The sequence below is a fragment of the Geosporobacter subterraneus DSM 17957 genome (assembly GCF_900142145.1).
Taxonomy (GTDB): Bacteria; Bacillota; Clostridia; order Peptostreptococcales; family Thermotaleaceae; genus Geosporobacter; species Geosporobacter subterraneus.
On record NZ_FQZV01000014.1, the window covers coordinates 1 to 57,671 of the forward strand.

The 57,671-nt window shown below is 40.9% G+C and carries 58 protein-coding genes and 1 pseudogene (1 of these 59 running past the window's edge); 49 read left to right on the forward strand and 10 right to left on the reverse strand.

What is annotated here, in order from left to right; all coding sequences use genetic code 11:
* The first annotated feature begins 329 nt into the window (after window positions 1-329).
* Together BUB56_RS06020 and BUB56_RS06025 are read left to right on the forward strand one after the other, a co-directional pair.
* On the forward strand, window positions 330-1,475 hold the full coding sequence (locus BUB56_RS06020) for a double-cubane-cluster-containing anaerobic reductase (RefSeq protein ID WP_110940472.1): 1,146 nt from the start codon (window positions 330-332) through the stop codon (window positions 1,473-1,475).
* Between the two features lie 420 nt (window positions 1,476-1,895).
* Complete coding sequence (locus BUB56_RS06025; RefSeq protein WP_110940473.1) at window positions 1,896-2,672, forward strand: acyl-CoA dehydratase activase; 777 nt, start codon at window positions 1,896-1,898, stop codon at window positions 2,670-2,672.
* A gap of 3 nt (window positions 2,673-2,675) precedes the next feature.
* Here the strand turns inward: BUB56_RS06025 and BUB56_RS06030 are convergent, their stop codons facing one another.
* Window positions 2,676-3,695, reverse strand: coding sequence for an FUSC family protein (locus tag BUB56_RS06030; protein ID WP_110940474.1), 1,020 nt, complete (start codon window positions 3,693-3,695; stop codon window positions 2,676-2,678).
* Between the two features lie 202 nt (window positions 3,696-3,897).
* Between BUB56_RS06030 and BUB56_RS06035 the strand changes: the two genes are divergently transcribed.
* The 20 genes and pseudogenes from BUB56_RS06035 to BUB56_RS06130 all read left to right on the forward strand — a co-directional run.
* Window positions 3,898-4,650 (forward strand): AzlC family ABC transporter permease, encoded by a 753-nt coding sequence (locus BUB56_RS06035; RefSeq protein ID WP_110940475.1) that lies wholly within the window; start codon window positions 3,898-3,900, stop codon window positions 4,648-4,650.
* Between the two features lies 1 nt (window position 4,651).
* Complete coding sequence (locus BUB56_RS06040; RefSeq protein WP_110940476.1) at window positions 4,652-4,957, forward strand: AzlD domain-containing protein; 306 nt, start codon at window positions 4,652-4,654, stop codon at window positions 4,955-4,957.
* Between the two features lie 25 nt (window positions 4,958-4,982).
* The gene (locus tag BUB56_RS06045) at window positions 4,983-5,480 is read left to right on the forward strand and encodes a nucleotide triphosphate diphosphatase NUDT15 (protein WP_110940477.1); all 498 of its coding nucleotides are present in this window, start codon (window positions 4,983-4,985) and stop codon (window positions 5,478-5,480) included.
* Between the two features lie 30 nt (window positions 5,481-5,510).
* On the forward strand, window positions 5,511-6,659 hold the full coding sequence (locus tag BUB56_RS06050; protein ID WP_110940478.1) for an aminotransferase class V-fold PLP-dependent enzyme: 1,149 nt from the start codon (window positions 5,511-5,513) through the stop codon (window positions 6,657-6,659).
* Window positions 6,660-6,682: 23 nt separating this feature from the next.
* Entirely contained in the window at window positions 6,683-7,213 is a 531-nt protein-coding gene (locus tag BUB56_RS06055; protein ID WP_110940479.1) for a (Fe-S)-binding protein, read from the forward strand.
* Window positions 7,214-7,288: 75 nt separating this feature from the next.
* A complete protein-coding gene (locus tag BUB56_RS06060; protein WP_110940480.1) occupies window positions 7,289-7,522 on the forward strand; it encodes a thioredoxin family protein in 234 nt (77 codons plus the stop codon).
* 598 nt (window positions 7,523-8,120) lie between these two features.
* Window positions 8,121-9,290 carry a permease gene (locus tag BUB56_RS06065; protein ID WP_110940481.1) on the forward strand — a complete coding sequence of 390 codons (1,170 nt, stop codon included), beginning with the start codon at window positions 8,121-8,123 and terminating at the stop codon, window positions 9,288-9,290.
* Between the two features lie 418 nt (window positions 9,291-9,708).
* The gene (locus BUB56_RS06070; protein WP_207650404.1) at window positions 9,709-10,212 is read left to right on the forward strand and encodes a MarR family winged helix-turn-helix transcriptional regulator; all 504 of its coding nucleotides are present in this window, start codon (window positions 9,709-9,711) and stop codon (window positions 10,210-10,212) included.
* Between the two features lie 66 nt (window positions 10,213-10,278).
* Window positions 10,279-11,280 (forward strand): permease, encoded by a 1,002-nt coding sequence (locus BUB56_RS06075; protein WP_110940482.1) that lies wholly within the window; start codon window positions 10,279-10,281, stop codon window positions 11,278-11,280.
* A 152-nt stretch (window positions 11,281-11,432) separates the two neighbouring features.
* Window positions 11,433-12,164 (forward strand): metallophosphoesterase family protein, encoded by a 732-nt coding sequence (locus BUB56_RS06080; protein ID WP_110940483.1) that lies wholly within the window; start codon window positions 11,433-11,435, stop codon window positions 12,162-12,164.
* Between the two features lie 836 nt (window positions 12,165-13,000).
* Complete coding sequence (locus tag BUB56_RS06085) at window positions 13,001-13,960, forward strand: PstS family phosphate ABC transporter substrate-binding protein (RefSeq protein WP_110940484.1); 960 nt, start codon at window positions 13,001-13,003, stop codon at window positions 13,958-13,960.
* 102 nt (window positions 13,961-14,062) lie between these two features.
* A complete protein-coding gene (locus tag BUB56_RS06090) occupies window positions 14,063-16,276 on the forward strand; it encodes a methyl-accepting chemotaxis protein (protein WP_110940485.1) in 2,214 nt (737 codons plus the stop codon).
* 116 nt (window positions 16,277-16,392) lie between these two features.
* Window positions 16,393-17,295, forward strand: coding sequence for a phosphate ABC transporter permease subunit PstC (pstC, locus tag BUB56_RS06095; protein ID WP_110940486.1), 903 nt, complete (start codon window positions 16,393-16,395; stop codon window positions 17,293-17,295).
* Window positions 17,295-18,194 (forward strand): phosphate ABC transporter permease PstA, encoded by a 900-nt coding sequence (pstA, locus tag BUB56_RS06100; protein WP_207650405.1) that lies wholly within the window; start codon window positions 17,295-17,297, stop codon window positions 18,192-18,194. Before pstC ends, pstA begins: the two co-directional genes overlap by 1 nt.
* A gap of 21 nt (window positions 18,195-18,215) precedes the next feature.
* Window positions 18,216-18,971, forward strand: coding sequence for a phosphate ABC transporter ATP-binding protein PstB (gene pstB / locus BUB56_RS06105; protein ID WP_110940487.1), 756 nt, complete (start codon window positions 18,216-18,218; stop codon window positions 18,969-18,971).
* A 19-nt stretch (window positions 18,972-18,990) separates the two neighbouring features.
* Window positions 18,991-19,641 (forward strand): phosphate signaling complex protein PhoU, encoded by a 651-nt coding sequence (phoU, locus tag BUB56_RS06110; RefSeq protein WP_110940488.1) that lies wholly within the window; start codon window positions 18,991-18,993, stop codon window positions 19,639-19,641.
* Between the two features lie 83 nt (window positions 19,642-19,724).
* Window positions 19,725-20,060, forward strand: coding sequence for an ArsR/SmtB family transcription factor (locus tag BUB56_RS06115; protein ID WP_110940489.1), 336 nt, complete (start codon window positions 19,725-19,727; stop codon window positions 20,058-20,060).
* Window positions 20,061-20,101: 41 nt separating this feature from the next.
* Window positions 20,102-20,503, forward strand: coding sequence for an arsenate reductase ArsC (locus tag BUB56_RS06120; protein ID WP_110940490.1), 402 nt, complete (start codon window positions 20,102-20,104; stop codon window positions 20,501-20,503).
* Between the two features lie 172 nt (window positions 20,504-20,675).
* Window positions 20,676-21,197: an NUDIX hydrolase gene (locus tag BUB56_RS06125; protein ID WP_110940491.1), complete on the forward strand. Its 522-nt coding sequence runs from the start codon at window positions 20,676-20,678 to the stop codon at window positions 21,195-21,197.
* A gap of 281 nt (window positions 21,198-21,478) precedes the next feature.
* Window positions 21,479-21,955, forward strand: a pseudogene (locus tag BUB56_RS06130) (beta-propeller domain-containing protein); the annotation flags it as partial.
* A 185-nt stretch (window positions 21,956-22,140) separates the two neighbouring features.
* On the opposite strand, the gene BUB56_RS06135 reads toward BUB56_RS06130, so the two are convergent.
* Both BUB56_RS06135 and BUB56_RS06140 read right to left on the reverse strand, forming a co-directional pair.
* Window positions 22,141-22,458 (reverse strand): YbjQ family protein, encoded by a 318-nt coding sequence (locus tag BUB56_RS06135; RefSeq protein WP_110940492.1) that lies wholly within the window; start codon window positions 22,456-22,458, stop codon window positions 22,141-22,143.
* A gap of 217 nt (window positions 22,459-22,675) precedes the next feature.
* Complete coding sequence (locus BUB56_RS06140) at window positions 22,676-23,212, reverse strand: FmdE family protein (protein ID WP_110940493.1); 537 nt, start codon at window positions 23,210-23,212, stop codon at window positions 22,676-22,678.
* A gap of 135 nt (window positions 23,213-23,347) precedes the next feature.
* On the opposite strand from BUB56_RS06140, the gene BUB56_RS06145 reads away from it, so the two are divergent.
* Both BUB56_RS06145 and BUB56_RS06150 read left to right on the forward strand, forming a co-directional pair.
* Window positions 23,348-24,298 (forward strand): amidohydrolase family protein, encoded by a 951-nt coding sequence (locus BUB56_RS06145; protein WP_110940494.1) that lies wholly within the window; start codon window positions 23,348-23,350, stop codon window positions 24,296-24,298.
* 100 nt (window positions 24,299-24,398) lie between these two features.
* Window positions 24,399-25,220 carry a DUF166 domain-containing protein gene (locus BUB56_RS06150; RefSeq protein WP_110940495.1) on the forward strand — a complete coding sequence of 274 codons (822 nt, stop codon included), beginning with the start codon at window positions 24,399-24,401 and terminating at the stop codon, window positions 25,218-25,220.
* Window positions 25,221-25,262: 42 nt separating this feature from the next.
* On the opposite strand, the gene BUB56_RS06155 is transcribed toward BUB56_RS06150, so the two are convergent.
* Window positions 25,263-25,646, reverse strand: coding sequence for a hypothetical protein (locus tag BUB56_RS06155; RefSeq protein ID WP_110940496.1), 384 nt, complete (start codon window positions 25,644-25,646; stop codon window positions 25,263-25,265).
* 1,102 nt (window positions 25,647-26,748) lie between these two features.
* On the opposite strand from BUB56_RS06155, the gene cooS reads away from it, so the two are divergent.
* The 16 genes from cooS (at window position 26,749) to BUB56_RS06235 (ending at window position 45,409) form a co-directional block, all read left to right on the forward strand.
* Window positions 26,749-28,644, forward strand: a complete 1,896-nt coding sequence (gene cooS, locus BUB56_RS06160; RefSeq protein WP_110940497.1) for an anaerobic carbon-monoxide dehydrogenase catalytic subunit — start codon at window positions 26,749-26,751, stop codon at window positions 28,642-28,644.
* A 9-nt stretch (window positions 28,645-28,653) separates the two neighbouring features.
* Window positions 28,654-29,439: an ATP-binding protein gene (locus BUB56_RS06165; protein ID WP_110940498.1), complete on the forward strand. Its 786-nt coding sequence runs from the start codon at window positions 28,654-28,656 to the stop codon at window positions 29,437-29,439.
* Complete coding sequence (locus tag BUB56_RS06170) at window positions 29,426-31,102, forward strand: formate--tetrahydrofolate ligase (protein ID WP_110940499.1); 1,677 nt, start codon at window positions 29,426-29,428, stop codon at window positions 31,100-31,102. The genes BUB56_RS06165 and BUB56_RS06170 overlap by 14 nt, the downstream gene beginning before the upstream one ends.
* A gap of 190 nt (window positions 31,103-31,292) precedes the next feature.
* Window positions 31,293-31,925, forward strand: coding sequence for a cyclodeaminase/cyclohydrolase family protein (locus BUB56_RS06175; protein ID WP_110940500.1), 633 nt, complete (start codon window positions 31,293-31,295; stop codon window positions 31,923-31,925).
* Window positions 31,926-31,968: 43 nt separating this feature from the next.
* Window positions 31,969-32,823, forward strand: a complete 855-nt coding sequence (locus BUB56_RS06180; protein WP_110940501.1) for a bifunctional 5,10-methylenetetrahydrofolate dehydrogenase/5,10-methenyltetrahydrofolate cyclohydrolase — start codon at window positions 31,969-31,971, stop codon at window positions 32,821-32,823.
* A 94-nt stretch (window positions 32,824-32,917) separates the two neighbouring features.
* Complete coding sequence (locus BUB56_RS06185) at window positions 32,918-33,589, forward strand: methylenetetrahydrofolate reductase C-terminal domain-containing protein (RefSeq protein ID WP_110940502.1); 672 nt, start codon at window positions 32,918-32,920, stop codon at window positions 33,587-33,589.
* Window positions 33,590-33,609: 20 nt separating this feature from the next.
* Window positions 33,610-34,485 carry a methylenetetrahydrofolate reductase gene (locus tag BUB56_RS06190; protein WP_110940503.1) on the forward strand — a complete coding sequence of 292 codons (876 nt, stop codon included), beginning with the start codon at window positions 33,610-33,612 and terminating at the stop codon, window positions 34,483-34,485.
* 19 nt (window positions 34,486-34,504) lie between these two features.
* Complete coding sequence (lpdA, locus tag BUB56_RS06195) at window positions 34,505-35,878, forward strand: dihydrolipoyl dehydrogenase (protein ID WP_110940555.1); 1,374 nt, start codon at window positions 34,505-34,507, stop codon at window positions 35,876-35,878.
* 95 nt (window positions 35,879-35,973) lie between these two features.
* The gene (locus tag BUB56_RS06200) at window positions 35,974-36,747 is read left to right on the forward strand and encodes an ATP-binding protein (RefSeq protein WP_110940504.1); all 774 of its coding nucleotides are present in this window, start codon (window positions 35,974-35,976) and stop codon (window positions 36,745-36,747) included.
* A 21-nt stretch (window positions 36,748-36,768) separates the two neighbouring features.
* On the forward strand, window positions 36,769-37,713 hold the full coding sequence (acsD, locus tag BUB56_RS06205; RefSeq protein WP_110940505.1) for an acetyl-CoA decarbonylase/synthase complex subunit delta: 945 nt from the start codon (window positions 36,769-36,771) through the stop codon (window positions 37,711-37,713).
* A 65-nt stretch (window positions 37,714-37,778) separates the two neighbouring features.
* Entirely contained in the window at window positions 37,779-39,125 is a 1,347-nt protein-coding gene (acsC, locus tag BUB56_RS06210; RefSeq protein WP_110940506.1) for an acetyl-CoA decarbonylase/synthase complex subunit gamma, read from the forward strand.
* A 121-nt stretch (window positions 39,126-39,246) separates the two neighbouring features.
* The gene (gene acsE, locus BUB56_RS06215; RefSeq protein ID WP_110940507.1) at window positions 39,247-40,032 is read left to right on the forward strand and encodes a carbon monoxide dehydrogenase/acetyl-CoA synthase methytransferase subunit; all 786 of its coding nucleotides are present in this window, start codon (window positions 39,247-39,249) and stop codon (window positions 40,030-40,032) included.
* 39 nt (window positions 40,033-40,071) lie between these two features.
* Entirely contained in the window at window positions 40,072-42,198 is a 2,127-nt protein-coding gene (gene acsB / locus BUB56_RS06220) for an acetyl-CoA decarbonylase/synthase complex subunit alpha/beta (protein WP_110940508.1), read from the forward strand.
* A gap of 17 nt (window positions 42,199-42,215) precedes the next feature.
* On the forward strand, window positions 42,216-42,587 hold the full coding sequence (gene gcvH / locus BUB56_RS06225; protein ID WP_110940509.1) for a glycine cleavage system protein GcvH: 372 nt from the start codon (window positions 42,216-42,218) through the stop codon (window positions 42,585-42,587).
* A 60-nt stretch (window positions 42,588-42,647) separates the two neighbouring features.
* On the forward strand, window positions 42,648-44,570 hold the full coding sequence (gene acsV, locus BUB56_RS06230; protein ID WP_110940510.1) for a corrinoid activation/regeneration protein AcsV: 1,923 nt from the start codon (window positions 42,648-42,650) through the stop codon (window positions 44,568-44,570).
* 161 nt (window positions 44,571-44,731) lie between these two features.
* A complete protein-coding gene (locus tag BUB56_RS06235; RefSeq protein WP_110940511.1) occupies window positions 44,732-45,409 on the forward strand; it encodes a DUF3786 domain-containing protein in 678 nt (225 codons plus the stop codon).
* 80 nt (window positions 45,410-45,489) lie between these two features.
* On the opposite strand, the gene BUB56_RS06240 is transcribed toward BUB56_RS06235, so the two are convergent.
* The 3 genes from BUB56_RS06240 to BUB56_RS06250 form a co-directional block, all read right to left on the reverse strand.
* The gene (locus BUB56_RS06240) at window positions 45,490-45,933 is read right to left on the reverse strand and encodes a zinc transporter (RefSeq protein ID WP_242946235.1); all 444 of its coding nucleotides are present in this window, start codon (window positions 45,931-45,933) and stop codon (window positions 45,490-45,492) included.
* Window positions 45,934-46,028: 95 nt separating this feature from the next.
* The gene (locus tag BUB56_RS06245) at window positions 46,029-46,445 is read right to left on the reverse strand and encodes a DUF3842 family protein (protein WP_110940512.1); all 417 of its coding nucleotides are present in this window, start codon (window positions 46,443-46,445) and stop codon (window positions 46,029-46,031) included.
* Window positions 46,446-46,466: 21 nt separating this feature from the next.
* Window positions 46,467-46,658 (reverse strand): CooT family nickel-binding protein, encoded by a 192-nt coding sequence (locus BUB56_RS06250; protein ID WP_110940513.1) that lies wholly within the window; start codon window positions 46,656-46,658, stop codon window positions 46,467-46,469.
* Window positions 46,659-46,927: 269 nt separating this feature from the next.
* On the opposite strand from BUB56_RS06250, the gene BUB56_RS06255 reads away from it, so the two are divergent.
* The 3 genes from BUB56_RS06255 (at window position 46,928) to BUB56_RS06265 (ending at window position 48,994) form a co-directional block, all read left to right on the forward strand.
* On the forward strand, window positions 46,928-47,533 hold the full coding sequence (locus BUB56_RS06255) for a hypothetical protein (RefSeq protein WP_110940514.1): 606 nt from the start codon (window positions 46,928-46,930) through the stop codon (window positions 47,531-47,533).
* A gap of 98 nt (window positions 47,534-47,631) precedes the next feature.
* Window positions 47,632-48,183, forward strand: coding sequence for a hypothetical protein (locus tag BUB56_RS06260; RefSeq protein ID WP_110940515.1), 552 nt, complete (start codon window positions 47,632-47,634; stop codon window positions 48,181-48,183).
* A 124-nt stretch (window positions 48,184-48,307) separates the two neighbouring features.
* The gene (locus BUB56_RS06265; protein ID WP_110940516.1) at window positions 48,308-48,994 is read left to right on the forward strand and encodes a TIGR00266 family protein; all 687 of its coding nucleotides are present in this window, start codon (window positions 48,308-48,310) and stop codon (window positions 48,992-48,994) included.
* A gap of 38 nt (window positions 48,995-49,032) precedes the next feature.
* Here the strand turns inward: BUB56_RS06265 and BUB56_RS06270 are convergent, their stop codons facing one another.
* The 3 genes from BUB56_RS06270 to BUB56_RS06280 are packed head-to-tail and all read right to left on the reverse strand — an operon-like array spanning window position 49,033 to window position 51,271.
* Window positions 49,033-49,770 carry an amino acid ABC transporter ATP-binding protein gene (locus tag BUB56_RS06270; protein WP_110940517.1) on the reverse strand — a complete coding sequence of 246 codons (738 nt, stop codon included), beginning with the start codon at window positions 49,768-49,770 and terminating at the stop codon, window positions 49,033-49,035.
* A gap of 11 nt (window positions 49,771-49,781) precedes the next feature.
* A complete protein-coding gene (locus BUB56_RS06275; RefSeq protein WP_110940518.1) occupies window positions 49,782-50,453 on the reverse strand; it encodes an amino acid ABC transporter permease in 672 nt (223 codons plus the stop codon).
* A gap of 23 nt (window positions 50,454-50,476) precedes the next feature.
* On the reverse strand, window positions 50,477-51,271 hold the full coding sequence (locus BUB56_RS06280) for an amino acid ABC transporter substrate-binding protein (RefSeq protein ID WP_110940519.1): 795 nt from the start codon (window positions 51,269-51,271) through the stop codon (window positions 50,477-50,479).
* A 323-nt stretch (window positions 51,272-51,594) separates the two neighbouring features.
* Here BUB56_RS06280 and BUB56_RS06285 point away from each other — a divergent pair, with 323 nt between their 5' ends.
* The 6 genes from BUB56_RS06285 to BUB56_RS06310 all read left to right on the forward strand — a co-directional run.
* A complete protein-coding gene (locus BUB56_RS06285; RefSeq protein WP_110940520.1) occupies window positions 51,595-54,060 on the forward strand; it encodes a heavy metal translocating P-type ATPase in 2,466 nt (821 codons plus the stop codon).
* Window positions 54,061-54,088: 28 nt separating this feature from the next.
* Window positions 54,089-54,304, forward strand: a complete 216-nt coding sequence (locus BUB56_RS06290) for a heavy-metal-associated domain-containing protein (protein WP_110940521.1) — start codon at window positions 54,089-54,091, stop codon at window positions 54,302-54,304.
* A 31-nt stretch (window positions 54,305-54,335) separates the two neighbouring features.
* Window positions 54,336-54,671: a metal-sensitive transcriptional regulator gene (locus tag BUB56_RS06295; protein ID WP_110940522.1), complete on the forward strand. Its 336-nt coding sequence runs from the start codon at window positions 54,336-54,338 to the stop codon at window positions 54,669-54,671.
* A 35-nt stretch (window positions 54,672-54,706) separates the two neighbouring features.
* Window positions 54,707-55,384 (forward strand): hypothetical protein, encoded by a 678-nt coding sequence (locus BUB56_RS06300; protein ID WP_110940523.1) that lies wholly within the window; start codon window positions 54,707-54,709, stop codon window positions 55,382-55,384.
* Window positions 55,385-55,588: 204 nt separating this feature from the next.
* Complete coding sequence (locus BUB56_RS06305) at window positions 55,589-57,328, forward strand: urease accessory protein UreH domain-containing protein (protein ID WP_110940524.1); 1,740 nt, start codon at window positions 55,589-55,591, stop codon at window positions 57,326-57,328.
* A gap of 156 nt (window positions 57,329-57,484) precedes the next feature.
* Window positions 57,485-57,671 carry the 5' portion of a prolipoprotein diacylglyceryl transferase gene (locus BUB56_RS06310; protein WP_190014256.1) on the forward strand. It continues 185 nt past the right edge of the window, so the window shows 187 of its 372 coding nt (coding positions 1-187); it begins with the start codon at window positions 57,485-57,487; its stop codon lies off the right edge, out of view.

The window sequence follows — 57,671 nt, forward strand, 5'->3', positions numbered from 1 at the left end:
ACCTAGTGAAGAATAATACTTTTGATAAAAAGAAAAAGGGATAAACGGAGTAATATCAATATGTTGCTTTAATAGAGAAAGTAGATTATTTTGATCCTGATGAAAAAACTTATCAAAGTCAGATGAGATATCACAAAGATTTAATTGTTTCGCTGAAATTGGCATAAGTTTCTCCTTTCTTGTAAGTTTTGAGTTATGTACAATTTCACAATGTATATATACCCAAAACGGGGGAAACTTAGCCATTTCAATAGATTAAAATGCAGTATTTGTGCGAGTTGTAGAGTTCTGCAACGAGCTAATTAAATATGAATAAGGGGGAAATGTGAATGAGGCCGTCAATGATGGAAGAAGTAGAAGGATTAAGAGGAATCAACTCTGTAAAGGTAAAGGAAGCAAGCGAAGCTGGAAGGAAAGTTGTAGGGATGTATTGTGTATTTTCACCGCAGGAAATTGCACTGGCTGCGGGCGCCATTGCAGTAACCCTATGCGGTACAAAACAGGAGCCTATTGAAGATGCAGAAAAGCACCTGCCGCGAAATTTATGTCCCTTGATCAAATCCAGTTACGGCTTTGCCATTACAGATAAATGTCCATATTTTTATTTTTCCGATGTTTTACTGGCTGAAACTACCTGCGATGGAAAGAAGAAAATGTATGAATTGATGGGTAAGATCAAACCTATGCATATCATGAATCTGCCCCAAACTGCTCAAGGTGAGGATGCATTGGAAGCTTGGAAAAATGAAATGGTGAAATTCAAAAACTATCTAGAAGATAAATTCCAGGTACAGATTACTGATGAAAAGCTTCGGGATGCCATCAAACTGATGAACAGAGAAAGAAAGGTCATGCGAAAGCTTCACCAGCTCAATGCCCATAAACCGGCTCCTCTTTCAGGAATGGATATGATGCTGGCTCAATGGCTGAAGGGCTTTAATATAGATAAGGAAGCAGGGATCGAAATCATTGAGCGTTTGATTGCTCAAGTAGAAGAACAGATTGAAAACGGCATTTCTCCATTTACAGCAGACAGTCCCAGAATTCTGTTAACAGGATGTCCAATCGGCAGCGGTTCCGAGAAGGTCCTTAAGATCATTGAAGAAGCCGGTGCCAGTGTAGTTGCATTAGAGAACTGTACAGGATATAAAGGACTGGATGTATTGGTAGATGAGGAGAAGGCCCCTATTGAAGCACTGGCGGAAAAGTACCTTTCAACGCCATGTTCCTGTATGACACCAAACAACGGAAGACTGGACCTGATCGAAAGAATGGCTAAGGAGTATCAGGTGGATGGTATTGTAGACTTAACATGGCAGGCCTGTCATACATACAATATCGAATCCTACACGGTACGTCAGTTTGCAAAGGAAAAGCTAAATCTGCCGTTTATCCAGATTGAAACCGATTATTCAGATTCCGACGCGGGCCAATTGAAGGTTAGGCTGGAAGCATTTTTAGAAACCATAAAGTAAAGCAGCTTTAGAGCTCCATGAATATGGGGCTCTTATAGATTGTTAATGAAAAACTTTCTAACTATTATTTTTTTTCAGAAGCTGTGCAATATAGATTTAGGCCAGTAAAATGAAAGATAAATGTAGGGGACGCCCCATAGGCGTCAACTTAACCCATAATTTGTCATCCTGAGCAGAGTAAAACGAAGCCGAAGGATCTTTAAGCTAGATGATATATTCTGATAATCAAAAGTAATCTTGCTTATGTTCTATAAGATTCTTCGCTAACGCTCAGAATGACATGCTTCTAAGGTGTATTTGGAAATATTTTAATTGAGTTGACGCCTATGGGGGACGACCTATGTGTCGTCCCATACAAAATGCGATCTTGTTGTAGCCGTGTAAATCTATATTAGTACTTATAAACAAGGATGTGATCAGATGATTAGTGTTGGCATCGATATGGGGTCCGTAGCAGCAAAGGCCATCGCCTATGATGGAAAAGGCATTGCTGCCAAGGTAATCATGCCCACAGGGTGGAGTCCGAAGGAAACGGGACAAAAAATTATGGAGGAGCTTCTGAGGTTGGGAAATATAGAACGTGAACAGGTTGCCATGATTGTGGGCACCGGTTATGGGAGAATCGCCTTGCCTTTTATTGACCGAAAGGTCACAGAGATAACCTGTCATGGGAAAGGGGCCTATTATCTGAATCCTGCTGTTCGAACTGTCATAGACATAGGAGGACAGGATAGTAAGGTTATCCGAGTGGATGAGGAAGGTGCTGTAGTGGATTTTCTGATGAATGATAAGTGTGCAGCGGGAACAGGACGGTTTTTGCAGGTGATGGCCCATGCTTTGGAAGTGGATGTCAGCGAGCTTTCCCAAATCGCCAGAGGAGCAGAACCACGCAGTATCAACAGCATGTGCACCGTGTTTGCTGAATCAGAGGTAGTAAGCCTTATGGCGGAGGGGGCTTCGAAGGAGAGTATCGCTGCGGGATTGCTTCAGTCAGTAGTGAATAAAACCTATTCACTTGCCAGCCGCTTAGGTATACAGGGAAAGGTCTTCTTTTCCGGTGGTGTAGCTCGTAATCCCCTACTGTCAGATTTGTTGGGCCAGAAATTGAACACAGAGGTTTTTGTTTCACCACTGTCCCAATTTAATGGAGCCATTGGAGCTGCTTTAATAGGTTATGAGCATCTGATAAAAGGTTAAGGATTAGGATTCCTGGAGAATGCTGCAGTAGATGGAGATAATTTCTTCTAAATTGTAGAGCAGAACCAATAAGCTGATAACATCGTCAACGGGGAAGTTGCTGTGTTCAGCGTTGAAGATAAACCAGTTTTTGGTTTCTTGGATATCCGATAAAATAAATGAAAAAGCCCTTTGGAGCTTATTGTTCTTTGCGCAGTTTTCGGGAACCATAGGCTCCAACTCTTTTAACAGCCCTTTGTTTTTCTGCATGGCTTCCCGCACAGGATCCACCACCCGGAGGTGGATGTCTTTGTTTAGAATCTGCAGAATGGGGTGGAGATGCTGCAGAATTACTTTTGCCTGATTTACTGTGTCCAGCATCTCCCTGCTGTGCATGCTGCCATAGGACATTAGCTTTTCATCCTTGATTTGCAGCTGCAGCATTTTTTCTGATTGCTGCAGCCGATGAGAAAGTTCTTTTAGCCGGTCATCCAGCTGGGCAAGGTCTTTTTCATGTTCTCCTAGTAGTATTTCCAGCATTTCGATGATTGTACCCAGGATTTCCTTTAGTGCCTTTTCCACAGATACGAAGGCTTTTTGATGATAGACTGGAGGATAAATGCTGAAATTGATAACCAGGGCTATACTGATGCCCAAGGAGGTGTCCATTAGCTTTCGAAAAGCAAAATCAATATACTGACCCTCTGCATTAAAAAAAACTCCGGCAAATACGATGCTGGCCATGACAATAGAATCCTGTAATTTCAGATGATTCATAATGGAGATCAGTGCAATGATTCCAGCTCCGGTTACAAGAGGGTTGCCGGGAGACATGAGCACGAAGGCCAAGCCTATAGCAGATCCTAGGGATGTACCCAGCAGCCGGTTCATACCGGTTTTCCATGAATCGGATACGGTAGGCTGCATGGCGATCAAAGCGGAGATGACCACGAAAAAGGGATTGTCAATTTTCAAGAGGGGAGCAATCAAGATAGCCAAGGCTACAGCAATGCCTGTCTTGATGGTACGCAGACCAATTCTCATTTCCTTCACCTTCAATTATTTTCAATCTAAAAAACAAATAGATTATCCTATAGGTTTTTGCAGGAATGAATTTATTATGCAATGGGATTCAATGCTGATTGAAGGAAATAGAAGTTGATTTATCGAATAAATCCATGTAGTATATATAGAAATAACCAGGTTTATGGTTGTACATTTGGTCAAAGGGGGATGCATCAATAGGATGAAACAGGAAAACATAATAAAAGTCAACCCAAATGAGGATGCTGGAATAAAAAAAGGGAGACAGCTGATTCGGGGGATGAAAACAGGAATCTCAATAGCCGTAGGATATATTCCAATTGCCATAACCTTCGGATTACTGTCTAAGGCAGCAGGTGTACCTAATGCCATCAGTATTATGATGTCATTGGTGGTTTATGCAGGCGCCAGCCAGTTTGTAGCCGTAAATCTCCTGGCATTGCATACAGGATACTGGGAAATCCTATTAACGACGTTTATTTTAAACTTTAGACATTTTCTTATGGGTGCCTCCATTTCTCAAAGAATTGAAAAAGGATTATCCAAGCCCTGGATGGCATTGCTGGCCTTTGGAATAACTGATGAGACTTTCGCTGTGGCCTCAATGGAAAAAGAACAGCAGTTAAACCCCTGGTTTTTGCTAGGTCTAAACCTTATCGCCTTTAGTGCTTGGAATGCAGGGACCTGGGCAGGAGTATTTTTAGGAACTGCGCTGCCCGATTCTGTACAAAGCAGTATGGGAATCGCTCTATATGCCATGTTTATTGGATTGCTTGTTCCAGCAGCTCGAGAAAAGAAGGCAATTTTTCATATCGCTATGCTGGCTGTACTGCTGCATGGCATCTTACATTGGACTCCTGGACTGGAAGTCATTTCAACAGGCTGGAAAATCGTAATAACAACCATCCTGGCCTCAACAGCAGGGGCCCTGATATATACAGAGGAGGCGTTATAAAATGAAGCAGCTGGTATTGCTGATTTTAGGGATGGGCTTTGTAACCTATAGCTCCCGTATGCTGTCTATGGTATTGCTGCAGGAGGTGAGCTTGCATCCCTTTTTACAGAGATTTCTACGGTTTATTCCCTATGCAGCCCTTGGAGCCCTAATATTCCCGGGAGTTTTGACATCTACCAGCAGTTTGTCCTCGGCAGCGGCCGGGGGATTGGTGGCAGCAGGCCTTGCTTATTTCCGGTTTAATTTAATCATTGTAGTATTTGGCAGCATCAGCACCGTTTTTCTATGGCAGCTGCTGATGCAATAAAATATAATGAAAGCAGGTATGAAAAATGCGCTATCATTTTTGTCCCAAGTGCGGTGGGGCATTAAGTATTGAAAAAACACAGGATAAGAATAAGCCTCAATGTACCCAGTGCAGCTTTACCTTTTATCAGAATCCTGCTGTAGGGGTTGCGGCCATTGTCATCAAGGATCAAAAGCTGCTGTTGGGGAAACGGCAGGGGAGCTACGCGGGACAGTGGTGTATTCCCTGCGGCTATGTGGAATGGGACGAGGATGTCTATGATGCGGTCATCCGGGAATTTTATGAGGAAACAGGATTAACGATCAGTATATCGAAGGTTTACACGGTTCTATCGAATTTTCATAATCCGGCACAGCATACCGTTGGAATCTGGTTCATGGCAGAAGTGATGGATGGAGAGGAAAAAGCCGGTGATGACTTGGAGGAAGTGGGATATTTTACTTTTGAAGATATGCCAGAGCTGGCTTTTCCCACAGATAGGATAGTTATTGAGAAGTTAAAGTCAGAGGAATTGATTCAATAATTCTAGAGAAGATCGTAAGGGGGGCGACTTATGGGAATATATTTAGACAATGCAGCTACATCATTTCCAAAGCCACAAGAGGTAGCAAAGGCTGTATATGAATATATGCTGTACAATGGAGCTACAGCCGGCAGGGGAGCCTACGGGCGGGCTATGGAAGCGGATCGGTTGGTTTATGAGACGAGAAAACTCCTGGCAGATTTTTTTCATTTTAATGATTCTAAAAAGGTGATATTTACCTCCAATGTAACAGAATCCATAAACCTGGTGATGAATGGCATCTTGAAACAGGGGGATCATGTCATTACCAGCAGTTTAGAGCATAATGCAGTATGGAGATGTCTAAAGACCTTAGAAAGGGACAGAGGCATTCGTATTACAGCCATCCCTGCTACAAAGGAAGGATTTACAAATCCAGAGGATGTTGAGAAAGCAATACAGCAAAATACCAGGCTCATTGTATTTACCCATGCATCAAATGTCCTGGGAACGATACAGCCTGTGAGAGAGATAGGGGCTATTGCAAGAAAACTGGGGATTCCTTTTCTGGTAGATGCAGCTCAGACTGCTGGAGTATACCCAATTGATATTGAGAAGGATAATATTGATCTTTTAGCTTTCACAGGACACAAAGGTCTTATGGGGCCAATGGGTACAGGAGGTTTGATTATTAATTGGAATGGAGTGATTAATCCACTAAAGCATGGCGGAACAGGAGGAGATTCAGCTTATGAATTTCAACCTGAGTACTATCCAAACAAATTTGAAACAGGAACTTTAAATGTCAGCGGTATCATTGGACTGAGAGAAGCCTTGAGATTCATCCAAAAGGAAGGCATAGAGACAATATTGGATAAAGAAAAAAGACTTTTAACTTATGCGCTGGAGAGACTCTGTGAGGTTAAAAATATTATCATTTATGGACCAAAGGATGCGGAAAAAGCTGTAGGGGTTTTATCCTTCAATCTGAAGGGGATATCGGGAGAAGATGTGGCCTATCGGCTAGACCAAGACTACAATATCATGGTTCGTGTCGGTTTGCACTGTGCCCCCACGGCCCACCGAATTATTGGAACAGAAAAAGAAGGAACTTTACGAATAGGGATTGGGTATTTCAATGAAAAATCAGACATCGATAAACTTGTGGAGGCATTAAAGGAGATTATAGGGGATAAGTAAAATTAAGGGGGACGGAATTATAAATGTATTTGGAAGAAGTGAAGATGACACGTATACAACCTTGTACTGCCGATGCTGGCAGAATGAAATTTAAAGCCAAATTTTCAAGAGATGTATCAGAGATACTTCCCTATATTAACGGCAGGATGCAGACTGCCATCTACCATAAAGCTGCCGGTACCTTAACTTTCCATAAAGAGTTTCGTATGATCACAATATATCCTGAAAAGCTGGCGGTTTCAAAGGTGATCAATGAAACCGATGCCTTTGAAGTTATGGGTCTGGTGCAGAATTTAATCAATGATACGTATGATAATCGGGAAAATATAGAACCTTTGTATGAAATGAGGGAGAGAATCAGCCCTATCCAGGTCTATAAAAATCTGCCAAAGCTCAATTGCAGACGGTGCGGAGAAACCGCTTGTATGGCCTTCGCTTCAAAACTGATCAGCGGAGCGCAGAATATCAAAAACTGCCGCCCCCTTTATGAGGAAGGCTATAAGGGGAATCTGGTGAAGCTGGAGGATGTATTGCAAATATTAGGCTATGCCTAATATTTTAGGTTGACATGAACATTAAATAATCATAATATAAAAATATAAATATATTATTATGAAGGAGGGCTTATCATGTTGATTCAGGTATTAGGACCAGGCTGTAAGAACTGCAAGACCGTAGAGGCCAATGTAAGGGAAGCCTTGCAGGCACTGGATATGGAGGCCAATGTAGAAAAGGTGACAGATTTCTCTGATATCATTAATCTTGGTGTCATGAAAACCCCAGGATTGATTATTGATGGAGAAATCAAGGCATCGGGAAGAATTCCATCTACAGAAGAGATTAAAGGCTTTTTAATAAAGTAGCTTCAGGAGGAAATGGATGAGAAAAGGTAAATTGTCTCCATGGCTATTAAGCTATATTCGTGAACGTGGGGATTCGATGAATGTTACAGGTCGAATTACGCTAAAGGGCTGATGATCTATCTTTAAGACGCCATCAGGTCTGATGGGAGAACCAGAGAATTTAGAGCACTTCCAGCTGTTCGAAATAGAGGACATAAAATTATATGTGGAAAAAAGCATATTACAGAATTATGTTCAAAATAATGTACTGCTGATAAATATTGAAGGATACGGCAGATATCAGTTATATATTACAGAAGAGACAAATCCATAAGGGAAAAGAATAGAATGGATATGAATATCAAATCCTATAACAGACTGATAAACCAATCAGTCTATATTTTTCATAAATACATTGACACGTATCTATATGCATAACATAATATATATAGATCATTATCTATATAACAGTTTGGAGGGGATGCGATGCAGGAAGAATGTATTTTTGCAGTTATGCACATATCTAAAGCTGTTAGGCATTGACAGAATCATTAAATAATCATATGATAAATATATAATAATATCATTATATATTTATCATATGATTGGAGGCAGAACCATGAGCGAGTGGAAGAAGTTTTGGATCATCGTTGGTGTATTTCTAGCTGCATATTTTATGCCTGTAAACAGCCTTCGATTTCAGGGGGCTATCATAGAATCCTTTGCCATGCTAAATGATTATGCCAGAGAGCATGTATTGCTTTGTCTGGTACCAGCATTCTTTATTGCCGGAGCAGTAGCCGTATTTGTATCCCAGGATGCAGTCATTAAATATTTCGGACCTACAGCCAAAAAATGGGTGGCCTACTCGGTAGCTGCAGTATCCGGAACCATATTGGCTGTTTGCTCCTGTACGATCCTGCCTCTATTTGCGGGTATCTACAAAAAAGGCGCCGGATTGGGCCCTGCAACAGCTTTTCTTTACTCAGGACCGGCCATCAATGTATTGGCTATCGTGATCACCGCCAGGGTATTAGGCCCTGAACTAGGAATTGCCAGAGCATTGGGTGCAGTATTATTTAGTATTGTGATCGGTTACTTAATGCACCTGATATTCCTAAAAGAAGAAAAAGAGAATACAAATAAAGATGCCAGAATGTTTGCCCATGAGGATACAGATGATAAGCCCCTATGGAAAACTGCTGTATATTTCTTTTCAATGGTAGGAGTTTTAGTATTTGCAAACTGGGGAAGACCCATGCAGTCAACTGGGTTGTGGGCAACTATATTTAGTATGAAGTGGATTTTGGCAGCGGGCTTCTTAGCCGTAATACTCTATGCATCCTTACAATGGTTCAATAAAGAAGAAAGAGATGAGTGGTTTAGTTCCACCTGGGGCTTTGCAAAGCAAATATTACCACTCTTGTTTTTCGGAGTGTTAATTGCCGGTATCTTACTTGGAAGACCAGGACATGAAGGTTTGATTCCGTCCATATGGGTAGAGCGATTAGTAGGAGGCAACTCCATACAAGCCAACCTTTTTGCATCGGTTGCAGGTGCCTTCATGTATTTTGCCACTTTGACGGAGGTACCGATTTTGCAGGGATTGATTGGCGCAGGGATGGGGAAGGGACCTGCACTTGCTCTGCTGCTGGCTGGACCGGCATTATCTCTGCCCAATATGCTTGTAATCCGTCAGGTCATGGGCACGAAAAAGACAGTGGTATTTGTTTCATTGGTGGTGGTGATGGCCACCTTTGCCGGTATCGTATATGGAACCTTTTTTTAGAATTGATACAATTTATTATTTATAGATTTACGCCATTAGAAATAAATGTACTCTTGTAGGGGCAGACACGCAGGTCTGCCCCCATAGGTGTCAACTTAACCCAGAGTTTGTCATCCTGAGCGGAGTAAAACGGAGTCGAAGGATCTTTAAGCTAGATGATATATTCTGATAATCAAAAGTAATCTTGCTTATGTTCTATAAGATTCTTCGCTAACGCTCAGAATGACATGCTTCTAAGGTTTATTTGGAAATAATTGGATTACGTTGACGCCTATGGGTCTGCCCCTACAAAACAACATCTTGTTGTAGACGCGTAAATCTATATAAATGGATGTTCTATATAATGAAACAAAAAACTAAAATTACATTGACTATACAATATTTGCATGATACAATTAAAAACAAGGAGGCAGGTATGATGAACAATAGAGAAATAGATGATCCAATCAAGGATTTAAAAGAACAAGATACAAGCAATGAGGACTGCTGTGTAGAAGAAGTAGGTGATATGATTCAGCGGCTGGTAAGAGTATTCCAATTGATCGAGAGAGATCAGATTAAAATATTTGGTGTTACTACGACCCAATGCTACTGCCTTCTGGAACTATTGAAAGTAGAGCAATTGACCATGAACGAAATCAGTCATAAAATGAACCTGGATACCAGTACCATGACTAGGGTAATCGACAAGCTGGTTAGAGATCAGTTGATTTCGAGAGAGCGTCAGGAAGAGGACCGGCGGATCGTAGTTTTAGAACTAACGGAAAAGGGAAGAAATACTGCATTGCAGTTAAACGAAAGCATACGAAAATATTACAAGAATATTATTCAGAATCTACCAGAGGGGCAAGTTGACAACGTATTAAACGCTGTATTTCTACTGCTTAACGCCTTTGATAAAGCAAATCCAAACTGCTGCTAAAAATTTTCACAAATAATTGTATGATACAAATTATGCATAATACAAAAATGAAAAGGAGAATGAGGTATGATGAATTTAGTGAAGGATGTACTCCTCACCGTATTTAACTATTTAAAAGCCGATTGGCATATCCTACTCATAGGTATTCTCATGGCCGTTAGCATCAACGTATATGTTGATGCTATGAAGCTAAAAAAATATCTGGAGAAAAATGCTGCATTGTCGGTGCCTGGTTCAGTGGCCTTTGGCGCTCTAACACCCCTTTGTGCCTGCGGAACCATGGCGGTGCTGCTTTCCATGTTTATCTCTTCCATGCCCTGGGGGGCTGTAATGGCTTTTTTGGTATCATCCCCTTTAACCAGTCCCTCAGAATTTATGTTTCAGACCAGCTTCTTTGGGGCTCGATTCGCCACTATGGTTTTAATATCTTCCATCGCATTAGGGTTACTGGCAGGCTTCATAGCCCATTTGCTGGACATGAAAACCAACTTTTTTGCAGGACAGTTTAGACTAAATGCACAAGGTCAGAAAAGCTGCTGTAATAAGGATGAAGAAAGTGATGGAATGATAGATTTACTAGAGCCTGCTGCATGCTGTTCACAAGAAGAAGTAATGACCCAACATAAGCAGAGCTTCAGAGAAAAATATAAGATAGATCAATTTGTGAAAGAATTCTATAATATTGGAATTAAGAAGATTCTTCTTGCTTTTATCGTATTCATTGCCATTGGAAGGATTGTGGAGATGATAATCCCAAAAGAATGGATTTTGGCCCTCTTCAGTCAGGATAAAAGCTACTCTATCCCATTAGGTGCAACCATTGGATTACCTTTGTATGTATCGGGTTCGGCCTCATTGCCGATCATGAAGTCCTTTATGCATTCAGGGGCAGGTGAAGGAGCAGTCTTAGCCTTTTTAATTACGGGAAAAGCCACCGGTATTCCAGTAATTGCAGGTATGTCAACAATACTTAGGAAAAAGGCCATATTGTTCTATGTAGGTTTTGTATATCTCGGCGGAATATGCTTTGGATACCTATATCAAGCCTTAGTCAATATGCTGGTATAGGATTTTAGGAGATGACAACTCCATCGTAAATAGTTTACAATAAAATCTGAGAGGTAGAATTTGTACCTCTCTATTTTGTTGAATAATGGAAAATCATTATGGTATAAGATAAATAGATCAACAAATTTATTGTAAAAAATGGAGAGATGGATATGGGAAAAAGAATGGCATTTATATCAGATGTTCATGGAAATATTGAGGCCCTAGAGCGGGTATTGGAGGATATCGTAAATAGAAAAATCGGTTTTCAAGATGTTTATTGCCTGGGAGATCTAGTAGGATACGGACCTAGACCCAATGAAGTGATTGAACTTATTCAAAAAAATAACATTCAAACAGTGCTGGGAAACTATGACGAGGCGGTGGGCTTTTATTTGCCCAGCTGTGGCTGCCATATTGACTCAAAAATGAGTAAGGAGAGGTCCAGGAATTCTTTGGAGTGGTCGGCAAATCACACCACAGAAGAAAATAAACAGTTTTTGAGAGCACTGGAGGAACAACTGATATTGGAGGAAGGTGGGTATACAGTATTGCTTACTCATGCAAGTCCCTATGCGATTAATGATTATGTTTATGAAGAGGATATTGAAAAACAGAGGGAAATTGCTTCAGAGTATGAAGAGGACATTATCATCATGGGACATACCCACTATCCCTATTATAAAACAGTTAAGGGTAAGCTCTTCATTAATGCAGGCAGTGTAGGCCGTCCTAAGGATGGTGACAACAGGGCTTGTTATTGTGTTATAGAAATAAAAGATTCAGTCCGTGTTGAGTTTATACGGGTTGAATATGACATCGAAAAGGTTGCAAAGGAAATAGAGGAGTCGGAACTACTAGATGAGTTTGCTGCAATTCTTAGAAAAGGAACCGATAAGTTATGATTTTTACTGTTTGATTAGATAATTGGAACTATTAAAATAAAAGCTCTTTCTTAGGCTAGCGTTGATTTGTTTAATAGATGAATCATAGGCGTCAACGTAATCCAATTATTTCCAAATAAACCTTAGAAGCATGTCATTCTGAGCGTTAGCGAAGAATCTTATAGAACATAAGCAAGATTACTTTTGATTATCAGAATATATCATCTAGCTTAAAGATCCTTCGACTCCGTTTTACTCCGCTCAAGATGACAAATTATGGGTTAAGTTGACGCCTATGATAGATGCATAGATCTGACATAATTCGGTCAGCATGATATGCTGCCCCTACGGTTTCTATTCATCGAGGGTAGAGGTTGCACAGTGTGCAACCTGCTTCTAGAGGAGACTGTGAGAATTAACATAGAATTAACATAGAATTAACATAGAACTTATTTACATATCAATATATCATGATATAATAAATTTGAGATAAGGTTTTTTCATGCAATGTTGGCTTCCTCCTCCTCCCATTCACTTCCCACAAGTAAATATAGAAAGAGGAAGCCAACCCCCTATTTTTTATAAGGAAGTGATTCCATGAATATGAATCTAGAAAATATCATGATAATCAGCAGTACATTCATAATTTTTAGTGTATTAGGGTATCTAAACTATAAAAGTACCATGAATAAGGTAAAAAGGTTGCAAGAGAAAATGGGAATACTTAACAAGAAATTAACAGGAACAAAACATTTTTAAAACAAACACATCATGATAATGTGATATTATGATTTAAAAGGTGGTTGGGGACAGGTTCCCTAAATATAAATTATAAGAAATGAAGGGAGAATGACTAAATGAAGTTGTTCAAAAACAAATTTTCAATTTTAGCAATGATTTTGGTAATCAGTATGATTGCATTAGCAGGCTGTGGCAGTAAACCAGCCGGGCAAACTGCACAAGAACCAGCAAAGGAAGAGGTAAAGCTTTCAGGAGAAATTAAGATTGACGGGTCCTCTACAGTATTCCCGATTACAGAAGCCATTGCAGAAGAGTTTAGAGCAGTTTACCCGGATGTAAAAATACCTGTTGGGGTTTCCGGAACAGGCGGCGGATTTAAGAAGTTTGTTGCAAAGGAAACAGACATTAATGATGCATCGAGACCAATTAAAAGCCAAGAAGCTGCGGATGCTGCATCAGCAGGGGTAGAATACGTAGAACTAAAGGTTGCTTTTGATGGATTGTCGGTATTGGTAAATCCATCAAATACTTGGGTAGACTATCTTACTGTTGATGAATTAAAGAAAATTTGGGCCCCAGATAGTACGGTGAAGACTTGGAAAGATGTTAGAGCTGAATGGCCGGCAGAAGAAATCAAGCTTTATGCACCGGGAACAGATTCAGGAACTTTCGATTATTTCACAGAAGAAATCAATGGCAAAAGTGGTGCCATCAGACCGGACTTTATTGGAAGTGAAGATGACAACGTACTAGTACAGGGCATTGCAGGAGATAAAAATGCTTTAGGTTTCTTTGGATTTGCTTACTATGAAGAAAACAAGGATAAGTTGAAAGTTGTTAAGATTGATAATGGAAATGGTGCTATTGAACCAACCTTTGATACGATCAAGGATGGCAGTTATGCTCCATTGTCAAGACCCCTATTCATTTATGTAAACAAGGCATCCTTAGAGAAACCGGAAGTGAAGGAGTTCGTAACCTTCTATTTGGAAACGGCAAAGGATATTGTTAAAGAAGTAGGATATGTAGCTCTTCCGGATGAAGAATATGCAGCTGGGCTAAATAAAATTAAATAGTTATTTGATTCTAAGAAAAGCGCCTTCAAAAGGATTATTTGGAGGCGCTTTATCATAACCAAGCAAGGATGGAAATCAAAATCATATTTGGGGAGAGCATACATGATGGAAAAATTTTCAACATGGAAAAGCAGGATAGAAAATCTAATCAGTCGGCTAAAAGACAGTTTTAAAAGACTTAAAGCTGCGTTAGAAAAGAAAATAAACCCAGACCATCAATGGTTGAAAAGACTACATAATCTCAAAGGAATGCTGCCTGAGAAAAATTCAGATATGCCCATGCGCAAGCAGCTGATTATTGTATTTACCCTGATATCTATTCTACCGGTTCTACTGATAGGAATCGTGAGCTTCACGATCACCTATAGACAGGTTACTTTATCGCAGAAAAAAATGATGTCTGTATATGCTGAAGGGATCACAAATAATATTGACAGTACGATTAGGAGTACTGAGAATATTTTGAAGGGACTATCGGCCCAATCAGACTTGCTCGTACTTCTGGAAGATGTGAACAGTGATCAGCAGATTAACGATGTAATCAAATTGAACAGTATGATTTTTTCATTGAAAAATGCGGTAAAGAGCTCGGAAAAATTATATGAAACCGTGTTTATAACAGATATTCAGGGAAACGTCATTGCCGATGGTTCCCCTTATCGTGAAGTTTACACCAAAATGAATATTCAAGATACGGATTATTATCAGGTAATAAAAAAAGGGACCGGCTTTTATGTGGGAGCGCCGATAGAATCCAAGGCAACAGGAAAAATACTCATTCCCGTGGCAAAATCTATCGATAGCATAGCCAGTCAAATGGGCGTAATGGTAATTATGTTTGACTTAGAAAAATTTACAGCGCCTATTCACGACTTAAAGGTAGGGGAGACAGGATATGTATATGTTGTAAATGATCAAGGCCTTATTCTTCATCATAAAACCCCGGAGAAGTTCATGACCAAAGTCGAAAACAAACTCATTCAGGATGTCGTGAAAAATATAGGAGATGAACTACAAAATAATGGTTTTGGCAGTTATAGATTAAATGGGGATCAGAAGGTAGCTGCATTTCAGAAGCTGCAAAGCACCGATTGGCTTGTGGTGGCCGCCATGGATAAAACAGAGTACGACAAAAGTATGGTGATCATAAGGAACTTAATTTTAATCATGGTCCTGGGATTGATCGTACTATGTCTATCGGTAGCGGTGATATATTCTAAAAGTGTAACAGTACCTGTACAAAAACTGGCAGAACTGATGAATCGAGTAGCGAAAGGACAGTTAAAAGTAAGGTCTGATTATCACACGAATCAGGAAATCGGCAGGCTCAATGACAGCTTTAACCATATGGTAGAAAATCTTGAGAATTTGATTGAAAGGATTACGACAGCCTCCATAGAGATCACAGAAGCTGCACATAAATTTACAGATATATCCCGGAATACCTATGATTACACCAGTCATGTTGCACAAATTGTCAGTGATATTGCAGAAGGGGCTGGGGAACAGGCCAGAGATATAGGGTTGGGCGTATATAAGATGAATGAACTGGCAGAGATCATTAGCCATGTGAATGAAAATACGGTTCATATTGTCCATAGATCAGATGAAACGGAACAAGTGCTGCAAGAAGGATTAAAACAAGTAGAAGTATTAAGCAATAAATCGAAGGAAGGATATGAGATTTCTACACAGGTACATAGGGTGGTACTAGAGCTGGACGAGGAGATAAAGAAGATAGGTATGATCATCAACACCATTACAGCTGTATCTAAACAAACCAATTTGCTTGCACTAAATGCTGCCATTGAAGCAGCCCGTGCCGGAGAGGCAGGCAGAGGGTTTTCAGTTGTGGCTGATGAAATCAGAAGGCTGGCGGAAAAGGTATCACAGGAAACGGCAACCATACAGGGGATTATTAAGGAAATTGAGGTTAAGGCTAGAAATGTTGAAAATGCGGTTATTTTAAATGAAAGAATTGTAGAACAGCAAAGTATTGCAGTGGAGGATACAGCAAAATCCTTTGAAAGGATACAAGAAGCCATTCAACAGATGGCAATGTATTTAAAAAATATACTTTTATCAGCAGATAAAATGGATATAGGAAAAAATGAAATTATCAATACTATCAATGGGATTTCCTGTATAGCTGCAGAAACCGCAGATATTGCCACTACAGCCTCTGCCACATCCCAGCAGCAATTTGCTATGGTTGAAGAGATCAAGCACTATGCGGATAACCTCAGTGCCCTGTCCAATAATTTAAAAGAATCCATTAGTATGTTACAGGTTGAATTTAACAAAGATTTAACATAGAAGCAGAAAAAATTATGATTTAATATCATAATATCATGATATAATATATATAGAAACGAATATATCTTTGGTGTATTACCGAAGATTTTTTCTTATGAGGAAACAGGAGGTCTACTATGAAAAGTCAAGGAAAAGCAAAAAGGAAAGTTCATTTGGGAGAATTCTTTATTGAAAAAGCCCTTCAGCTTTTTGCTGCAATCTCTATTCTGACGACAATTGCCATTATATTTACTTTATTTCAGGAAACCTTTATCTTCTTTCAGGAGGTATCCATCATTGAATTCTTCACCAGCAAAATGTGGACGCCTACCTTGCATCCGAGAAATTTTGGGATTCTTCCATTACTGGTAGGAACCATGATGATTGCATTAGGGTCAAGTATCATTGCATTGCCTTTAGGTTTGTTTACGGCTATTTACCTTAGTGAATATGCCCATAAAAAGGTACGTAGCGTGGTAAAGCCAGTATTGGAAATACTTGCAGGTATTCCATCAATCGTTTATGGTTTTTTCGCATTAACCTTTATTACACCCATATTGCAGAAAATACTGCCTCAAACCCAGGTTTTCAACGCAGCTAGTGCCAGTATAGCGGTGGGGATTATGATTACACCTATGGTGGCATCTCTCAGTGAAGATGCAATGATGGCCGTCCCAGACTCAATCCGCCAAGGGGCCTATGCCCTTGGGTCTACAAAATTTGAGGTAGCCATGAAAGTCATTGTACCAGCCTGCTTATCCAGTATTGCTTCTGCTTTTGTTTTAGCTATTTCCAGGGCTGTCGGAGAAACGATGATTGTGGCCATTGCGGCGGGGGCAAGTCCTACATTGACCTTTAATCCTCTCAAGAGTATACAGACCATGACGGGATTCATGGTAAACATAAGTCTTGGGGATATTCAGCATGGAACCATTGAATATAAGACGGTTTTTGCCGTGGGGGCTTTGTTGTTTGTCATAACCTTTATGATGAATATCGTCGCCAAGCTGATCGTGAATAAGTATAGGGAGGAATATTGATGGAAATCAATACGCAAACCAATATGCATACCATAAAAAGGAAAAACAACATTAACAGTAGAAAGTTGAAAAATAAAGTCTTCCATGGATTTTTAATCCTTGCCACCACAATGAGCATTATCGTACTGGCATTGTTATTATATCAGATTTTTAGTACAGGATTTAAATATCTTAGCTTTGATTTTCTCAATAACATGCCCTCCAGGTTTCCCCATAAGGCTGGGATCAAATCAGCTCTGGTGGGAAGCATATGGGTAATTTCTCTAACTGCCCTATTCTCTTTCCCATTAGGTGTAGGGACTGCTATTTACCTTGAAAAATATTCCAATAGCAAATCGTGGCTTAACAAGCTGCTACAAATCAATATTGCCAATCTGGCAGGGGTTCCATCTATCGTATATGGAATGCTGGGATTAGCAGTGTTTGTCCGTTTTTTCAATTTCGAAAGGAGTATTTTATCGGGAGCATTAACCCTGACCTTGTTGATTCTGCCGGTCATTATCGTAGCAGCCCAAGAGGCGATTAAAAGCGTACCGGACTCTTTAATACAAGGTTCTTTTGCTCTGGGGGTTACCAAATGGCAAACCATAACCGGTGTTGTGCTGCCCTATGCCCTGCCAGGAATTCTGACAGGTACCATTTTAGCCATTTCAAGAGCTATGGGAGAAGCGGCGCCATTGATTATGGTTGGAGCTGCAGGGTATATTGCATTTATGCCCAGCGGACCTATGGATTCTTTCACTGTACTGCCTATACAGATTTTTAACTGGACATCCAGACCCCAAGCAGAGTTTCAGAATATTGCAGCAGCGGGCATTATTGTACTGATGGCATTGCTGCTGACCGCAAATGCAACGGCAATTATACTGAGAAACAAATACCAAAACCGAACGGATTAATTAAGCTGCAGGAGGTAAGTCATGGATTTGAAAATAAAAGTAGAAAGCTTGAATTTCTATTATGGTGCTTTTCAAGCTTTAGAAGATATTCATATGAATGTGCATGAAAATAAAATCACCGCTTTGATTGGTCCTTCAGGCTGCGGTAAGTCCACCTTTATCAGAACCCTGAATCGAATGAATGATATGATTGAAGGGACCAGAGTGGAGGGAAGCATTTTATTAGATGGTGAAAATATACTGAAAAACGAAACCGATGTGGTAGATTTGCGGAAGCGTGTAGGGATGGTTTTCCAAAAACCCAATCCTTTCCCCAAAACCATCTATGAGAACGTAATCTATGGGCCAAAGCGTCATGGCATAAAAAATAAGAGCCAATTAGACGAGCTGGTAGAAAAGAGCTTAACAGGAGCAGCTCTTTGGAATGAAGTAAAGGATAAACTTCACCAATCGGCATTAGCTTTATCGGGGGGACAACAGCAGCGATTATGTATTGCCAGATGTCTGGCTATGGAACCGGAAGTTTTACTGATGGATGAACCAACCTCTGCTTTGGATCCTATTGCAACCCAAAAAATTGAGGAGTTATTTGAAGCACTTAAGAAAAAATATACCATTGTAATCGTAACTCATTCTATGCAGCAAGCGGGACGTATCTCTGACTTTACAGGATTCTTTTTAAATGGAGAACTGCTGGAATATGGAGAGACTGATGTATTGTTTACAAAGCCAAGGGATAAAAGAACGGAGGACTATATTACAGGAAGGTTTGGGTAAAGAGAGAGGAGGTTAGAACATGAGGGAGCAGTTTTCCAAGGAACTACAATCCCTAAAGGATATGTTTACACAAATGGGACAAAAAACCCGTGATGTAATCGAACTGGCAATTATATCTTTAAAGGAGCACGATTTAGGGAAGGCCAATAAAGCTATCAGGCTGGATGATGAGGTTGATGAATTGGAGAGGGAAATAGAAAATAAATGCATGTCTTTGATTGCCTTGCAACAGCCTATAGCAAAGGATTTAAGGAGGATAGGAACGATTCTGAAGATCATCACCGATATTGAAAGAATCGGGGATTATGGAGTAAATATAGCAAAGATCACCCTGAGCATTGGAAACGAAGCCCATGTAAAACCTTTAATCGATATCCCTAAGATGGCAGACCTGGTAAAAGATATGTTAAAACTGACTATTGAAAGCTTTGAACAGGAAAATATAAACATGGCCAAGGCCGTAATACAAATGGATGAACAAGTGGATTTGTTATATTCAAAAATCAATCAAGATTTACAGGAGATAATGGCAAATAATCCGGCTGCGTCGAAACAGGTTACATCCCTGCTGCTGATCGGCAGGTATTTTGAACGGATGGCTGATCATACTACCAATATTTGCGAGCGAATAATATTTATGGTTACCGGAGACCGGATTGATATTTGTTAAGCTTTGGTATAGAATATAACATGGTATGGTGATACTAAAATATAAAAATACGGTGTTATATTTGGAAGAGAGAAGGGGATTAGATGCAAGGCAAGCTTAACAACGAGGATATCATGCGGCTGAAGCTGGTAAGCAAATTTTTCAAGGGCTTTGCGGATTATAGCCGTTTGTGTATATTTGAGTGTCTGATGGAAGGGGAAAAAACCGTTACAGAAATCATTGATTTTACAGGTTTTAGCCAGTCAAAAATATCAAACCACTTAAAGTGCTTGAGAGAAAGCGATTTGGTCGATGCCAAACAGGATGGCAAATTTATTTATTATAATATCAAGGATGAGAAGATAAAGAGGATACTGTCCCTGGCCAATGAGCTGCTTAAGGATGTTTCGGAAGAGAAATACAATTGTATGAAGTACTAAGCAATAATTAAATCTAATCTCATATATTAAGGAGGAGCATCATGAAGAAGAAGGTAGCATTTGTATGTATTCACAATTCCTGTCGTTCCCAAATGGCAGAGGGCTGGGCCAAGCACTTAGGCTCAGATGTATTGGAAGTTTACTCTGCAGGAACAGAGGAGTATCATGAGGTAAAGCCATTGGCTGTTCAAGTGATGGAAGAGGCCGGGGTAGATATGAGCGGGCATTATCCAAAGCTGTTAACAGATATTCCCGAAGAAATAGATATATTGATTACCATGGGATGCGGTGTAGTATGTCCCTTTATACCCTGCAAGCATGAAGAGGATTGGGGCTTGACAGACCCCTCTGGGGGCCCGATTGAGGGGTTTAGAAACACAAGGGATTTGATTCGGGATAAAGTCGTTGATTTGATCGAAAGAGTGAAGCGAGGAGAGCTATAGAATATATTAAAAAAATAGTTTAAAGCAGGGAAAAAATGTAGGGAGCGACCCCTGGTCGTTCCGGAAAGAGGGCAGGACTTGTGTCTGCCCGTTTTTATTTGCAAAGATATGTTATAATCAAAGTAGGAGGGGAATACTCTGTATAGGTTTATAGAGAAGGGAGAGTGTGATCATGCAAAAAATAGATAGTAAAGAGGTTTATAAAGGTATCATTATTCGTGTAGAGAAGGATAAGGTTCGTTTAGAAAACGGGGTAGAGACCTATCGTGAGTCTGTAAGACACCGGAACGCAGTTGCAGTGGTAGCATTAGATGAAGAAAACCACCTGTTGATGGTGGAGCAGTATCGATATCCTATTGGGTGCAAGCTGATGGAACTGCCTGCAGGTCTGATCGATGAGGGAGAAGAACCCCTGGAGGCTGCCAAAAGAGAGCTGAAGGAAGAAACCGGTCATGGTGCAGAGGCGTGGAGGCTGCTGACAGAATTTTATCCTTCCGGTGGTGTTCATGACGAGAAAATATACATATATTTGGCCACAAAAATCAAGGAGGTTTCAAAACCCCATTTGGATGGGGATGAAATATTGACCTCTCATAAAATTCCCTTTAAGGAGTTGCTGAAAAAGATAGAGCTTGGGGAAATTCAAGATGGAAAAACGATAATTGGGGTATTGCTAACGGAAAAATTTATATAAAACAACTGGAACCAATTTACAGATTTCTGCGTCTTAAATATAAAGAATATTTGTAAAGGACGTGATGAAATGAAAAGAAAGGGATTGATGCTGGTTTCAATTCAACTCCGGAAAATCTCTATATTGCAGTAAATCGTTATGAATTGGAGCAGCTGTCGTTTCCGAAAATAAACCAAACAGAAGGGACAACGGAATCAAGCAGAATTATGCCAATCTATGACCACAATACGGAAGTTTACCGTTTTAAACTGGAAAATGGCGAATTTTAGTATGCTGATAAAGGCAAAGTGCCAGGCCAAATTCTAAATCAATTTTCTATGGACGAGGACGAGAAGCATTTCAGAATCGCTACGACTACTGGGGAAATGTGGCGCAGCGATGAATTCACTTCTAAGAACAATGTATATATTTTAGATGAGCAAATAAAAAGGGTAGGAAAATTAGAAGGGTTTGCTCCTGGAGAGCGTATATACGCTATGGGATTTGTGGGAGCAAAAGGCTACATGGTAACCTTCCGGGAGACGGACCCGTTCTTCGTGCTAGATCTAAAGGAGCCTAAGGAACCAAAAATGCTGGGATATCTAAAGATTCCAGGATACAGCGATTATCTGCACCCCTATGATGAAAATCATATTATCGGTTTTGGGAAGGAAGTCATGGAGGTGAAAGGTGCGGCACTGCAGGCAGGCATGAAGATCGCTGTATTTGATGTCCCTGATGTGAGTAAGTCTGTTGAAAAGTTTAAGTTATTAATATAAAACATGATGTGCTGTAGTAGCAGGTTTCCATGCCCGCCACTCTTATTTATCCCTGTTTTGTTAAGAACTGTAGGAGGGCAATGATATGTGATTGCGAAAAAGCGGGCAGACACAAGGCCTACCCCTACCCTAGAACAAAGATGAAATATAACTAAAAAATGCAAATCTTCAAAATATGCATTTTATTATTTAGCTAGTCGGACAGCCGTGCCATAAACCAATATTTCTGCAGCTCCCTGCATGATAGCGGAGGAAGAATACCGCACGTTTACAACTGCGTCGGCACCCATTCTCTGTGCTTCCTCCACCATTCTTTCCGTCGCCATTTTCCTTGCATCGTTCAGCATATCGGAATAACCTTTCAACTCACCCCCTACAAGAGTTTTCAATCCTGCAGCTATGTCCTTGCCCAGATGCTTGGATTGTACTGTACTGCCTTCCACCAGGCCTAGCACCTCACTGATTTGCTTGCCGTGTATAGATTCCGTATTAACGATTAACATAAGCATCCTCCTTTTCATAGATATGTGATTGAGAATCCTAATTTATATCCGGAACGACGAGGGCGTCGATCCCTACCTTTCTGTATTATGTTTGCGTAGGGAACTGTGCCCTCACAGTTCCGTTGAATATTAAACTACTCAATATCACACTGCTATAAGAATAACTTTTCTATTATAATATGCCCACAAACAAGGATTCAAAACAGAAAGCAAATTTTTAAAGACGTATTTCTCTAGAATAAGGAACAAAGCAGTCCAGACAGACCTTTTTTTCATTCTGGAGCCTGATTTTATGCTCGGGAGCCTGCTCGCCGCAGATTTCGCAGGTAACGCTGTTAAAGATCCGAGCCTCTTCCGGTAGCTGAAAGCTGGGGACTTTAAACTGAAATAAGCTGTCTGGATTCATAGCCAAAATCTCCATCATTCGTGAATGCTTGTCCGTTCCGTGAGGGCTGCGGCTTTTGTGATAGACGATCCGAATACTTTTTCCGGAAGGACGGTGAAAAAAGGTAAAGGCTTGTTTTCCTGTACCACGATAGATTAGATTCCCTTTTCCAAAAGTACAGCCGGTTACCACCTGTACTGCATCCACGCCGCAGGCATCATTTTCTGTAACACAGACCAATTCTTCATCGGAAGAACGATTTATTTTCAGCTTTTCCAATGCTGCAAGGGCAGCTTTAAAGCCAATGGCTAGTCCTGGACAGGCATGTCCATGAAAATCTATACTTTTTTCCCAAAGTAAATGGTCCATAAAACCCCTCCCTAATATTTATAATTTCAGTATAGTTCAGCTATATGTAGGTGTCAACGATACTGATTTTGACCAAATCCATAGCCCGTGATATAATTTACCAGAGATTGAACCCGTCCCAAGGAGGGAATAAACATGCTGATTGACAGTCATATTCATATCGCCCTAAATGGTATAGACATAAGTCATACAAAGGAAATGGATAACCGGGAGACAAAGGTAGCATGGATTCGAAAGGTTTTACGAGGATATAAGGAAAAAGGGATTTATATACTGAGGGATGGGGGCGATGCTTTTGGCTTTTCTGCCATTGCCAGGGAGATTGCCCAGGAAGAAGGAATGATCTATAGGACCCCTGTCTATGGATTATATAAAAAGGGATATTACGGAACCTTTATCGGAAAACCGGTTATGGGTCTGGAAGATTTTCAGACAGAATTTCAGGATCTGATGACACAAAAACCGGATCATTTAAAAATTCTGCTGACGGGATTAGTCAGCTTTGAACAATATGGAAAAATAGGAGCTACAGCCTTTACAAAAAAAGAAATGTCTTATATGAAAGCAGCTGCCCATGCACAGGGCATACCTGTAATGGTTCATGCCAATGGATCTGAAGGGGTACAAAGAGCCATTGATGCAGGAGTAGACACGTTGGAACACGGTTACTTTATGACAGAAAGAGAGCTGCAGGGACTGGCCGAAAAGGATATCTTATGGATTCCTACCTTAGCACCCCTAGGAAATCTAGTAGATAAGCAGGATAATAGGTTTTTAAAGGAGCTCCCTATTATAGAAAAAACCTATTTGCATCATCAGAATCTCATTCGCAGGGGATTGGAGATTGGCGTAAAAATTGCCATTGGCAGTGATGCAGGAGCTTACGGTGTACCCCATGGGACTGGTATTTTTGACGAGATGAACCATATGATAAAGGCGGGAGTTGGGAAAGAGAAAGTTCATGAAATGACCTATACCAATGGATTGAAGGCATTGGCAATATGCCCGGAAGAAATAGGAACCCTCCTCTCGGGAAATAAAAATTTCTTTTACGATGCGTGCGGTATCTTCTGGGAGGGTAAATAGAGGATAATAAACCCAGAGGCCCAATAGCATAAGTATTGGGATGCAAACCGCGGAGCAATGAAGACACATTCCAATATCGATAGAAAGAGAGGGCAGATCAATGAAAATTACCATTATTTATTCAGAAAAAAGTGGTAAACATCCGGAAAATATATTCCAAATGAAAACCGATAGCCGATTTGCAAATGTAAAATTTATACCCCATTTGAAAGATGAACCTCTTGCGTGCAACCTGTGCGGGAAAAAGTGCTATTGGTGCCGGGGGCAATATCCATTGGATTTTTCAGAGCATATCCAAGAACTTATCGAACTCCCTGATATATATCCCCTATTTGTGGATGAACCGCTGGAGTATCTTCCCAAAACATTTTTGCCTAGTGATGTTTTTGTCGTAATTGGTGTTCACCAGGATATATTGGTAGAACTTCCCCGCCTGATCAATGAGGCCGGTGGAAAGGCAATTCTTGTACCTTGTGAAGGTTCTGACTGGGTGTCCCGTTGGACAAGGGAAAAAACCATAGAGGAATGTGAAAGGTTTGGCTTGGAATATGATTTTCCAAAGCCTTTTTGTGCTATGAAAAAGGGAAAATTTGAGACTATCAATCGGTTTATGGACTTTTTTAGAATCGGTAAGCCTAAAATACGTCTTTATATAGATGAGGAGGATATCATTCGAAAGGTAGATGTGCTGGTATCTGCCCCCTGTGGAAACGGATATAATATAGCGAAGCATCTTTTAGGAGTCAAGCTAGGGGAAGATGCAAAGAAGTGTGTAGCTAAGTATTGGCACAGTTTTCCCTGTATGGGAGGTATGCAAATTGACCCGGAGTTAGGAGATACGATTCTCCACATTGGTGGTTATCTTCACTACAATGCATTAGATCATGCAGAGATTGTCAGAATTCAAAAAAATCGAGAATAAGTAAAATAACACAAATAAACAAGGTGGATTTTTCCGCCTTGTTTATTTGATACTATATGGAATTTTTATAATATCGTTTTGCACTACATTATCCCAAAATCTTAAGTGGCTGTATTTCCCATATAAAGCTAAGGTGCCATCTTTAACCTTTCCTTTAACGGCATCCAATTTGATGATGGATAGTTCATCCTTTAATGCAGGTATCGTTTTAAAAACATTGAATAAATCCGTAAAATCCGAGGCATCTTCTGTAATTGACAATGATTTTTCAGTTTTTCCGCTGCAGACCGGGCAGGTGAAGTTATAGTGCAGATCACAGCTATTGGGGCTCTTTTCCTCTAGAAGCATTTCTGTAACAGGAACTTGGTTTGTACAGCCGCACTTTGCAAATACCATGATAGGATACTTGAATTCTAGGCTCTTCATAATATTCCTCCCTTACACTTATAGATGTTAGCCATAAAACAGTAAATGAAGCCACTGCAGAATGAAAGAACAGGGCTTGATAAGATATGTAAAAATGTAATATATTGTATAATATAAAATTATCATAAATATTCAAAAAATTCAACTTGATTTTATGTTGAATTATTGAAAAATCAATACAATTTAAAAAATAGCAAATAATCTTTAGAATAAGGGAATGAAAATAAAAAACATTGACAACACCGTAACAATATGATAGACTTCTCTTAGCTTAAAAAATGAAAACATACTAAACAAGACAACTAACCATGAAGGTTAAGCTAGGGTTGAAGAACTGCCCTGTGGCTGCCGCATGGTTTTTTTATTGTGTGTGCATGCATCAGACAGATATAAAAACAGCCATTCCCTCCCTGCGATCATTATTCAAAAGGAAAGAAAAGTTAAAATGATCGTAGGGATTCCCTAATATGTTTCAAGTTAGATTCAATTTAATAGTGCTGCGATTAGCCAAATAACCGGGGTGTAAGGGGATTTGGCATTTTGTCATGCAAAAAAAAAAGCATTTTTCATGTTGAAAAAACAAATATAATACAAAAAATATATAGATATTACAAACGTCTTCTTTACAGGTGTATTATAATACTAATTAATAAAAAATATTTTGAAAATACCAGTCAAGTTTATGAAGAACCCTTTTATACTAACATTATCTTATGACGAGGAGGAAATCCTTTGCAGCCTATATGGATGGCAGAAAATTGAATACATAATACAGTATAATGTATTAAAAATTTATTATACAATTTGTTTGATAATTAACTAAGTCTATGCTACAATGAAATCGTACATAGGATTATAATTCGATAAAGTGAAAAACTGATGATTTAGAAAAGAAAACACCTATTTTTTTTTAAGAAAAACGTTAAAAAAATAACAAATATATTTAGCTTTCACTATCGAAAATGGTCTAGTGGAGGAAAGTATTACCACTCTGAAATAGAAAACTATTTGTTTTTTTAGAATAAATGTTAAAAAAATAACGTCACATTTTGTCAATTATCTAGGAACACAGGATTCCTAGTAAAAATATAGGGGGGACACTATGAGCGATCAATTTATTTCGATTTATCAAACCAGTGAAGAACAACTTTTAGAAAAAGCAGTACAAGACGGCGTTGAAACCATGTGGGATAGAAAGGCAGCCATGAAGGCACCTTGCGGTTTCGGGGAAAAAGGGATTTGTTGTAGAATTTGTGCAATGGGACCTTGCCGTATAAGTCCTGTTGCCGGTAAAGGCGCACAGAGAGGAATCTGCGGAGCTACTGCTGATGTAATTGTGGCAAGAAACCTTGCAAGAATGGTTGCAGCTGGAACTGCATCCCATTCAGATCATGCAAGAGATATTGCTCATGTGATGCATATGGCGAGCAGAGATGGGAATTTTAAAATAAGAGATGAAAAGAAATTATTAGACCTGGCTAGTGAGTGGGGTGTAAAAACAGAGGATAGAGATATTTATGAAGTCGCCCATGAGGTTGCAGAAATTGCTTTAAATGAGTTTGGCAAGCCCTTTGGCACACTGAGATTTTTGGAAAGAGCACCAGAAAAGAGAAAAAAGGTTTGGGATGATCTACAGATCAGGCCAAGGGCCATTGATCGGGAAATAGCTACTATTCTGCATTCAACCCATATTGGATGTACAGGTGATGCAGAAAGCTTACTGCATATGTCTATGAGAACAGCTTTAGCAGACGGCTGGGGCGGGTCTATGATAGGTACCGTGTTTAGTGATATTTTATACGGAACACCAGTACCAAGAGAGACTGAGTCAAATCTTGGGGTATTGGATGAAAAACAAGTAAATATCATCCTGCACGGACACGAACCAAGCCTTTCTGAAATGATTGTAATGGCTTCTTTAGATCCGGAAATGCAAAAATTAGCGAAAAAAGTTGGTGCAGAAGGTATTAATTTGGCAGGAATGTGTTGTACCGGTAACGAAGTTACTATGAGACATGGCGTCAAAATTGCGGGTAACTTCTATCAACAGGAAATGGCTGTATTAACAGGAGCGGTAGAGGCAGTAATTGTAGATGTACAGTGTATATTCCCTTCTTTGGTACCAATAACGGAGTGCTATCATACAAAGTTTATTACGACTTCGCCAAAGGCAAAGATTACAGGTGCAACGCATATCGAATTCCATGAGGATAGGGCTCTAGAATCTGCCAAGGCAATCGTACGAGAGGCGATCGAAAACTTTAAAAACAGAAAGAAAGAAAAAGTGTTTATTCCAACAGAAAAGTCAAGTGGAGTCGTTGGATACAGCGTAGAGGCCATCATTAAGCAGTTAGATAAAGTAGTAAATCCACATATTGATCCAATGGGTACTATAAAACCATTAGCAGACGTTATAAAGGCAGGGGTATTAAGGGGTGCAGTTGGAATCGTAGGCTGTAACAATCCAAAATCCAAGCATGATTACAGCCACATCGAGATTATGAAAAAAATGATTGCTAACGATGTTATCGTAGTGACTACCGGATGTGCAGCGCAAGCAGCTGTCAAAGCAGGCTTAACCAATAAGGATGCAAGGAAGCTGGCAGGACAGGGTTTGGCTACCGTATGTGAGTTGGTCGATATCCCTCCGGTACTTCATCTGGGTTCCTGTGTTGACATCAGCCGTATCATGACTATTGTTGGCGAAGTTGCAAAACATATGGATTTGGATAACTCTGATCTGCCGGTAGCTGGAATCGCGCCGGAATGGATGTCAGAAAAGGCCGTGGCCATTGCAAATTACGTAGTAGCTACAGGAATCGATACCTTCTTGGGAATTACACCTCCTGTAACCGGTTCTGAGGAAGTTATGGATATCATGACCAATAGAGTAGAAGCCATGACAGGTGCAAAATTCTTTATCGAAGAAGATCCACATGTGCTAGCAGATAAAGTATTAAGCCGTATTGAAGAGAAACGACAAAAACTGGGAATTTAGGTGATACGAATGAAAATTGCTATAACAGGAAAAGGCGGAGTAGGAAAAACAACATTTTCAGCAGTATTAAGCCGACTATTAGCAGATAAAGGTTATAGCGTTTTAGCAGTGGATGCAGACCCTGATGCCAACCTAGCATTGGCATTGGGGTTTCCCCATGAACTGGCTGAGGAAATTGTTCCCATCTCTGACATGAAAAACCTTGTGGCCGAGAGAACGGGGGCACAGCCTGGTACCTTCGGCACCATGTTTAAGATGAATCCAAAGGTAAGTGATATTCCTGAGAAATACTGCAAAGAATATAAAGGAGTGAAGCTCCTGACCATGGGCACTGTAGATACGGGGGGCTCTGGCTGCGTCTGTCCCGAACATGTTCTGCTAAAAACCCTGACCACCCATCTGATCATTGGTAATAAAGATGTTGTGATTATGGATATGGAGGCAGGAATAGAGCATTTAGGAAGGGGAACGGCGAAAGGAGTAGATTTTTTTATTGTAGTGGTTGAACCGGGAGAAAGAAGTTTACAAACTTACAGAAAAGTAAAACAGCTAGGGGAAGATATAGGAATCAATAAGGTATATGTAGTAGGAAATAAAGTGCGAAATAAGGAAGATGAGGATTTCATTTTGAGTCATGTTAGTGAAGAAGCCTGTCTTGGCTTTATACATTATAACCAAAATGTAATCGATTCGGACCGTGCTAATCTATCTCCTTACGATCAAAGTGAGGAGACTAAGATAGATATTGAACAAATATATCAAAAACTGAGGGGGTTTTCCGATGTACAAATCTGATATTGAAATCGCACAGGAAGCGAAACTGCAAGACATCAGAGAAATTGCCAAAAAGCTGAATCTGACAGAGGACGATTTAGAGCTTTATGGTAAGTACAAGGCAAAGGTAGATTATAATCTACTTAAAAAGGATAATGGGGGAAAAAAAGCTAAGCTGATATTAGTGACAGCCATTAACCCTACACCAGCAGGAGAAGGTAAAACAACTACAACCATTGGTACTGCCGACGCTTTATCCAGACTTGGCAAGAATACTTTGGTTGCACTAAGAGAGCCTTCTCTAGGACCCGTTTTTGGAGTAAAAGGCGGAGCAGCCGGAGGCGGATATGCCCAGGTTGTACCGATGGAAGATATCAACCTGCATTTCACAGGAGATTTTCATGCAATTGGAGCAGCAAATAACCTATTGGCGGCAATGATTGACAATCATATTTACCAAGGAAACCAACTAGGCATCGATGCTAGAAAATTAACCTGGAGAAGGGCAATGGACATGAATGACCGTCAGCTTAGAAACATAGTGAATGGCTTAGGCGGCAGAGGAAACGGCGTTCCAAGGGAAGATGGATTTGACATTACGGTTGCTTCTGAGGTAATGGCTGCTTTTTGTCTTGCCAGCGACATTATGGATTTAAAAGAAAGACTTGGAAATATCATCGTAGGTTACACGAAAGATGATCAACCGATTACCGCAAGACAGCTTAACGCACATGGTGCAATGGCGGCATTATTAAAGGATGCATTAAAGCCAAACCTTGTTCAAACCTTAGAAGGAACACCAGCCTTCGTACATGGTGGACCATTTGCAAATATCGCCCATGGATGCAACTCTGTAATCGCAACAAAAATGGCAGCTCATTTTGCTGATTATGTAGTTACAGAAGCAGGTTTTGGGGCTGACTTGGGAGCAGAAAAGTTTATAGACATCAAATGCAGAATGGCAGGTTTAAGCCCCGATGCAGTAATCATCGTAGCAACGGTTAGAGCTTTAAAATATAATGGGGGCGTTCCAAAGAGCGAATTAAATCAGGAGAACCTGGAAGCATTGGAAAAAGGACTGCCAAACCTGTTAAAGCATGTTGAAAACATTACAAAGGTATTCAATCTGCCTGCAGTAGTAGCCATCAACAGATTCCCGTTAGACACAGAAGCTGAGTTGGAATTAGTAAGAAGAAGATGCGGTGAGCTTGGTGTAAATGTAGCCCTTTCTGAAGTATGGGCAAAGGGCGGCGAAGGTGGACAGGAATTGGCTCAGGAAGTATTAAAGCTGATTGAGAAGGGCGAAGCAAGCTTAACCCATCCATATACCTTAGATATGCCAATCAAAGAAAAAATCAGAGCAATCGCACAAAAAATTTATGGTGCCGACGATGTTGTTTTTGCAGGAAATGCACCAAAAGAAATTGAGAGATTGGAGAAGCTTGGATTTGGTAATCTACCGATCTGTATGGCAAAAACCCAATATTCATTAAGCGATGATCCAAATAAACTGGGAAGGCCTACAGGCTTTACAGTAACAGTAAGACAGGTAAAGGTATCTGCAGGAGCAGGCTTCATCGTTGCATTAACCGGTGAGATTATGACAATGCCTGGATTACCAAAGGTACCATCTGCGGAGAAGATCGACGTAGATGAAAATGGAGTTATCACAGGATTATTCTAAAATCAGTAGGAAGAGACAATGTTGAATAGATAGAAACAATGGGGTACAAGGAAAAAACTGCCACAATTACATAGAATAAAAAAATTTCCTTGTACCGTATTTTTTGTAAAATATAGATGCCTTTCATCTATAAATTGTTTTTTTTAATTCTTAGATGGAAAATTATTACAATTGTTAGGATGTGAGTGTATTGAAACTAGTAGAACAAAGCTGCAGTGAATTTACGAGTCTTCTGTCTTCTAAGGCTGCGGTTCCTGGCGGAGGCGGTGCAGCTGCTTTAGTTGGAGGACTGGGCACAGCCCTTGCGGGTATGGTATGCAACTTAACTGTTGGAAAGAAGAAGTATCAACAGGTGGAAGAAGAAGTAAAAGCCATTTTGACAAAGGCAGAGCAAATACAAAAAGAGCTTTTGGACATGGTAGATGAGGATGCGGAACACTTTTTGCCCCTTTCTAAGGCCTATGGAATGCCTTCCAATACAGAAGAAGAAAAGAAAGAGAAAGAAAGAGTATTGGAAATCGCATTGAAACAAGCCTGTGAAGTGCCGATCCGGATTGTGAAAACCTGCTATGAAGCCATTAAACTCCACGAAGAGTTGGTGGATAAAGGCTCAAAGCTGGCTATCAGTGACGTTGGGGTAGGGGTTCAGTGTCTAAGAGCAGCGCTGGTCAGTGGACAGCTAAACGTTATGATCAACATAGGGATGATTAAGGATGAGGACTATGTGCAAAGAGTGAAAGCAGAGACAGAAAAACTTGTTCAAGAGGGAACCAAGATTGCAGATGAGGTATATCAAAAAGTAGAAAAAGTACTTTATGTATAAGATTTCATTATAAATAGATTATTTAAATTAAGGGGGTTTTGTAATGGGTGAAATTATTAAAGGAAAACCAGTGGCAGACAAAATCGCAGAAGAGTTAACCACAGAGATTGAGGGGCTTAAACAGAAAGGGTTTGCACCAAAGCTGGCCATTGTAAGAGTCGGCGCAAGACCAGACGATTTAGCCTACGAAAAGGGTGCATTAACAAGATGTAAAAAGGTAGGCGTAGAAGTAGATGTACATGAATTTCCACAAGAGATCACACAAGAGGATTTTATTGCCGGCGTTAAGAAACTGAATGAGGATAAGTCCGTACATGGAATCCTTGTATTCAGACCGCTCCCAAGTCACTTGAACGAAAAAGAATTGAAGCATGTAATTGCTGCAGAAAAAGATATCGACTGCCTAAGTCCTGTCAATGAAGGGAAATTGATGGAGGGTGACAAAACAGGATTGGCACCATGCACACCAACGGCGGTAATGGAGATTTTAAAGCACTATAATGTAGAATTACAAGGAAAAAATGTAACTGTAATCGGTGCATCCATGGTAGTAGGAAAGCCGGCAGCAATTCTTCTATTAAATGAAAATGCAACGGTTACAATCTGTCATATCTTTACCAAGGATACAGCAGCCATGGCTCGTCAAGCAGATGTAGTGGTTGTAGGCTGCGGCGTTCCAAGATTGGTAAAAGAAAGCTGGATTGCCGAAGGTGCTGTTGTAGTAGATGTAGGCATTAACGTAGACCCAGAGGGCAATATGTGCGGGGATGTAGATTTTGATAATGTAGTAGATAAAGTAGCGATGATTACACCGGTTCCAGGCGGTGTTGGGGCAGTAACCACATCGATACTGGCAAAAAATGTAGTGAAGGCTTGTAAATTACAGAATAACCTATAAACCTAAAAGGTGTTCTTTATATAGATAAAGTAAAAATCCATCGGTATTTATAAGGTGTATACAATATTCTTTATGTGTAAGGAGGCGTGGGGGAATGATTATATCTCAAAAAAAATCTCAGGAGGAACTGTTAGATTTTCTAAAAGGAAGCCAAAAAATCGCCATCACAGGATGCTCTCAATGTGCATCTACCTGTAAGGTTGGTGGCGAGGAGGAAATTCTTGAGCTAAAGGCATGGTTAGAGGAAGAAGGCAAAAAAATTACCGGTTATAGGGTATTAGATCCTGCTTGCAACCTATTAAAAACCACAAAGGATATAAAGAAAATGAAGGAAGAGTTAAAGGACGCCGATGCAATTCTTTCCGTAGCCTGCGGTGATGGCACTCAGACCGTAGCCAAAGCTGTAAAGCTTCCCGTATATCCAGGGGTAGATACCATGTTTATTGGAGAAATAGAGAGAGTTGGACAATATGAGGAATCCTGCAGGGCCTGTGGGGAATGTGAGTTGGGATGGACCGGTTCTATTTGTCCTATTACCCGATGTGCTAAGGGCCTTATCAATGGCCCCTGTGGCGGTGCAAAGGATAAAAAATGCGAAGTCAACAAGGAAAACGACTGTGCTTGGATTATGATCTATGAAAAGATGCGTGAGCTTGGACAGTTGGATAAATTGATGGAGGTAAGGGAGCCAAAGAACTTCCAAAAATCCAATAATCCGAGAAAGATCAATCTAAGAGAAGCCAATAAAGAAGCTGTAGAAGCCTAAGGTGGTAAAGGGGGATTAGCATGAGCTTGTTAAAAGAAACATTAGACAGAGGCGGATTTGCTGTAACCGCAGAAATGGCGCCTCCAAAGGGAACGGATTTTGCTCACCTATTAGAATGCGCTAAAGCGATAAAGGGAAGAGTTCATGGTGTTAATGTAACGGATTTTCAATCAGCGGTTATGCGTGCAACATCTTTAGTTACCTGCAAGCTTTTAAAGGATGAAGGATTAGAGCCTGTGCTGCAGATTACCGGAAGGGACAGAAATAGAATCGCCATTCAAGGAGAGCTTCTTTCTGCCAGTGTATTTGGTATTAAGAACGTTTTATCCTTAACGGGAGACCATACTGTAGTGGGAGATCATCCACAAGCAAAGCCTGTATATGATTTGGACTGTATTGGTATTCTTCAGGCAGCTACCATTCTTGCCGGGGGGAAAGATATGGTAGGAAATGAATTAAAAGGAACACCGGAGTTTTATCTGGGGGCCTCCGTTACACCGAGATTTGATCCGCTGGATGTTCAAATCTTCAAGATGGAGAAGAAAGTGAAAGCAGGGGCAAGATTCTTCCAAACACAAGCAGTGTATGATTTGGAAACCATGAGAGTGTTCAGAGAAAAGACAAAGGGTATGGACGCAAAAGTACTTGCCGGTATTATACCCCTTAAGTCTGTAGGAATGGCAAGATTCATGAACAACAATGTACCAGGCATCCATGTACCGGAGGATGTAATCGCCAGAATTAAGGCTGCAGAGGATAAGGTAAAGGAAGGTATTCAGATCGCCGGTGAGTTTATCAGACAGTTAAGGGAAGAAAATCTCTGTGATGGCGTACATATCATGGCCATTGGGGCTGAGGAAAATGTACCTGCCATTCTAGATGCAGCAGGACTATAAGCGAATTGAGGTGGAAGGCATGAAAATCGTAGTGATTGGCGGGGGTCCTGGAGGCTACGTGGCAGCCATTAAAGCAGCAATGATGGGTGCAGAGGTCACCATCGTTGAAAAGTCAAAGGTTGGAGGTACCTGTCTGAATGTAGGATGTATTCCTACGAAAACTCTGTTGGCTTCCTCGGAGATATTAGAAGCCGTAAGGGAAGCAAAGGAATTTGGCATTAATGTCATGGGAGATGTTGCGATTGATTTCCCTGCAGTGATGAAGCGCAAGGATAAAATTGTTGAGCAGCTGGTAAAGGGCATAGAATTCCTATTTGAGAGCAAGGGCGTTAAACTGGTAAGAGGCTTCGGAAAATTAGCGTCAAACAACAAGGTAGAAGTAGCCCTGGATGATGGGACTAAGGAAATACTGGAAGCAGACAAAATTATTCTTGCAACAGGGTCAGTACCGATCATACCCGGCATGTTTCCTTATGACAGAGAACATGTGATTACCAGTGACGAGGCGTTGTTTCTACAGGAGGCACCTCAGTCTCTGCTCATTGTTGGAGGCGGCGTAATCGGCTGTGAATTTGGCCAGTTTTTCAGCAAAATGGGAACAAAAGTCACAATAGTCGAAATGGCGGAACAATTGCTGCCCTTTGAGGACGAAGATGTGGCAAAGCAGTTGTCAAGGGCATTTAAAAGAGATAAAATGAAGATGATACATGGTGAAAAAATTGTCAATTGCGTTGTGGATGGAGCAGTAGTAAAGGCTACACTAGAGAGCGGCAAGATGATTGAAGCAGAAAAGGCACTGATCTCTGTGGGTCGCAAGCCTTATCTGGAAAATATGGGACTGGAAGAAGCAGGTATTGAAGTCAGAAATGGAAAGATTGTTGTAAATGAACAAATGGAAACTACGGTACCAGGTATTTATGCTATCGGGGATATCGTAGACAGTCCTTTCCTGGCTCACGTAGCTTCTAAGGAAGGCTTAGTTGCTGTAGAAAACGCCATGGGCAAGAATAAAAAGATTAACTATAAGGCCGTGCCCCGGTGTGTGTATACCGATCCGGAGGTAGCTGCAGTGGGTTTAACTGAAAAACAGCTCATGGAAAAGGGCATCGAATACCATGTAGGCAGATTTGAATTCAGAGGCTTGGGAAAAGCCCAAGCCATCGGTAAGTTCCAAGGCTTTGTAAAGGTTCTTGTAGATCACCAGGATAAAATCATCGGTGCATCTGTGGTTGGACCTCACGCAACGGACTTGCTGGCAGAACTGACAGTAGCAGTACACTTAGGATTAACGGCTGAGGAAGTGGGAGACGTGATTCATCCTCATCCCACATTATCAGAAGCTTTGATGGAAGCACTGCATGATGTGCATAAAGCCTGTGTTCACTCATTGTAAAGAATAGGTCTGTTAAGAGACCTGTCTTCAATCAGAAAGCATATGCTGTGAATCCGGAGAGCTTTTGTATATTACAGAACTGGGAGGAAACTTATATGGGTTATACAATTGCTGTAGCTGGAAAAGGTGGTACAGGAAAAACAACATTGACAGGTCTTTTAATAGATTATCTGGTAAAAAGGGGAGATAGACCGATTTTGGCTGTTGATGCCGATGCCAATTCAAACTTGAATGAGGTTTTAGGGCAAGTGGTGGAGGCCACCATCGGAGAAATAAGAGAAGAGGTAAGTCAAAGAGAGCTGACGGGAAACAGCTTTCCAGGGGGCATGACAAAGGCACAATATCTGAAGTATCGCTTAAATACTGCTTTGATTGAAGGCAGTGGATACGACCTTTTGGTTATGGGAAGATCAGAAGGTCAAGGATGTTACTGCTATGTGAACGGAATTCTTAGAGAACAAATTGATTCTCTGTCAGATAGCTATAAATATTTAGTGATAGACAATGAAGCAGGGATGGAACATCTCAGCAGAAAAACAACCAAACACATCGATACCCTGCTGCTGGTCAGCGACTGTTCCAAGAGAGGCATCCAGGCAGTAGGCAGAATTAAGGAATTGGTCAAGGAACTGGAGCTGCAGGTATCCAATATCTATCTGATCGTAAATCGAGCACCTGAAGGTAAGCTTGAAGACGAGACAATCCGAGAAATCGAGAAGCAGGGACTCAATCTATTAGGGGTGGTTCCTTTAGATCAAATGGTTTTTGAATATGATGCAAAAGGAATACCAACGGTAAAAATGCCAGAGGACACGATATCTAAAAAGGCACTAACAGAAATATTTTCAAAACTAGACTTTTTAAAGTAATAATTTAAGGGGGCGATTTTAGTGGCATTTAAAATGTCAGTACAGGGCTTTAAAGGAAAAATAGGCGAAGTAACCATTGGAACCGGATACAAGGCAATCACTTTAGGAGGCCAAAACGCTGTGGCTTTTTTCGAAGCAGAAGGTGAAGGCGCCAATTTACCAAAGGTGGGGTTAGAGATTTTAGACATTTATCCTGAGGAGTGGATTCCATCCCTACAGGAGATTTATAAGGATGTAGCGCAAGACCCTGCACAGTGGGCGAAGTTTGTTGAAGAAAAATTCAATCCTGATTTTATCTGCCTACGATTTATGGGAGCAGATCCAAACGGGTTAAACAAGCCTGTTGAAGAATGTGCACAAATCGCAAAAGCTGTGGCAGAAGCCATTTCTTTACCGCTTGTCATAGCAGGAACCAACAATCATGAGAAAGATGCAAAGCTTTTTGAAAAGGTTGCAGCAGCCGTAGATGGACATAACTGCTTATTCTTAGCAGCTACAGAAGATAACTATAAGGCAGTGGGCGCAGCAGCAGGTTTGGCTTATCAGCATAAGGTTGGGGCTGAGTCTTCTGTTGATATCAACCTTGCAAAGCAATTAAATGTTCTATTGGGGCAATTAGGGGTTAAGAATGAAGATGTAGTGATGAATATAGGATGTGCAGCAGCCGGCTATGGCTTTGAGTATCTAGTATCTACGATGGATCGTATTCGATTGGCTGCTTTGGGACAAAACGATAAGACGCTGCAAATGCCTGTTATTACACCGGTAGCCTTTGAAACCTGGGGCGTAAAAGAATCTATCGCAGAATTAGAAGATGCTCCAGAGTGGGGTGCAAGAGAAGATCGCGGTATTGCCATGGAGGTTTCTACAGCCGCCAGCATCATCACCGTTGGTTCTGATGCAGTGATCCTACGTCATCCAAAATCACTGGAGACATTGAGAACCTTTATAGGGGCTTTAGTATAGGCAAAAGTTAAATAACAGGAGATTTATACCAAGTGAAATTGAATTTGAATAAGGGGGAAAGAAAAATGGCTTTAACGGGATTAGATATATTTAAATTGACTCCAAAAACAAACTGTAAAGATTGTGGATTTCCAACTTGTTTAGCATTCTCCATGAAGGTTGCGGCTGGTGGAGCGGAAATCAGCAAATGCCCGCATATGAGTGCAGAAGCACTGGATAAATTATCAGAAGCAACAGCGCCGCCAATGAAAACAGTAAAGATTGGTAAAGGGGAAACGGAATATGCCCTTGGCGGAGAAACAGTCCTTTATCGTCATGAAAAGACCTTCGTAAATAGAAACAGATTTGCTGTAAGCTTTAAGGATTCCATGACTGCCGAAGAGATTGCTGCCAAATTAGACAACATGAAAATGGTTGACTATGTAAGAATCGGTGAGGCAATGAAAGTAGAAATTGCAGCCCTCCAGTATACAGGCAACAAGGATGCTTACATAGCTTTAATCAAGCAAGTGAAAGAAAGCGGATTAAAGGTTGTATATATGCTGGTATGCCAAGATGCTGCAGTACTTCAGGATGCATTGGCTCTTGTGAAGGATGAAAACCCAATTGTTTATGGTGCAACCAAAGATAACTATGAAGCAATGGTGAACTTGGTGAAGGCAGATAAGCTGCCACTGGGATTAAAGGCAGCCAATTTAGAAGAATTATACAATCTGGTAGAGAAGGTACAAGGTCTGGATTATAAAGAACTGCTCCTGGGAACAGAAGCAGACAATATTAAGGATGCAGTACAAAGCACACTGCAAATCAGAAAAATTGCATTAAAAGAACAGGATAGAAAGTTTGGCTATCCATCGGTAGTATTTGCAAATGAATTGGCTAAGGGCGATAAATATCTTGAAATCTCTCTAGCTTCTCTGCTAACTATAAAATATGGTTCCATCATCGTACTGGAGGATATTGACTATGCAAGAGCATTGCCATTGTTTGCATTAAGACAAAATGTCTACACAGACCCACAAAGACCAATGAGAGTAGAACCAAAGCTATACCCACTCAATGGGGCTGATGAAAATTCACCGGTATTAGTAACCGTAGACTTTGCACTTACCTACTTTATCGTAGCCGGAGAGATTGAAAGATCTAAAGTTCCCGTATGGTTGGCAATTCCTGATGCAGGAGGTTATTCTGTATTGACAGCATGGGCAGCCGGCAAATTTGGCGGCAGCAGTATCTCCAGCTTTATCAAGGAGAGCGGTGCTGAAAAGATGACAAACAACAGAAAGCTGATCATTCCTGGAAAGGTAGCTGTATTAAAGGGCGATATCGAAGACAATCTGCCAGGCTGGGAGATCATGATTGGTCCGGACGAAGCAATGCACCTGCCACAATTCTTAAAGAAATTAAAATAAATATGTTTTAAATAGGGGAGGAAGACTCTGAAGGTCACTGAAAAAGTCCAGATGCTGTCATTCTGAATGAAACGTAGTGAAATGAAGAATCTTTTAAAAATAATAAATGGGGGGTAAAAAAATGGAAAAATTTCTCGTAATCGGAGAAAGAATTCACTGTATTTCACCAGTTATTCGTAAAGCCTTAGCTGAAAGAGATCCGGAGCCAATCTTGAAAAGAGCTAAGGAGCAAATCGATGCCGGTGCAGACTATGTAGATGTAAATATTGGTCCTGCCGAAAGAGACGGAGAGGAATTAATGACCTGGGCAGTACAGCTAATTCAATCCAACTTTGACAACGTACCGCTGGCATTAGACACCGTAAACAGAAAAGCCATTGAAGCAGGTTTAAAAGCATATAACAGTGAGAAGGGGAAAGCCATCATTAACTCTGCTGATGCAGGTCCAAGAATAGATTTATTCGAATTAGCCGCACAGTATGATGCGAAAATCATTGGTCTTTGTGCAAAAGAGGGTATACCAAGAGATAATGATGAGCGTATGGCTTATTGTACAGAAATGCTTGAAAAGGCTATGGAAGTGGGCATGGACCCTACAGACATCCTTTTTGACCCATTGTTCTTGGTTGTAAAGGGAATGCAAGAAAAGCAAAATGAAGTATTGGAAGCAATCCGCATGATTACGGAAATGGGTCTGAAGACAACGGGAGGACTGAGCAATATCTCCAATGGCGCGCCAAAGCATATTCGCCCTAAAATGGATGCAGTTTTTGCAGCCATGGCAATGCAGGCTGGTCTTTCATCAGCAATCATCAATCCATGTGATAAGGAATTAATGGAAACTATTAAGACTTGTGATGTAATCAAAGGAAATATCCTATACGCTGATTCCTATCTAGAATTATAATTTACATAAATATGATGATTTAAAGGGAGGGAATGAAAGATGAACTTGTTTCAAACGATTTTTACAGGTTCAAATCAAGCAGTAAGTGCAGCAGAGGGTTTACTGAAGCAAGCAATCGAACAGAAAGGCAGAGATCATAAGGTTGCTTTCCCAGATACTGCTTATGCCTTGCCGGTAATCTATGCTGCTACAGGGATCAAGATCACTACATTAGGTGAACTTGAAGGTGCTATTGGCATTGTGAAAAGCTTGATCGTAGAAGAGCTTCAATTGACGCAAGCATTGAACGCAGGTCTAGCTACAGCCGTTTCAGCAGAGATTATCGAGGCCATCAAGTACGCCATGAATGAAACGCCTTACGAAGCACCTTGTGCCGGCCATATCAGTGACCCGATTATCCGTTCTTTAGGGGTTCCGCTGGTTACGGGAGATATCCCGGGGGTTGCCGTTGTACTCGGTGAATGTCCGGACAGTGCTACAGCTGCAAAGGTAATTAAGGATTATCAATCAAAGGGTCTATTAACTTTCCTGGTAGGAAAAGTGATTGATCAGGCGATCGAAGGCAATGTAAAAATGGGCTTAGAGCTTCGTGTAATCCCATTGGGCTATGACGTAACTTCTGTAATCCACGTAGTATCTGTAGCGATTCGTGCCAGCTTGATTTTTGGTGCCGTAGAGCCAGGAAAACTGGATAAACATATGGAGTACACCAAGAATAGAGTTCCAGCCTTTGTTAATGCCTTTGGACCATTAAGCGAATTGGTAGTATCTGCCGGTGCCGGTGCAATAGCCCTTGGATTCCCGGTTATTACAGATCAGGTGGTGCCTGAAGTACCAACCTTACTGTTAACACAAAAAGATTATGATAAATTTGTTGCCACTTCTCTTGAAGCAAGAGGAATCAAAATCAAGATCACAGAGCTTCCAATTCCCGTTGCATTTGCAGCTGCTTTCGAAGGTGAAAGAATTCGTAAGGAAGATATGTATATCGAATTTGGCGGAGCTAAGACAGAATGCTGGGAGCTATTAAGAAAGAAAGAACTGTCCGAAATCGAAGATCACAAAATTGAAGTTATCGGACCAGATATCGACAGCGTTGAAGGGGATACAAAGAGACTGCCAATGGCTGTTATCGTAGACGTTGCAGGCAAGAACATGCAGGAAGACTTCGAGCCGGTATTGGAACGACGTATTCACTACTTCATGAACTATACAGAAGGTGTAATGCACGTTGGACAAAGAGATACAGCATGGATCCGTGTAGGCAAAGAAGCCTTTGAAAAAGGATTTAGATTAAAGCATTTTGGTGAAATCCTTTATGCAAAAATGCTGGATGAGTTTGATACCGTAGTAGATAAGTGTCAAGTAACGATCATTACAGATGCAGAGAAGGTAAAAGCATTAAAGGCTGAGTATGCAGCACCAAGATATGCAGCAAGAGATGCCCGCTTGGCTTCCTTGACCGATGAAAGCGTAGATACCTTCTATTCCTGTAAACTATGTCAATCCTTCGCTCCTGCCCACGTATGTATAGTGACCCCTGAGAGATTGGGACTTTGTGGTGCCGTTAGCTGGCTGGATGCAAAAGCAACAAAAGAACTTGATCCAACGGGACCATGTCAGCCAATCTTAAAAGAAGGTGTTGAGGACGAAGTAAAAGGTATTTGGAAATCTGTAAATGAGTATGTAGAAGAAAACTCTCAAGGTGCAGTAGGCAGAGTAACCCTATACAGCTTGATGGAAGATCCTATGACTTCCTGTGGATGCTTTGAGTGCATCGCAGGTATTATGCCGGAAGCAAACGGAGTAATCATTGTAAACCGTGAGTTCCCAGGAGAAACACCGGTAGGTATGCGCTTCGGCGAATTGGCTTCTATGACTGGCGGCGGGGTGCAAACACCAGGATTTATGGGCCATGGCAGATACTTCATTTCTTCAAAGAAATTCATCTCTGCAGAAGGCGGAACAGCCAGAATCGTATGGATGCCAAAGGAATTAAAAGAATCCGTAAGAGAGAAATTGAATCAAACAGCAAAAGAAGTACTAGGTATTGACGACTTTGTAGATATGGTTTGTGATGAGACGATTGCAACGGATCCAGAAAAGGTGTTGGAATTCTTAACTGAAAAAGGACATCCTGCATTGACAATGGATTCTATCATGTAGAACAGGGGGAAGTTTACATGTATCCAGAAGATTTAAAGTATTATCATAAGCATACTTGGGTAAAGGTTGAAGGGGATACTGCCCTAATTGGGATCACCCATTATGCCCAATCCAAGCTGGGAGAAGTACTGTTTGTTGAAATGCCGGAAATAGGAGATGAACTGAAAGCTGGCAAGGATTTTGGAGTTGTTGAATCCTCTAAGGTAGCATCCGACCTCTACGCGCCAATTTCTGGCGAGGTATTGGAAATCAACGAAAGACTTGACGAAGAACCGGAGTTTATTAACGAAGAACCCTATGAAGCTTGGATTGTAAAAGTTCAGATTGCTGATGAATCAGAATTAGATGCACTGATGAGTGCAGCAGATTATGAGGCGACATTAGCTTAAGTAAAGGTAAATATCTTTTCCCCCCTAGGGGGAAAAGATATTTTTTGGAGGTATAATAATATGCTCAAAGTAAAGTTTATACCAGAAAATGTAGAAGTAATGGCTGATCCAGGAGAGAACTTGATTGAGGCGGCAAGGCGGGCCAATGTGTTTATTGATGCTCCTTGCAACGGAAACGGGTCCTGCGGAAAGTGCAAGGTAAAGCTGGTTGCAGGAAAAGCTGAAACGAAGGAAACCCACCATATAAAAGAGGCAGAATGGGCAGAGGGGTATATATTGGCTTGCGAGGCAAAAGTTATAGAAGATGTTGTGGTTGAAATCCCTACCAATCATGCTACCAATTTAGCCGGAATGAGAATAGAAGGTATATCGGAGCCAAGAGAAAAGGAAATATTTGAAAGAGCCAGAAAGCAAGTGATTGATAACGGAATGTCCTTTGGGTCCTATGTGAAGAAGGAATACTTGGAGATTGAATTACCCACCCTTGACGATAATATTTCCGATTGGGATCGGATAAAAAGGCATCTGCGTATTCATTTGGGATTTACGAAGGTATTTTGCAGACTGCCTATGCTGCGAAAAATTCCCAATACACTGCGGGAGAGCGATTTTAAAGTTACCATCACCCATATTCCTAGAGGAGACAATCGAACAACTATTGTGAATATCGAAGGGGGAGATACCAGAAGCCGCTTATATGGTGTAGCTTTAGACATCGGAACTACTTCTGTAGCCGCCTGTTTAGTAGATCTCTATGAAGGTAAGCTTTTAGCCAAGGCTTCTGCCGGCAATGCCCAGATGAAATATGGGGCCGATGTGATTAATCGAATTATATATGCCACAAAAAAAGGTGGTTTGGAGAAGCTGACCCATGCCATCGTTCATGAGACGATTAATCCTCTGTTGGGAAAAATGTATACTGAGGCAGGGGTTCACCGGGATGAAGTGATTGCTTTTGTTGCTGCAGGAAATACCACCATGTGTCATTTATTGTTAGGTGTATATCCTGACCATCTTCGGAGAGAACCTTATATCCCTGCTTTTATTCGTGCACCTTTTATAAAAACTTCAGAGCTGGAGTTGGAAGCAAATCCTGAGACCTTTATCTATATCGTACCCTCTGTGGCAAGCTATGTGGGCGGCGATATTACTGCAGGCGTATTATCCTCCGGTATATGGGCCTCAGAAGAAAATGTTCTGTTTATTGATTTAGGGACTAATGGGGAGATTGTATTTGGAAATAAGGACTATTTTATGACCTGCGCATGCTCTGCAGGACCGGCCTTTGAAGGAGGAGAAATCAGCAGCGGGATGCGGGCAGCGCCTGGTGCCATAGAACGAATCTCCATCGATTCATCTACCCTAGAACCCCGGCTGAAAACTATTAACGAAGAAGCACCGAAAGGAATCTGCGGTTCCGGACTCATTGATTTGATTGCTGAGATGATGGTCACAGGGATCATTGACCGAAGGGGTAAGCTAAACCGGGATTTAAACACAAAACGAATCCGGTTTGATGAGTACGAGATCGGAGAATACGTACTAGTGTTTAAGGAAGAGTGGAATCTGGATGAGGATATTACAGTAACAGAAATTGATATTGACAACTTTATTAAAGCGAAAGGAGCAGTTTATTCCGGAGCTGCTACCCTGATTGAAAGTCTCGGATTGGATATGAGCATTATCGATCGTGTATATATTGCAGGCGGGATTGGCAACAGCTTAGCCATTGACAAGGCCATACAAATCGGCCTATTTCCTGACATCGACAGAGAAAAATATATTTACATTGGCAACAGTTCTTTGATGGGATGTTATCTTACCTTAATGAGCGAGGATGCCCGCAGGAAACTAGAAACTATTGCCGGACAAATGACCTATATGGAGCTGAGTGCTTACCCAAGCTATATGGATGAGTTTATTTCCGCCTGTTTTTTACCTCATACAGATATTGAGCGGTTCCCATCAGTATCATTAAAATAAATAACCAATAGATTGTTCTGAAGATTTCTATACAGGCAAAACCCCTGTAAAGGAATCTTCTTTTGCAGAAACCGAAAGGAATGGATGCCATGAACACAGTTTTAACCTTATCCAAAAATCTTTGTAACAACTGCTATAAATGTATATGAGGAGGCAGGAAAATGGATTATCGAGCAGTACAAGAAGATCGGCAGGGGAAAGTGCCCTATGAGTTTATCCGGGATATTTTTAAAAATAAAGATCCTCTTATGATGTCAGAGCTGGCCAGCGCTCCCTATGATCCAGAGAATGGACGCTTTACTGTGCATATGATGGGGAGGCGCTACCAGGTGCAGTATCCAACGGGAGAAATCTACACAGAGGATGGGGAGCCTATAGAGGTATATGCAGTAATGACATTATTCTTGCGGTATCTGGCAAATGCCAGGGGAATCCCAGCCACGGGAAAGGACATCACCTACAAGGAAATCCCTGGAGGCCATGTATATTACAGCAATTTCAATAATAGAACTATCCATCGTTTGGCCAGAATCTTTGGAAACCGTCTGGAAGAGCTTAAGAAAGCCTTTGAAGCTGTAGGGGGCCAGCCTGTAGAAATGGGGGACGTGGGCTATCGCTTTCAATTTATGAATAATGTCTATTTGACCTTCATTCTTTGGAGGGGGGATGATGAGCTGCCAGCAGCGGCAAATATTCTGTTTGATATGAACACGCCTTATTACTTCGATGCAGAAGACCTGGCTGTGGTTGGCGATGTGGCCATTGGAGTCCTTAGAAATCACGGGAAGATACCCAACTGGAAGGGACTTTATGAAAATAAGCATAAAAAAGAGGAATGAATCTAGATGGCTTATAGGAATTTAACAGAGCCTAAGAATAAAAGGACTCCATTTATTGAATGAAGTCCTTTTCCATTAGTTTACATATGCTTCTTTGCTTCAATCAGCATACCATTAGCCATTTCCATGTATTCAATAGCCTTTTCTATATGGGCAGCCACTTCCGGACGATTCATAAGCTTTGCTTTTTCTACCCACTGCTGGAAGCTGTCCTGATGGGATCGGTTATGATTGATCCAATGTACCAGCAGTACGCGTAGGGTTTTCTCATCATTCTCTATGCTGGCCGGGGATGGATGCTCATGGTCATGATCGCCGTGATCATGATCGTGGGAATGATTATGGTCATGGCTGTGGGTATGATCGTGATCGTGGGTATGTACGTGATGATGCTCGTGCTCATGGTGGTAGCTGTGGCCGCTGGGGCTCTCATGGCTGTGCCCGTGGCTGTGCTGGTGATCATGGCTGTGTTCATGGCCATGATCATGGGTATGACAGTGATGGTTTTTTTCGTCGGAATGCATAATATAATCCCTCTCCTTTTTCTTGATGATTATGATAACCCTCCAGGCAATCATCAATGATCGGAAACTTGATTGTTCTGATAGGGCTTGTCAGTCTATTTAATATTAAATTCTTTTTTTAGGATACTGATGGCATCCTTAATCAGGAGCATCAATGGTTTATTCTCCAATCCAACCAGTTCAAAATTATCCGGTATGATTGGCAATAGAATTTTTAAGGCTTCTGCATCGGCTATAGCTGTGGCAATAGCAGGGGTAACCTCTCCCATCATGGCATTGGGTATAATGAGAGATGCAGGCCCTAAAATGACACTGGCTTTTTTGATGGATACGGCAATAGCATTTTCCCCTGTGGCGCCTTTATTCGCATGGCTTTTCAGCATGGCTGAGGTTGCCGTTGCATTGGTCCCAAGACCATATATTTCAAAATGGGCTGGCAGCTCCTGCCGAAGATGGGTTACAATCTGGCTCCCAATTCCTCCGCCCATTCCATCTATTACTGCGATGATCATCTGAAGGTCCCCCAAATTTAATTATTTCTTTTCTTCAATGATAATTTTATGATCGATCAGGCGGATTTCTTTTACATAGCCCTCTACAATTTTTTGTTCCCCCAGCAGATCACTGAGATATATTTTGCCATTCTCAGGCTTCATATAGACAACATTCTCCATGATTTTTCTTTCGCCTTGAGGGGTTGCTAAGTAGGCAATTGATTCACACATATTCATTCCTCCGTTTTTAGTGTAATTTGCAAAAAGATTCCTCTAAGGCTGCTTCAGCAGCTTAAAGAAATCTTCATGATTTCGAGATAGCTATACAAGAACTCTTTGTTAAAAGCATATCATAAATTCCAGAGCTTCGTCAATGCAAGTTTTCTGAATGGATTGAAATGTCCACCAGATATAGTCTGTAGGACAGACTATAGATCGATACGGGGCTCGTTTATTTAAAGGAAAAGAGGGGTAAAATATGGATGAATGGAGGTGTTTTGATGGAAAAAATGTTATTGAGCAAAGAGATCAATCAGGTTTTTGAAGGCTTTGAGGAAGGCAAAAAAATACAGCTTCAAAAAGAATTGGAACTGATCCAAAATCCAAGAACCATTGGGGAGCTGCTGAAGGCGCTGGAAGAGCATATTAAAGAAAAAAGCTCTCTAACACCCCACTTCTTCAAGGTGATTGAAACCCTGGAGTTAGAAGACTTATTTCCCTATGTGTTGAATGCTATTGAGAAAATAGACAGCAGTCTTTTTAAGGAATATGTTTTTAGATCCCTATCCGCTATATCAAGGGATATAGAAGAAGTAGAAAAATATTTACCCGCTGTCATGCGGATCATTGAAGAATCAAAGGATTATCGGGTAGTCTATCAAGGGGTAGTGGCGCTGTATAAAATGGTTCAAGCCCATCCCAGTTTAGGAAAACAACTGAATCAAAAACGGATCGCGGTTAACCTCTCGATCCTGCAGGACATACTGAATATGTTAAAGCATGTGGATCGGTGGGAATCAGATTTTCATAAAAATAGTAATGTGCGAACACCCTTAGGAGATCCCGATGAATTCTTTGCTTTTGCCAGTCAGTTTATGGCTTTTTAATTATATGGATATTAAAGTTATGATTGAGAATGGTCGATACTAGGGATAAAGGTGATGGAAACCATTGGAAAGAACCATTTTATAAAGGGGTGAGCAGGATGAAAATCAATGGTACGAGCATGGAGAACCGATATATCCATTCCAGCATGCCAGAATCCAAGGAACAGCCCAAGAAAAGCGACAATCAGAAAACAGAAGGCATCAGGGATGAATATGTGCCTTCCAGCCATCAACAGAGACCTATCAACTATGATAAGCCTAAGATTGACCAAGGCACGATACAAAAACTGAAAGCAGAAAGCGAGCGGACTTATCAGCATCTCCGGCAAATGGTTGAAAAGCTTTTAAAGCAGCAGGGCCTGACTTTGCAGGAGGCGGACAAGCTAGAGATTGATGAAGAAACCAGACTCGAAGCACAAGGGATGATCGCCGAGGGCGGGCCTTTGAGTCCTGAAGCCGTCAGCGACCGAATTGTGGATTTTGCCAAGGCGATCTCAGGAGGAGACAAAGAAAAAATAAGCATGCTTAGGGATGCCATTGAAGAGGGATTTAGGGCAGTGGAGAAGATCTTTGGCGGGGAACTTCCGGAGATCTCAAAGCGAACCTATCAGCTCGTCATGGAAAAGCTAGACAAATGGGCAGAAGAATAGTTGCATAAGATAAACTTAGGGATCCTGAAAGTGGATCCTTAGTTTTTATGCGGAAAAAAGGATAATGGAAATAGGTGGAGAAGAGTATAATAAATAATGGATATAAGAATTGGAGGGGTGTAGGATGAAATACGAGATAAGAGGAGGAAACCTGCCGGTGGTGATCCTTGAGCTTCAGCGGGGAGAGTCGGTTTTTACGGAATCTGGCGGCATGGGATGGATGACTGCCGGATTTGACATGGATACCAATATGGAAGGCGGTCTTTTGGGGGGACTTGCCAGAAAGCTCTCAGGAGAGTCCCTGTTTATGACCAACTATACCTGCCGGGAATCTACTGGCACTATTGCTTTCCCATCTTCCTTCCCAGGGACGATTATTCCTTTAAGCCTGCAAGGAGGACAGTCTGTGATCTGTCAGAAACGAAGCTTCTTAGTAGGAGAGCGGTCTGCAAAGCTGGAGATTCACTTTAAGCAGCGTTTTAGTGCGGGACTATTTGGCGGGGAAGGGTTTATATTGCAGCGGATTACTGGGCCGGGGACGATTTTTGTAGAAATTGACGGTTCGGTGATTGAGTACGATCTTAGGTCAGGGGAGGAGCTAAAGGTTGATACCGGGCATGTGGCAATGTTTGAGCCCACTGTACAGTTTGAGATCGAGAGAGTCAAAGGGATTACCAATATGCTTTTTGGTGGAGAAGGATTGTTCCTGACCCGATTGAGGGGACCGGGAAAGGTATGGCTTCAAACCATGCCGATTCCAAATCTGGCAGGTCAACTGCTGCCATTCCTGCCAACAGGGAAAAGTGATTAATACAAAAAATAGAAAAGACTCCGTTGAAGGAGTTTTTTCTATTTTCCAATGATCTGTTTTAAAAACCTTTGTGTTCTTTCATGCTTTGGCGCACAAAAGATTTCTTCTGGTGAGCCCTGCTCAATGATTGCCCCATGATCCATAAATATTACTCGATCTGCTACATCTCTGGCAAAGCTCATTTCATGGGTAACAATGATCATGGTCATGTGTTTTTCTGCCAAACTACGGATAACACTTAGAACCTCTCCGACTAATTCAGGATCTAAGGCGGAAGTCGGCTCATCGAATAATATGACATGGGGATTTACTGCCATAGCTCTAGCGATACCGATTCGCTGCTGCTGACCGCCAGATAAACGAGACGGATATTGGTCGCGTTTTTCAAGCAGTCCAACCTGTGTCAATAATGCATCACCAGCTAATTGGGCTTCAGCTTTGGACATTTTCTTCACAGTTATTAAGGCTTCTGTTATGTTCTCTAAGGCCGTCTTATTTTTGAAAAGATTATAGCTTTGAAATACCATGGCGCTGGCTTTGCGAATGTTACGGATTTCCTGTTTACGGGCTTTTTCTGCATCTACTTGAAAACCGTTTATTTCTATGGTTCCTTGATCAGGAGCTTCTAAATAATTAAGGCATCTTAATAGGGTTGATTTACCGGAGCCGGAGGGACCGATAATAACGACTACTTCTCCCTGACTTATTTCTAAATCAATTCCCCGTAAAACCGGGTTATTTCCAAAGCTTTTATGCAGATTTTGTATTTTAATCATAGAATCACCCTCTAATAGGCTTTATTCAAACGTGTTTCCAGCTTTCCTAAAAAATAACTCATACAGATTGTAATAAGCCAGTAAACCATTAAGACTACTAAATAGCTTTCAAAAAATTTATAGGTGGCTGCAGCTGACATTTTGGCTTGTGCCAACATTTCCGGTACACCTAAAGTAAAGGCCAGGGAGGAACTCTTCACCAAATCAACCAGACTATTGCCCAGAGAAGGAATGGCAACACGGGCTGCTTGGGGAAGGACAATCCTTTTCATGCCTTGCCAGGGAGTCATTCCTACAGATAAGCATGCTTCTATTTGTCCTTTGTCTATGGATTGAATGGCTCCTCGTATAGATTCGGCCATATAAGCAGCACTGTGAAGACCTAAGCCGATGAAGGCTGCTGTATACGCATTCATTCTGGAAAATTGCGGGATGATTTGAGGTATCCCATAGTAAAGTAGGAATAATTGTACCAGCAAGGGTGTCCCCCTAAAAAAGGATATATAAACCCTTGATAAGGGATATAGAAGTCTGATTCTATAGGTTGCAATCAATGCCAGTGTCGTCCCTATGCATAAGGCAATCAATGAAGCAATGAAGGTTAAACTCAGAGTTACATGGACGTATTGAAAGACTCTTGGAGAGACCTCCAGCATGAATGCTGTATCGATATTCAGATTCATTTTTATTACCTGCCACTCTAGATTTATTTGCTTGTGATATCTGTGTTAAACCATTTGTTAGAGATTTTTTCTAGAGTACCATCTTGTCTCATTTCAAGGATGGCCTTATCTATTTTCTCAATTAAAGCTTTGTTATCATCATTTTTTACAAAAGGAAAAGAATTTTCCAGTGATTTTACAGGATCTCCGCCTAGTTGAAGATCTAATCCGGATTTCTGAATATTGATTATCCCCGCAAGCTTATCGTTCATCACGGCATCGATTCTGCCGATAGCTACATCTTGAAGGGAACCAATAAAATCTTCATAGGTGATTACGTTAATTTCATTGTTAACATCATATTCTTTAATAAGCTGTTCATAATTTGATCCTAAACTAACACCTACTTTTTTACCTTTCAGATCCTCCAGAGATTTAATATCCTCATTGCCCTTTTTAACAACTAACTGCGCACCAGAGAATACGTAAGGCGTGGGAAATAAATATTTCTCTTTTCGTTGCTCTGTAATGGTAATTTGATTAGATATGGTATTGATTTTACCTGTATCCAGCATTCCAAACAAACCACTAAATTCTGCAGTTTCAAACTTTACTTCATAGCCAATTCTTTTGCTGATTTCATTCCATACATCTATTTCGAATCCATCTAGCTTACCTTCGGAATTCATAAAGGTAAAGGGGGGATAACCTCCAGATGTACCGATCGTAATCGTTGGATTTCCTACTTTACTACTAGGAATTGATTTACAGCCAACGGCTATAACCAACATCAATAAAGCCAGTGATATCAAAGCTAATGACCTTTTCTTAAATTGCATACTATTCTCCTCCTAAATCATAGTAATTTGATATGAATTTATGAAATTATTCTACCATCACAAAATATTTATGTCAACTGGTAACTTTTTTTGGGTAATAGTGAGGTAGATTACCTATTAGAATTAAGAAAGGAAAAGCAATCATGAGAATTACGAAAAAGGAAAAAATAAAAAAAGAAATTATGAAAAGAATATATTGACAGGATTGTGAAGAAGGAGTAATATAGAATCAAGATACCCCACGGGGGTATGGTATAATCTTTATAATGAATATACACTATATTGCTTAGGACGTCCTTAAGGGATTTGAAGGAGTGAAAAAGATGAGGAATGAAAATCTAAAGATTCTAGGCATGACCTGTGCCGCATGCGCCAAGGCAGCAGAAAGGGCTGTAGGGAAGCTGGATGGTGTGGAAAAGGTTAGCGTGAATTATGCAACGGAAAAAATGAATGTAGATTTTGATGCTGAGAAGGTATCAATAGAACAAATTAAAGCGGCTGTTTCAAAAGCCGGATACGAAGCAGAGGAAGAAAAGGAGACCAAAGAAGTCTCTATGCCTGTGTCCGGGATGACCTGCGCTGCATGCGCCAAGGCTATTGAAAAGGCAGTCGGAAAACTACAAGGGGTTGAGAGCGTTGCCGTTAATTTTGCTACCGAAAAGGTAAGCGTTAAATATAATCCTAAAGATGTAAGACTGTCCGAGATCAAGCAAACCATCATAAAGGCGGGCTATACGCCTTTAGAGATAGAGAATAAAAATCGGGTGGATGAAGACAAGGAAAGAAAAGAAAAAGAGATTAAAACTCTTTGGATCAAATTTGTCATATCAGCCATATTTACTGTGCCCCTTGTATATATTGCCATGGGACCAATGGTGCCATGGTTAGGCTGGAAGCTGCCAGCATGGCTGGAGCCCATGCAGTTTCCACTACTATATGGGTTAGTAGAATTGGCATTAACAATTCCCGTAATCATAGCGGGCTACAGGTTCTATACAGTAGGATTTAAGGCGATTATCCGTCGAAGCCCCAATATGGATTCCTTGATTGCCATGGGTACTGCTGCAGCGGTCATTTACAGTATTTATTCTATTTATAGAATCTCGATTTATGATTTCATGTATGTGGATGATTTATATTTTGAAACTGCCGGTGTAATCATTACATTGATTTTGTTGGGGAAATATCTGGAAGCTGTATCGAAAGGCAGAACCTCTGAAGCAATTAAGAAACTAATGGGATTGGCTCCAAAAACAGCGATAGTAATTCAGGATGATAAAGAAATAGAAATACCGATAGAAGAAGTGGAAGTAGGGGATATTATACTCGTGAAGCCCGGTGAAAAAATCCCTGTGGATGGAGAGGTCATTGAAGGGCATACAACCATCGATGAATCTATGCTAACAGGGGAAAGTATTCCCGTAGACAAAAAAGTAGGAGATAAAGTAATCGGGGCAAGTATCAATAAGCATGGTTCTATTAAGTTCAGAGCTACAAAAGTAGGCAGCGATACGGCACTAGCTCAGATTATCAAGCTGGTTGAGGATGCACAGGGTTCTAAGGCACCGATTGCTCAGATGGCTGATATTGTATCCGGATACTTTGTACCGATTGTATTTGTGATTGCCACCCTTTCGGCAGCGATTTGGTATTTTACTGGTCAAGACGCGGTCTTCGCTCTTACAATTTTTATCGCAGTACTGGTGATTGCCTGCCCTTGCGCCCTTGGCTTAGCCACACCAACTGCCATCATGGTTGGAACGGGAAAAGGTGCTGAGTATGGAGTGCTCATTAAGGGTGGAGAGGCATTAGAAACAACCCATAAAGTACAGACCATCGTATTTGATAAAACCGGAACCATTACGGAAGGTAGACCTGAAGTTACGGATATTGTCCACACCGATGTGATTGACAGGAACAGGCTGCTTCAAATTGCTGCATCTGCCGAGAAAGGGTCTGAGCATCCGTTGGGTGAAGCCATTGTTCGAGGAGCAGAGAAGGAAAACTTGGAGATGTTGAAACTAGACCGATTCCTAGCCATTCCTGGTCATGGCATAGAGGTAGAAATAGAGGGACAGATAATACTCCTAGGAAATAGAAAGCTTATGGTAGAAAGAAATATTGAGCTGGCACAACTGGAGGAAGAATCCGATCGATTGGCTTCAGAAGGTAAAACACCCATGTACATGGCTATAGACAGCCAATTGGCTGGAATCATTGCAGTAGCAGATATTGTAAAGGAAAGCAGTGCTAAGGCTATTCGAAAGCTTCATGAAATGGGCATTGAAGTAGCCATGATAACCGGTGATAACAAGAAAACTGCACAGGCAATTGCAAAACAGGTTGGAATCGATAGAGTTTTAGCGGAAGTATTGCCCGGAGATAAAGCAAATGAAGTGAAAAAGCTGCAGGAAGAAGGAAAGAAAGTAGCCATGGTTGGAGATGGTATCAATGATGCGCCGGCACTGGCACAAGCGGATATAGGAATTGCTATCGGATCTGGTACAGACGTAGCTATGGAATCTGCAGACATCGTACTCATGAGAAGTGATTTAATGGATGTGCCTACTGCGATCCAGCTCAGCAAGAGTACCCTAAGAAATATCAAGCAAAATCTATTCTGGGCCTTTGCCTATAACGTAGCAGGAATTCCGCTGGCGGCAGGATTGCTATACGCATTCGGTGGACCAAAGTTGAACCCGGTATTTGCTGCGGCGGCCATGTCACTCAGTTCGGTATCCGTATTAACCAATGCCTTAAGACTCAAAAACTTTAAACCCTATAAATAAAAATATTGATTATGAGGAGGAAATAAAAATGAAAAAACTAGTATCTATTGAAGGTATGAGCTGCGGTCACTGTGTGAGACACGTAGAGGAAGCGTTAAAGGAATTGGAAGGAGTAGTAGAAGTAGTAGTAGATCTGAAGGGTAAGAATGCAGTAGTAGAATCGAATCATGAATTATCCGATGAGCAAATCAAAGGAGCTATTGAAGAAGCAGGATACGAGGTAGTAGGGATTAAAGGCATCTAATAAGAAATCTGTTTAGAACGGAGGATGTCCAATGGATGATCTTGATAAGGATATGGAAACAATGGCTTGTTGTGGAGGAGATGGCCATCACAGATTAGCCAATAGATCGGCTAAAACCAAGCAAGCTTTAGTTTCTCGATTGAATCGTATTGAAGGGCAGGTACGGGGGATCAAGGGAATGATTGAGAAGGATGTTTATTGTGATGATGTACTCATCCAAATAGCAGCAGTTCAATCAGCCATGAAATCCGTTAGCAAGCTTTTGCTGGAAAGTCACATGAAAAGCTGCTTGATCAGCAGAATTCAGGCTGGAGAGAATGAAGTTGTGGATGAGCTATTGTATACCATAGAAAAAATGATGAAATAAACCTATGTAAAGTCATATAAACTGGAGGAATTAGAATGAAAAGAAAAAAGAGATTATTATTAGCAGCAATTCTTGGTGCAACACTCCTGTTTACTGCATGCCAGTCAACAGATGTAGTTGGTAAAGTAGCTGTAACCTCCTTCGAAGAGATGTTAAATGCCGCATCGGATAATGTGTCCTTTGATGAGGAAAAAGGAACCTGGACATTAGAGTCACCTGCAGGGGATGAATTCAAGTGGAGTAAGGATTTTAGCGCTACGGAAGCTGACAGCATTATTGAATTTGATGCAGCACCCTATATTAGTGCAGGACTAGATGTAACCAAACTACCGGAAAACTATAGCTATGATCCGTCAACTGGTAGATTATCACTAAACTTTGCTTTAGGGGATGAAAAGTTTAGTTACAGTGGGGAAGCAAAACCGTTAGATTCCTTTAAAAAGATTGTGGAAGCAAAAAGAAGTCTTATCGGATACCATGAAGCTTTAGATCATTATGGGATTGCCCTAGGGGATGGCAATATGTTTGAATGGGCCAAGGATATGACAAAGAACGATAAGGATATCGTATTTGTATTAAATCCACAACCATTTATCGATGCTGGCGTGAATCCTGAACAGGTAGAAGGATGGGTATTTGCAAAGGTAGAGATGATGGAAAATGGGAAAAAGTTTGAAGTGGATAAGTTGCTGAAACCCTTTGACTTAAAATAGTGGCATATGCTACAGGTGTAGTATGAAAAGATACAGTAAGAATGGATTAAGACCTATTCTATAGGAAAAATTACACACCAGAGCTTTGTAAAAAGCCGTGTTCAGAATGAACTTCTATTCTGGCACGGTTTTTGCTTTTATGATGCTTTTATGATGCGAAAATGTGTATGAAATTGCAAATCAAATAGAAATAGGGGTGAGAATATGGAAAGAAAGATTACACTGTTTATTGACGGCATGACCTGTGGGAGCTGTGAAAAGAGAATAGAGACTGTGCTTGCAGGGGTTGAGGGAATTAATCATGTAATGGCTTCCTTTCAACGGGGGAAGGTGGAAATCTCTATTGAAAGCGACAGAATTTCTAAGAAGAGCATCGTAGAAATAATTGAAAGATTGGGATACGCAGTATTGGAAAAACCAAAGAATTCTATGAAGGGTATTATGCCTCTACTGATTCTTTTATTTGGAGGTTTTTATATCATACAAAATACAATCGGCTTCAACTTCATCCCGCAGGTATCAGAAGGCATGAGCTACAGCTTGATTTTTCTGGTAGGTCTTTTAACTTCTGTGCACTGTATTGCAATGTGCGGCGGAATTGCATTGTCTCAAAGCGTCAACACAAGGGAAGACAAGGGGAAATTTATGCCATCATTTCTATACAATGCTGGAAGAGTAGCATCCTATACGATTATTGGGGGAATTGTAGGGGGATTAGGTGCTGTAATTACTCCATCAGGACAGTTTAAAGGGACTATAGCAATTGGAGCTGGCATATTCATGATTTTACTGGGACTCAAAATGCTGAACATCCTTCAATTACCTAATCTTTTAGGATTTAGAATCCCAGGACTTAAACCCGGAAAAATCAGCACATCCAATCCTATGAGGCCCTTTATCGTTGGACTTTTTAATGGTTTTATGCCCTGTGGACCCCTGCAGACCATGCAGTTGTATGCACTGGGAACAGGAAGTATTACAAAGGGTGCACTGTCTATGTTCTTTTTCAGCCTAGGTACAGTACCATTGCTTTACTCTTTCGGCGCCATTACTTCCATGATCAGTGGTAGATTAAGCAGAAACATGATGAAAATTAGTGCAGCTTTGGTGATGGTGCTAGGCATCGTAATGCTCAACCGTGGACTGGCATTGTCCGGTGTTGCAATGGATTTTGGATTAGCAAAAAACCTTCAAAGTGAAACAAAACAGGTTGTAATGGAAGATGGCAAGCAGATAATAAATATGGCAGTCACCAGTAGGGGATATATACCGGATGCGCAATTTGTCCAGGTAGGTGTTCCCGTGAAAATTAAGCTGGATGTACAGAGCATTAATGGGTGTAACAATCCTATCGTCATTCCAGAATACGGAGTCCAAGCGGACTTGACCTCGGCAGATCCGGTGCTGGAATTTATGCCCACAAAGGAAGGGACAATCCGAATCAGCTGTTGGATGGGGATGATTACTACGAGAATTACAGCAGTGAAGAATCTCGATGCCATTGAAAACAGCAATTCAGGAAAGATTGATTCTCCTGATGAAAGTGGGAAGATATTGACAATTGTGGAGAATAAGGCTGCTGCGGCTAAAATCGAAGGGAATGCACAGATCGTTGAAATGAACGTAGACAGTTCATCCTATAGTCCGAATATCCTTGTAGTACAAAAAGGAATTCCAACCCGCTGGGTGATTAATGTGGAGGAGATCGACTGGTTCAACAGCATTGTAACCATACCCGATGCCGGATTTACACAACCATTAAGAAAAGGAGAAAATGAAATCAAATTTACTCCCCAAAATTCTGGTGAACTCATCTTTACATCTGGTGTAGAGGAATTTGTAGGTAAAATTGTGATTGTCAATGATTTAAATGCCGCAGATTTGAAGAAATTAGAAGATACAATCATTGAGATACCTGATGGTGCAGGTGCCAGCTGCCATTAGAAACCTAATTAAGTTTATCCATATGTAGGATATCCTTTGGGATGTGTAGGATATGCCGCAATAGAATGAGAATAGGGCATTGAAGGGCCAGATAAATTGAGAAAAGTTTTTTGGCATAACTGTTGCATTGTAATGGTATCGAAAGGGGGAGACCGGTTGAAACCGATATCCAGCATTGGACACTTTACGATTTATCTCTTTGGGATCACCATTATGCTGGGCATGGCAGCAGGTTTGTGGGTGATGATACGGGAAGCGAAAAGAAAGGGCTTAGAACAGCAGAGCATGCTGGATCTGGCGGTATATACCATATTTGCCGCTATAGCAGGAGCAAGATTATATT

Coding starts and splice junctions, on each gene's coding strand:
- BUB56_RS06020 (WP_110940472.1), top strand. CDS start 330: ATGAGGCCGTCAATGATGGAAGAAGTAGAAGGATTAAGAGGAATCAAC.
- BUB56_RS06025 (WP_110940473.1), top strand. CDS start 1,896: ATGATTAGTGTTGGCATCGATATGGGGTCCGTAGCAGCAAAGGCCATC.
- BUB56_RS06030 (WP_110940474.1), bottom strand. CDS start 3,695: ATGAGAATTGGTCTGCGTACCATCAAGACAGGCATTGCTGTAGCCTTG.
- BUB56_RS06035 (WP_110940475.1), top strand. CDS start 3,898: ATGAAACAGGAAAACATAATAAAAGTCAACCCAAATGAGGATGCTGGA.
- BUB56_RS06040 (WP_110940476.1), top strand. CDS start 4,652: ATGAAGCAGCTGGTATTGCTGATTTTAGGGATGGGCTTTGTAACCTAT.
- BUB56_RS06045 (WP_110940477.1), top strand. CDS start 4,983: ATGCGCTATCATTTTTGTCCCAAGTGCGGTGGGGCATTAAGTATTGAA.
- BUB56_RS06050 (WP_110940478.1), top strand. CDS start 5,511: ATGGGAATATATTTAGACAATGCAGCTACATCATTTCCAAAGCCACAA.
- BUB56_RS06055 (WP_110940479.1), top strand. CDS start 6,683: ATGTATTTGGAAGAAGTGAAGATGACACGTATACAACCTTGTACTGCC.
- BUB56_RS06060 (WP_110940480.1), top strand. CDS start 7,289: ATGTTGATTCAGGTATTAGGACCAGGCTGTAAGAACTGCAAGACCGTA.
- BUB56_RS06065 (WP_110940481.1), top strand. CDS start 8,121: ATGAGCGAGTGGAAGAAGTTTTGGATCATCGTTGGTGTATTTCTAGCT.
- BUB56_RS06070 (WP_207650404.1), top strand. CDS start 9,709: ATGAACAATAGAGAAATAGATGATCCAATCAAGGATTTAAAAGAACAA.
- BUB56_RS06075 (WP_110940482.1), top strand. CDS start 10,279: ATGATGAATTTAGTGAAGGATGTACTCCTCACCGTATTTAACTATTTA.
- BUB56_RS06080 (WP_110940483.1), top strand. CDS start 11,433: ATGGGAAAAAGAATGGCATTTATATCAGATGTTCATGGAAATATTGAG.
- BUB56_RS06085 (WP_110940484.1), top strand. CDS start 13,001: ATGAAGTTGTTCAAAAACAAATTTTCAATTTTAGCAATGATTTTGGTA.
- BUB56_RS06090 (WP_110940485.1), top strand. CDS start 14,063: ATGATGGAAAAATTTTCAACATGGAAAAGCAGGATAGAAAATCTAATC.
- pstC (WP_110940486.1), top strand. CDS start 16,393: ATGAAAAGTCAAGGAAAAGCAAAAAGGAAAGTTCATTTGGGAGAATTC.
- pstA (WP_207650405.1), top strand. CDS start 17,295: ATGGAAATCAATACGCAAACCAATATGCATACCATAAAAAGGAAAAAC.
- pstB (WP_110940487.1), top strand. CDS start 18,216: ATGGATTTGAAAATAAAAGTAGAAAGCTTGAATTTCTATTATGGTGCT.
- phoU (WP_110940488.1), top strand. CDS start 18,991: ATGAGGGAGCAGTTTTCCAAGGAACTACAATCCCTAAAGGATATGTTT.
- BUB56_RS06115 (WP_110940489.1), top strand. CDS start 19,725: ATGCAAGGCAAGCTTAACAACGAGGATATCATGCGGCTGAAGCTGGTA.
- BUB56_RS06120 (WP_110940490.1), top strand. CDS start 20,102: ATGAAGAAGAAGGTAGCATTTGTATGTATTCACAATTCCTGTCGTTCC.
- BUB56_RS06125 (WP_110940491.1), top strand. CDS start 20,676: ATGCAAAAAATAGATAGTAAAGAGGTTTATAAAGGTATCATTATTCGT.
- BUB56_RS06135 (WP_110940492.1), bottom strand. CDS start 22,458: ATGTTAATCGTTAATACGGAATCTATACACGGCAAGCAAATCAGTGAG.
- BUB56_RS06140 (WP_110940493.1), bottom strand. CDS start 23,212: ATGGACCATTTACTTTGGGAAAAAAGTATAGATTTTCATGGACATGCC.
- BUB56_RS06145 (WP_110940494.1), top strand. CDS start 23,348: ATGCTGATTGACAGTCATATTCATATCGCCCTAAATGGTATAGACATA.
- BUB56_RS06150 (WP_110940495.1), top strand. CDS start 24,399: ATGAAAATTACCATTATTTATTCAGAAAAAAGTGGTAAACATCCGGAA.
- BUB56_RS06155 (WP_110940496.1), bottom strand. CDS start 25,646: ATGAAGAGCCTAGAATTCAAGTATCCTATCATGGTATTTGCAAAGTGC.
- cooS (WP_110940497.1), top strand. CDS start 26,749: ATGAGCGATCAATTTATTTCGATTTATCAAACCAGTGAAGAACAACTT.
- BUB56_RS06165 (WP_110940498.1), top strand. CDS start 28,654: ATGAAAATTGCTATAACAGGAAAAGGCGGAGTAGGAAAAACAACATTT.
- BUB56_RS06170 (WP_110940499.1), top strand. CDS start 29,426: ATGTACAAATCTGATATTGAAATCGCACAGGAAGCGAAACTGCAAGAC.
- BUB56_RS06180 (WP_110940501.1), top strand. CDS start 31,969: ATGGGTGAAATTATTAAAGGAAAACCAGTGGCAGACAAAATCGCAGAA.
- BUB56_RS06185 (WP_110940502.1), top strand. CDS start 32,918: ATGATTATATCTCAAAAAAAATCTCAGGAGGAACTGTTAGATTTTCTA.
- BUB56_RS06190 (WP_110940503.1), top strand. CDS start 33,610: ATGAGCTTGTTAAAAGAAACATTAGACAGAGGCGGATTTGCTGTAACC.
- lpdA (WP_110940555.1), top strand. CDS start 34,505: ATGAAAATCGTAGTGATTGGCGGGGGTCCTGGAGGCTACGTGGCAGCC.
- BUB56_RS06200 (WP_110940504.1), top strand. CDS start 35,974: ATGGGTTATACAATTGCTGTAGCTGGAAAAGGTGGTACAGGAAAAACA.
- acsC (WP_110940506.1), top strand. CDS start 37,779: ATGGCTTTAACGGGATTAGATATATTTAAATTGACTCCAAAAACAAAC.
- acsE (WP_110940507.1), top strand. CDS start 39,247: ATGGAAAAATTTCTCGTAATCGGAGAAAGAATTCACTGTATTTCACCA.
- acsB (WP_110940508.1), top strand. CDS start 40,072: ATGAACTTGTTTCAAACGATTTTTACAGGTTCAAATCAAGCAGTAAGT.
- gcvH (WP_110940509.1), top strand. CDS start 42,216: ATGTATCCAGAAGATTTAAAGTATTATCATAAGCATACTTGGGTAAAG.
- acsV (WP_110940510.1), top strand. CDS start 42,648: ATGCTCAAAGTAAAGTTTATACCAGAAAATGTAGAAGTAATGGCTGAT.
- BUB56_RS06235 (WP_110940511.1), top strand. CDS start 44,732: ATGGATTATCGAGCAGTACAAGAAGATCGGCAGGGGAAAGTGCCCTAT.
- BUB56_RS06240 (WP_242946235.1), bottom strand. CDS start 45,933: ATGCATTCCGACGAAAAAAACCATCACTGTCATACCCATGATCATGGC.
- BUB56_RS06245 (WP_110940512.1), bottom strand. CDS start 46,445: ATGATCATCGCAGTAATAGATGGAATGGGCGGAGGAATTGGGAGCCAG.
- BUB56_RS06250 (WP_110940513.1), bottom strand. CDS start 46,658: ATGTGTGAATCAATTGCCTACTTAGCAACCCCTCAAGGCGAAAGAAAA.
- BUB56_RS06255 (WP_110940514.1), top strand. CDS start 46,928: ATGGAAAAAATGTTATTGAGCAAAGAGATCAATCAGGTTTTTGAAGGC.
- BUB56_RS06260 (WP_110940515.1), top strand. CDS start 47,632: ATGAAAATCAATGGTACGAGCATGGAGAACCGATATATCCATTCCAGC.
- BUB56_RS06265 (WP_110940516.1), top strand. CDS start 48,308: ATGAAATACGAGATAAGAGGAGGAAACCTGCCGGTGGTGATCCTTGAG.
- BUB56_RS06270 (WP_110940517.1), bottom strand. CDS start 49,770: ATGATTAAAATACAAAATCTGCATAAAAGCTTTGGAAATAACCCGGTT.
- BUB56_RS06275 (WP_110940518.1), bottom strand. CDS start 50,453: ATGAATCTGAATATCGATACAGCATTCATGCTGGAGGTCTCTCCAAGA.
- BUB56_RS06280 (WP_110940519.1), bottom strand. CDS start 51,271: ATGCAATTTAAGAAAAGGTCATTAGCTTTGATATCACTGGCTTTATTG.
- BUB56_RS06285 (WP_110940520.1), top strand. CDS start 51,595: ATGAGGAATGAAAATCTAAAGATTCTAGGCATGACCTGTGCCGCATGC.
- BUB56_RS06290 (WP_110940521.1), top strand. CDS start 54,089: ATGAAAAAACTAGTATCTATTGAAGGTATGAGCTGCGGTCACTGTGTG.
- BUB56_RS06295 (WP_110940522.1), top strand. CDS start 54,336: ATGGATGATCTTGATAAGGATATGGAAACAATGGCTTGTTGTGGAGGA.
- BUB56_RS06300 (WP_110940523.1), top strand. CDS start 54,707: ATGAAAAGAAAAAAGAGATTATTATTAGCAGCAATTCTTGGTGCAACA.
- BUB56_RS06305 (WP_110940524.1), top strand. CDS start 55,589: ATGGAAAGAAAGATTACACTGTTTATTGACGGCATGACCTGTGGGAGC.